We start from the raw sequence: 57245 nt of genomic DNA, 5'->3' as shown, positions 1-57245 counted from the left end.
CGCCGGGGCGGGTTGCCGGCATCCTCTTCGGCGAATGGGAGGAACGGTCCCCCTGGGCGCCGCTGGCGGAACGGCGCGGGGTTCAGGGGGATGCCGTCACCGCCTATGGCGCGATGGGCACGGCCAATATCTGCGATGTCGTGGCGAACAGCGCCGACGGCTTCCTGGACATGATCGCCAAGTCCATGGCCTATCCCGGCGCCAACGGCTTCCTGCCTTCCTCCGCCTTCGCCGAAACGCTGTGCGTGATCAACCCGATCTGGGCAGAGGTGATCGCGCGGGCCTATCCCCGGATGGAGGATGTGCAGGCCTATATCTGGGACAAATGCGCATTGCCCATCGACTGGTTTCGGCCCGAATATCGCGACCCCATCGGCAATCTCGGCCGGATCAAGCCCGACGGGCGCGTTCATCTGGTGTCCAGTCCCGATGACGTGCTGGTGATGGTCGCGGGAGGGGAGGGCGGCCTGCACGCGGCGATGCTGCACAGTTGGGGCACCTGCCTTACCGTTACGCGTCCGGTCGCGTCTGCATGATCGGTGACGTCGTCATCGGCGATCGCGTTCGCGGGCGGGCCGAATTGCTTGACAGGGCAGCGCGGTTGGCAAGCGCCATGGCGGCGGCAGGGGTGGTCGCGGGTGACGCGGTCGCGCTGCTGCTGCGCAATGATTTTGCCGTGCTGGAGGCCAATCTCGCCGTTCGCAGGCTGGATGCCTATGGCGTGCCGATCAACTGGCACTGGCACGGGGCGGAGATCGGCTATGTGCTGCGCGACGCCACGCCCCGGCTGCTGATCGGACATGCCGATCTGCTGGAAGGGATAAGGAACGAGATTCCGGACCACCTGCCCGTCATCGCCGTGGGCGGGAAGGGCAATTGGCCGGATTATGACGACTGGATCGGCGCGCACGAACCCCATGCCGGCAATGGCAATGGTCTCGGTTCCTCGATGGTCTACACCTCGGGCACCACCGGCAAACCCAAGGCGGTCCGGCGCCTGCCCGCGACGGGCGAGGAATCGGCGCAGCGCGCGCGCGTCCTCTCGATCATCCATGATACGGCCCCGGGAAATGTCGCGCTGGTTACCGGGCCGCTTTATCATCTCTTCAGTCAGGCGATCCTGATGGCGACCTTCGGCGCGGGCGGCACGGTGGTCGTGATGGAGCGATTTGATCCGGAGGAGTGCCTGCGCCTCATCGAGAAGCATCGCGTCACCCATAGCGCGCTGGTGCCGACCCTGTTCGTAAGGCTGCTGCGCCTGCCCCCGGAGGCGCGGACACGATATGATCTTTCCACCCTTCGACATGTCGTCCATTCCGGTGCCCCCTGCGCGCCGGAGGTGAAGCGCGCGATGCTGAAATGGTGGGGTCCTGTGCTCTACGAGACCTATGGATCGACGGAGACCGGCGTCGTCACGAAGATCAGCCCGGAGGAGTGGTTGGCAAAGCCCGGCAGTGTCGGACGACCCGTGCTGACCGGGGAGGTTCGTATTCGCGGCGGAGACGGCCAGTGGGCAGGACCGGGGCAGACGGGCGACATCTATCTGCGTATCCACGGCACGCCTGACTTCACCTTTCACGGCGATCCCGAAAAGCGCGCCGCCGTGGAATATGACGGGCTCATCACATGCGGCGACATGGGATGGCTGGATGAAGAGGGCTATCTCTTCCTCTGCGACCGCCGCGTCGACATGGTGATTTCCGGCGGCGTCAACATCTACCCGGCGGAAGTCGAGGCCGCCCTGCTGGAACATCCCGGCGTGGCCGACTGTGCCGTGTTCGGGATTCCCGATCCCGAATTTGGCGAGGCGCTGGTGGCGTATGTCGAGGCTGAAGACGGGGTGAAGCCCGACGAGTTGAAGGCGTTTCTGCGTGCGCGGATCGCGGGATACAAGGTTCCACGGCATGTCGTCATAAGCGATGTCCTGCCCCGGGAAGAGACGGGCAAGATCATGAAACGGCGGCTGCGGGACAATTTCCTCGCCGACGCATCAGGGGAGAGCATCAAGGGATGAGCGGACAGGGGAGCAGCGCCATCCCGCCCGGCGCGCTGGCGGGATTGAAGGTCATCGACATGGCGTCGCTCTATGCCGCGCCGCTGGCGGCGACGATCATGGCGGATTTCGGTGCCGACGTCCTGAAGATCGAGCCGCCGGAAGGCGATCTGTTCCGCAACAGCAAGATGTGGCCGCTCGTCGCGCGCGGGAAGCGCTGTGTTGCAATGGACCTGCGTTCGGCCGAAGGAATTGCGCGGCTCAAATCGCTGGTCGAACATGCCGATGTGGTGGTTGAAAATTACCCCGCCGACGTGCTGGCCAGACGCGGCATCGGCTGGGATGTCCTCTCGGCCATCAACCCGCGCCTCGTCATGCTTTCCCTGTCCTGCTTCGGGGGAACCGGCCCCTATGCGGGCCGTCCCGGTTCGGGCACGATCGGCGAAGGCTTTGGCGGCCTGACGGAACTGATGGGGGCAGCCGACGGCGCGCCGATGCTGCCGTCGGTCGCGCTGGGCGATGCCGTGGGCGCGATGAGCGCCGTGATCGGAACCCTGTCCGCATTGTACTGGCGCGACCGCGACGGACGGGGGCAGCAGGTGGACGCCAGCCTCTATGAACCGATCCTCCAGATCGTCGCCCATGCGGCGCAAAGATGGGAGCCGGGCCGGTCGCCCGAACGGACGGGGTCGCGCCTGCCGGGCGTGCTGCGCAACGTCTATCGGACTGCCGATCGGCGATATGTCGCGATCTCCGCCAGCACCGCACGCCATGCCGCGGACCTGGTGGCGCTGGCGGCGGGCGAGGGGGCGGGTGGAGCGGGAGACGACACCGACCCCGACGCGCAGGTGGCGGCCTGGATCGCCACCGTGCCGCAGTCCGCGCTGGTCGAGCAACTTGTCACCCGGCGCATCCCCGTGACGCCCGTCAACAGCCTGGATGATATGCTGGCTGACCCCCATGTGCGCGCCCGCGCCAGCCTGGTTCATGTTTCGGACGATGCCTTGGGCGATCTGGCGCTCGCCGCGCCTGCGCCGCGCCTGTCGGAAACGCCGGGGCGGATCGGTGAGGTGAACCCGCCGCTGCACACCGATGTCGAGCCGGTGCTGAAGCGCTGGGTCGAAAGGTGAGGGCGCGTTGATCCGGCTGGCGGCGCATCTGGGCATAGTCGATCCCGCGGCGCCCTTGCTTGCGGCGACGGCCGGGTCGATCGATCCGGTTGCGCAGATCGAATGCGCCGCGCGACTGGGTTTCGCCGGCATCACCGACAATGGACTGAAGCTGCGCCCGCCGATGGTGCAGCAGGCCATGGGTATGGCGCTGCGCGATCATGGAATGGCGATGGGCAGTTTCACCCATAATCCGCTAGGGCTGGAGCCGCCCTTTTTTTGGGGAGCGACCACTGCGGACATGGAAGCGGCAATGGCCCCCGGCCTGGCCGCGGCGGAGCGCATCGGCGGCGGCTGCATCAACATGATCCTGCTGGATTGCGGTGCGCCCCAGGCGGAGCAATTGGCGCGAGCGACCGAGAATTTCGCGAGCGCCGCGACGCTGGCACGGGAACGCGGCGTCGCGCTGGCGGTCGAGGTGGCGAGCCGGGCACGCGTGCCGCAGGTGCTGGTGGAGCATGTGGACGCGGTAGCCGCCATGGCCCGATCGGCAGGCGTGGGGCTGATCCTCGACAGTTGCCATTGCCATTGTAGCGGGGAGGACATGGCGGCGATGATCCTGGCGCATGCGGACATCCTTGCCGCGGTACAGATCGCCGACATGCCCGGCCGCGTTCAGCCCGGCGCGGGCGTCATCGAATTTGCGCCGATCATGGCGGCGCTGCGCCGGATTGGCTGGACCGGCCTGGTCGAGGCGGAATTTATGCCAAAGGTGAAGGGCGTCGAGGGAGAAGCCGCCGCCATCGCCGCACTGAAAGCGATCGGGTGACTTCAACCCTGCCGTTCGGGCGTATGCACGATCAGGCCATCCAGTGCGGGGCGCAGACGGATCTGGCAGGAAAGCCGCGAATCCTCGCGCTTTCCATGCGCGAAATCCAGCATGTCCCATTCATCCTGCGACGGCGGCCCCACCATGTCGATCCATGCCGGATCGACATGGACATGGCAGGTCGCGCAGGCCGCGCTGCCGCCGCATTCGCCGATGATATTCTCGACGCCCGCGCGCTTGCCGATGTCCATGACCGACTGGCCGACATCGCCGTCCAGCGTGGTGACGACGCCGGAGGGGGTGATGAAGGTGACATGGACCATGATGATTTCCCCAGGCCTTGGACACATGACCGGCGTGGTGAAACGCGCGGTCCCCTTGTTTTAGGGCGTTAAGCCAGGCTGGCGCCATCGGAAAGAATCGGCGTCCGGCATCATGTCTGCGATCCCTCCGGCGCGCTCTTGCGCCAGCCTTGCCGCTGCGGGCAGGTTCGGCCGGAGGCCGACATTTTCAAAGCCGATAGCTTGTCAATTTAGATACCCGTGAGTATCTATAACCACGTAGCACAAGATTTTGGGAGAGAGCGATGCGGGCAGCGATATTCAAGGGCGCTGGTACGCCGTTAGTCGTCGAAACCGTGGCGGATCCCGAACCCGGCGAGGGCGAGGCGGTCATCAAGGTGACGCGTTGCGGCGTCTGCGGCACGGATCTGAGCATGACATCCGGCAAGGGCAATGATTTCCCCGTCAACAGCGTCATCGGCCATGAATATTGCGGCGAGGTCGTCGCCCTGGGCAAGGGCGTCGAAAGGCTGAAGGTCGGACAATTCGTCACCGCGATGCCGGTCGCCGGCTGCGGCCGTTGTCCGCCCTGCCTTGCCGGCTATCCGATGGCCTGTGCGCAGATGCAGGGCCTTGTCGGCGGTTTCGGCGAATATATGCGGATCGCCGCCGCGAGTTCGGTGTTGTTGCCCGAAACCCTGACGCCCGCCGATGGCGCGCTGATCGAGCCTCTGGCCGTCGGCCTGCGCGGCGTGCGGCTGGCGCAGATGCAGCCAGGGGCGAAGGTCGCGGTGCTGGGTGCCGGATCGATCGGCCTTGCCGTCATCTACTGGGCGCGCCTGCTGGGCGCGGGGAAGATCGTGGCCATTTCCCGTTCCGCGCGACGCGCCGATCTGGCGATCCAGATGGGCGCCAACAGTTTCGAGGCACTGGGCGAGGGCGAAATGGAACGCGTCTCCGCTGCGCTGGGCGGCATGCCCGACATCGTGCTGGAATGCGTCGGCGCGGTCGGCATGACGCAGAAGGCGGTAGAGCTGGTCGCCCCCGGCGGCACAGTCGTGTCGCTGGGCTTCTGCTCCTCGCCCGATCCGATCCTGCCTTCGCTCGCCACATGGAAGCAGGTCACGATCAAATTCTCCTTCGCCTATGACCTGCGCGAATTCGAACATAGCGCCAATGCACTGGACACCGGGCATGTCGAACCGCGCCTGATGGTGTCGAGGACGGTGGGCCTGGACGCCTTTCCCGACCTGTTCGAACAATTGCGGGCGGGCGCCAACGAGACCAAGATTCACGTCGATCCGTGGAGCGTCGCCTGATGAGCAGCGAAGCCGTTTTGCAGGACCAGCCGCAACTGACCCTCGATGCCCTGCTGGCTGGCTCGACGGCCCGCACCGGCCTCAGCGACTTTGGCGACCCTGCTTTCCGGGAAGGGCTGGACCTGCTGCTGTCCGACATCCGCGCGCTCGATCTGGAACCTGCCTGCGTGCAGGCGACCGCATGGCGCATCGGTCAGTCGCTCGATACCCGCGCCTTGGCCGTCAAGGGGCTGAAGGCGCGGCCGGAGGTGCTGGAGACGCCGATCAGGGAACCGATCATCATCGCCGGCCTGGTCCGTTCGGGCACGACCGCGCTGCACCTGCTGATGTCGCTCGATCCGCAATTCCAGGGACCGGAACATTGGCTGACTGTCTACCCCATGCCCCGCCCGCCGCGGGATAGCTGGGACGCGATTGCCGAATACCGGACCGAAAAGGCGTCGCTCGACGCCTATCTGGAGGCGTCGCCGGAATCGGCCGACGACCATATGATGACGGCGGAAGGGATCGAGGAATCCTTGTTCATCCTGGGCTCCAGCTTCGCCAGCAACATGTGGCCGTCCATGTGGGACGTGCCGAATTACGACCGCTGGTACCGGGGCCGGGACGACACCGACAGCTATCGCTGGCTTGCCGACGTGCTGCGCCTGATCGGTGCGGGGGACGATCGCCGGTGGCTGCTCAAGAATCCCACGGATCTCTTTTCCCTGCAGGAGGTGCTGAACGTCTTTCCGGACGCGAAGATCATCCAGACCCACCGTGACCCGGTGGATTCGACGCCCTCCGTCAGCAACCTCATCTTCTCGGCGCGCAGGGCTTTTTGCGGCGACAAGGCGAACCGCGCCGATGTCGGACGGCGGGAGGCGGAGATGTGGGCGCAGGCGCTGGAACGTGCCGAAGCGGTGCGGGCGAAAAGCGACGCCACTTTCATCGATGTCGAGTTTCGCGACTTCACGCGTGACCAGATGACCACGATCCGATCCATCTATGATCGCCTCGGCCTGACGCTGACGGCCGAAACCGAAGGTGCGATGCAGGCCTGGCTCGATGCGCATCCCCACAGGCCCGGCACCGGGCCCAAGCACAGCCCGGAGGATTTCGGCCTGACCCGCGCGGGGCTGGAGGAACGGTTCGCCGCCTATCGATCGCGGCGCGGCTATATCTGAAGGGCGCGCGCAGCGACCGCTTGATGGGCCGGTCGCTGCGCCGTCGTTCCGGCGGGTTTTCAGATGATCCCGTCGTCGGCAAGCCCGTCGATCGCGGCCGCGTCCAGCCCCAGTTCCTGCGCCAGCACCTCCCGCGTATGTTCCCCCAGCATCGGCGGGGCGCGATAGTCGGTGATCGGCGTTTCGGAAAAATTGAGCGGACTGCGGATCACGTCGAGATCGGGCTTCAGCGGATGCGGCACGCGCACGCGCAATCCCCGATGGACGGCCTGCGGATAATCGAACACCTGCTCCAGATCATTGATCGGCCCGCTGGGAATGCCGGCCGCGCCCAGCTTCTCCAACCAGTAATCGACGCTGTTCGTCTGGAAGATCGCGTTGAACACCTCGGTGATTTCGTCCCGGTTCTTCACCCGTTCGACATTGGTGTAGAAACGGGGATCGTCCTTCAGTTCGGGATGACCGACCGCGTCGCACAGCGCGAGATACTGCTTGTCGTTGCCCGACGTGATCATGATGGCGCCGTCGCTGCACGGGAACATGCTGGTCGGCATGCCGCCATTGCCCTGCGTGCCCCGGCGCACCGGCACCTCGCCCGAAGTGAGGTAGATCTGCGCATAATGCGACAGCGCCGACACGCCGCAATCCAGCAGGGCGATGTCGATATACTGGCCCTCGCCGCCGGCGGCGTCGCGATGATACAGGGCCGCCAATATGGCATTGGCGACGTTCAGCCCGGTGAACAGGTCGATGATGCTGGGGCCGACCTTCATCGGTCCGGCGCCCGGCTTGCCCTCCGGCACGCCGGTGACGCTCATGAGGCCGCACTCGCCCTGGAACACCGCGTCATAGCCGGGCTTTCCCGCCAGCGGCCCGTCCTGGCCATATCCGGTGACGGAGCAGTAGATGATGCGGGGATTGACGGCCTTCAGGCTTTCATAGTCGAGACCATAGCGCTTGAGATCGCCGACCTTGTAATTCTCCATCACCACGTCGCAGGACTTGACGAGTTCGCGGATCAGTTCCTGCCCCTTCGCGCTGGCGATGTTGAGGGCGACCGATCGCTTGTTGCGGTTGACGGACATGTAGAAGGCATTTTCCCGCGTCGGCTTCCCCTGCGCATCGCGCAGATAGGGTTCGCCGAAAATGCGGGCATCGTCGCCCACGACGGGGCGTTCGATCTTGATCACGTCCGCGCCCATGTCGGCCAGGACCTGCGACCCGAACGGCCCCGCCAGAACGCGGGTCAGGTCAAGCACGCGGATCTTTTCAAGGGGCAGTCTGGCCATGGATCACCTTGCTGAAAATAGCATTTTCCCATGCCACCTGAGGGTATGATGACAAGATCGGACCATGCCTGTTCACAACCATGATATGCTTTCCAAAGAAGGCCATCGGGGGTTCCGCAGCCCTCGTGTTTTGGTCGACTATGGTCCACAGCCGGACGGAATGAAAGAAAAGGACGGGAGTCAGATGGGCGACATCTTGCGCGACATGCCGGTCGAGGGCGTCTGCAGACTGACGCTGAACCGGCCCGATGCCCTCAATTCGCTGACCTACACCATGTATGCGGAGCTGATCGACCATCTGGAGGGCGTGCGCTACGACCATGATGTGCGGGTGGTCATTCTGACCGGCGCGGGGCGCGGTTTCTGCGCGGGCCACGACATCAGGGGTGCGGGCAAGCCCGAATGGGTGGCCGAAGGGCTGGGCAAGGCGCAGTTCCAGCAACGCGTCATGGCGAAGCTGGGGCAGATCCCGGTCCTGATGCGCGCCCTGCCGCAACCTGTGATCTGCGCGGTGAACGGGGTCATGGCCGGTGCCGGCTATCCGATCGCGATCGCCGCCGACATGACCATCGCGGCGCGCTCCGCCAAGTTCGTCAATGCCTTCCACAATGCGGGAACCGGGCATGAAATGGGCTTTTCCTACCTGCTTCCGCGCCTCGTCGGCCTTCAACGCGCCGCAGAGCTGATGCTGACCGGCCGTCCCGTCATGGCGGAGGAAGCCGAGCGCATCGGCCTCATCCTGCGCTGCGTCGACGATGATGCCCTGATGGAGGAGGCGCTCAAGCTGGCCGAGGCGGTGATGGTCAACAGCCCGATCGGCATCGCCCTTACCAAGAGCTCGCTCCAGTTCAATGTCGATGCGCCTGGGCTGGAAGCCGCCATCGAGATGGAGAACCGCGCCATCTTCATGAGCCAGTCGACGGCCGACTCCGCCGAAAAGCGGACCGCCTTCATCGAAAAGCGCAGGCCGCTGTTCAAGGGACAGTGAGATGAGCCTCATCGATCCCCTGCTCCGCCCCCTCACGCTGCGCGGCCTGACGCTGCCCAACCGCGTGGTGATGGCGCCGATGACCCGCTATCGCTCGCCGCTCGGCGTGCCGACGGAGGAGGTGGCGAACTATTATGGCCGCCGCGCCGCGACGGGACTGGGCGCGATCCTGACCGAAGGCGTGGCATTGCCCCATTATGCCGCGGTCGATCATCCCGACATACCGCGCATCGACGGTGTCGAGGTTCTGGCCGGCTGGCGCAGGGTGGTGGAAGCCGTGCATGATGCGGGCGGGCGCATCATCCCCCAGCTCTGGCATCAGGGGCCGATGTGGAATGTCGAATATGCCGGCACCGGAACCGGCAATCCGATGCGGCCGTCGGGACTGTGGGGGCCGCCGGACGGCGTGATCTCCTTCCGCGAGGAAGGACGGGTGGAGAGCCTGTCCCCTGTCCCGCCGATGAGCGAAAGCGATATTGCCGACGTCATCGCCGCCTACCGCCGGGCAGCGCGCAATGCAGTGGCGCTGGGCGTCGACGGCATCGCGATCCATGGCGCACACGGCTATCTGATCGACAGTTTCCTGTGGGACTACACCAACCGGCGCGAAGACCAGTGGGGCGAGCGGGCGGCCTTCGGCGTGGCGGTGGTGAAGGCGATCCGCGCGGAGATCGGAGAGGACATGCCGATCGTCCTGCGCTTCTCCCAGTTCAAGATGCAGGATTATCGCGCCGTGCTTGCGGGCACGCCTGACGGCCTTGGTGCATTGCTCGGGCCGCTGGCGGACGCGGGCGTCGATCTGTTCGATGCCAGCCAGCGTTATTTCGACACGCCGACGTTCGAAGGATCGCCGCTCAACCTCGCGGGCTGGGCCAGGAAGCTGACCGGCAAGGCATCGATGACCGTCGGCGGCGTGGCGCTGGACAAGGCGAGGGGCAAGGCGCAGCATATCGATGCCAGCCAGCAGTCGGTGAACAACCTGCCGCTGCTGATCGAACGGTTCGAAAAGGGCGAGTTCGACCTGGTGGGCGTCGGCCGGGCGCTCCTCAACGATCCCGACTGGTTCGGCAAGGCGAAGCGGGACGAACCCTTCCTGCCGTTCGACCCCGCCAATCTGGAGCGATTGGCATGAATGACCTGGAAGCGCGGATCGACCGGCTGGAATCGCTGGCGGCGATCCAGCAGCTTCCGATACGCTATGCGATCGCGGTGGACAGCCGCGACATGGATGGCTGGGTCAATCTGTTCATTCCCGACGTGCATTGCGGGCGGCGCGGCAATGGACGCGATGTCCTGAAATCGATCATTACGCCCGCCGTCAGGACATTCTATCGCTCGGTTCACCAGATTTGCGGGCACCGGATCGAGTTCGACGATGCCGATCATGCGCGTGGCGTGGTCTATTGCCGGGCCGAGCATGAGGATGAGGGCAAATGGGTGGTCATGGCGATCGCCTATTTCGACAGTTATGAACGACGCGACGGCGAATGGCTTTTCGTCCGCCGCCGGGAAAAACACTGGTATTCTGCGGACTGGCAGGAGCGGCCGGCGGCGCCCTTCACGGGTTGGGCCAGCCATGACAATCCACCCGATCTCCCGCAGGATTTCGAGAGCTGGGCGTCCTTCTGGGCGGATATGGACGGGCAGGACATCAGCCGCCTGACCGACCAGCCGGCGCATTGACGGATGGATCAAGCAGACAGGTCAGCAGGGGCCAAACGGGCAGGCTGAAACAGACGGGCCAAGATAGACAGGCCAGGAAAGACAGGAGAGCGAGGATGGGCGACAGGCGGCGTTTCGAGGGGCGATCGGTTTTCATCACCGGCGCCGGATCGGGTATTGGCGAGGCGACGGCCCATGCCTTTGCGGAGGAAGGCGCGAAGGTCATGATTGCCGAGCTTGACCCGGCCAAGGGTGAGGCGGTGCGCGATGCCATTCGGGCCCATGGCGGTACGGCGCTTTTCGTCGCCACCGATGCCACGGACGAAGCCTCGGTCAAGGCAGCGATCGCGGCGGCGAACGAGGCGCATGGTCCCATCGTCCACGCCTTCAACAATATCGGCATGGCGCGTCCCGGCAGCATCGAGGATATGAGCCTGGAGGATTGGAACTGGACGATCAGCATTTCCCTGACCAGCACCTTCCTGGCGATGAAATACGAGATTCCGGTGATGAGGGCCAATGGCGGCGGCACGATCGTCAACACCGCTTCCATGGCCGCGCGGCTCTACACGCCATCCGCGCCCTGTTCCTATGCAGCGGCGAAGGCGGGCGTCATCCATCTCAGCCATCATGCGAGCTGCGCCTATGCCGATGACAATATCCGGGTGAACAGCGTATTGCCGGGATTGACCGCCACGCCGCAGATCGCATCCATGTTCACGGCCGAGGAACAGGCTGAGATCGCCGGTGAAAATCAGGTGATCCGCCGCGCCGTTGCGCCGCGCGAGATCGCCAACGCGGTGCTGTTCCTCTCCAGCGACGAGGCCAGCATGATCACCGGGCGCGGGATAGAGGTGTCGGGCGGCCGCAAGCACGGAAGCTGAGCCGGGCCCTGCGCCCTGCGGCTCGCCCAACGGCAGGGACGCGGCCGGGACGCGGTCGTGTGCGGGCCGCATGAAGCGACGATATGGAGAAGGAGAGTGCCCGATGACGAAGCGAACGATCATGACCTGTCGCGACGGGGCCTGCTGGGCAGCGCGCTCTGCATATCCGTCGCCGGCCGGCCGGCCCGCGCATGGGGCGCGACCATGAACAGCGGCGCCGCGACCGCAGCCGCGCTCAGGAACTGGAGCGCCTATGTCGACCTTCTGAAACCGGCCGGCAGGCTCAACGATCTCACGGGTTTTCCGCAGGATGACCAGATCCGCGCCGAACTCTATCGCCAGTTGGTGATGAATATCGCGCAATCCTATATCTGGTATTTCCAGTCTACGCCCGAACATCCCGACTGGATGCCGTTCGAAAACAGCATTTTCCTGCTCCAGCCCAATCCTGACGCCATTTACCATATCGCTCCAGTCAGCGGCGACGGCGTCTACAGGATCAGCGGCTATCGCGGAACCAACAAGGTCATGGGCTTCGCCGTGGGGCGGGGCATGTTCGGAACGCAGGATCCCCGTCCGGGCTTCAACAATTATGATGCCGATGGCCTGACCCTGGGCAAGGACGGCTATTTCGAGGTGATATTCAGCACGGAAAGGCCGAAGGACTGGACCGGCGACTGGCGTTATCTCGATCCCCAGGCGGGCGACATCATGATCCGCCAGTTCGCCTATGACTGGGGCGTCGACGTGGACGCGCGCTTCGCCATAGAACGACTGGACAAGCCGCCGCTCAAACCCCGGCTGACGGAGGAGGAAATTGCCGCCAGGCTCGATGCGATCCTGGGCGGTTTCGTGGAACGCTTCTCCCGCATCTGCATCGGCTATCAGAACAAGGTCATCCAGGACCTGGGTCTGAACGTCATGGAACTTTCGGGCTTTGAAGATCTTGGCAATAGCGGCGAATGGCCGCAAAAATATTTCCGGTGCATCTATGACTATCAGCCGGGCGAAGCGCTCGTCCTGGAAACCGAACTGCCTGAGACCTGCAAATATTGGAACGTGCAGTTGAACGACGAACTCTGGAACCAGATAGAATTCGGCTATCGCCAGAGCAGCCTGAACGCGATGCAGGCCAGGCTCGACAGCGACGGCAAGTTCCGCGCCGTGATCGCACTGGAAGATCCAGGAGTAGCCAACTGGCTGGACAGCGGCGGCCATGGCCGCGGCATGCTGGTGGGCCGCTGGCACGGGGCGGACAGCTATCCGATGCCGACGATCAGGAAGGTGCCGCTGTCCGAACTCGCCAGTCACCTGCCCGGCGACACGCCCCGCGTGACGCCCGCCGAACGGGAAGCCACGCTGCGCAAGCGCAATCTGGGCCTGCAGATGCGCAGACGCTGGTAGAAATTCCCGCCGTCGGCAGCGACTGTTCAGAGCTGCTGGAGCGCGTTGCGTTAAATTCGGGTCACGCAGCGCGCTCTATGCTTTTGATGTCGCATCGTTTTGCGCAAAACCGGGTCCCACTTTTGCGCACGATGCCCTAATCTTGCGCGGCGGCAACCATGCGCGACCAGTCGTTCAGCCGCCGCCACAATATCTCGCGCGTCGAAGCGAAATTGTGCATGTGCGCCATGCGCGGCACGATGTAGAGCGAGACGTCGCGGGAAGCGGAATAGGCCGCCGGCTCCCGATAGGGCTCCGGGCACGTATCCCGCTCGCCATCGCCCACAAGCACCGGCACCGTGATGCGGGCGGCGTCTTCCGCGAAGGCGCCGGGCAGCATCATCTGCACCGCGCAATGCGGGATGGTGAGGCTGCCATAGATCGGCGTGGTCTGCCGGATCGGATATCCGCCCTTCATGTCGTCGTCCAGAATGTCGGCGGGCACGTCTTCCCAGTGAAACGGATAGACATAATCGACGCCCTCATGGTCATGCTCCAGATGGCTTTTGACCTCACCGCTCGCCACCTTGTCGAAACGGCGTATGCCATGTTCGAAAGCGGCCTGGTCGCGCTGCGGCAGGACGGTGTGAATGGCGCTGACGCCAAAGGGCGCGATCGCGTCGAACGTTGCGAAACGGCCCTGCGTCAATATGCTGACGCCACCGCCCATGGACTGCCCCATCCCCACCAGGAAAAGCGACGACAGGCGAGGAAAGCCCTGCGCCGCCGTACCCTCGATCAGGGAAGCCGCAATCTGCTTCACGCAGGAATCATGCGTGGCGGCCATCGTCTGGAAATCGATCTTCGACAGATCGGGCATGCTGCTTTCACCAACGCCCACATGATCGATCGCGACGTGGATCATGCCGTGGCGGGCCTGCCATTCCGCCTCGTCATAGCCTTCATGACGATCGAAATTCATCATGAAATAGTGGCGCGAATATCCACCACCCGGACAGGCGAAGATCGCGACCGGCCGGTCCGGCATGGCCGACGGATCGGGCAGGGTCAGCGTCACGGCCATTTCGACCTTGTCCCCCAAATGCGGTGCGGCCGCCGTGACATCGATACGCTTGTCTATTCTCAGCATGGATTCTCTCCCGATATTATCCCTTGGCACAGGATCGGTTGTTCATATGGTCGTGATGGTCTGGCGCCGGTGCGGCTCACCCCATTTCCTGCATCGTGACCCAACGCCTTTCGACATTGGCCCGCTCGACTGCCTCGACCACGCGGTGCACGGCTGCGGCCTCGGTAAAGCTGGGCGATCCTTCCGTTCCGTCGTGAATGGCATCGACCATATTCCGGAACATCCAGTCCATGGCAGCGAAGGCGCGCGGTTCCGCCGTCGCCCCTTCGACGCCGGGAATGGCGTAGACTGCATCGTCCATCGTCACCTCTTCGCAGGTCCGCTGGCCATAGGTCAGCAGCCGGGCGTCGCCGGCATAGAGCTTGGCCGACGGGAAATTGCCGAAACTGTCGTCGACCAGCAGCAGCCGGCCCCTGTCGCCCCACACTTCCACGCGCCATCCTTCGGTGTCGGGCACGCACCATCCGGCCTGCAGGCTGCCGATCGCGCCATTTTCCATGCGCAGCACCGCGCTGCCCAGGTCGTGCGTTTCCGGGCGCAACACTTCGCCATTGGGCAGGAACCATTCGGGCACGCCGGTCGTCAACATGCCGGTCGCCTCCGCCACGGGGCCGATCAGATGCGTCAGGAACAGCAGCGAATGAGTCGCGAAATTGCGCCAGGCGCTGCCGCCGCTGCTCTTTTCCGCCAGCCAGTAATATGGGTCGGTATGCTCCGAATAGGCGCAATAGGCATAGGGTTTGTCGTTGGCGACGATCAGCGGCAACATGAGCTGCACGTTGAAGCCCAGCGGGCGGCCAATGAAACCTTCATCGATCATGCGCTTCATCTTCTGCGCATGCGGGGACCATCGGAATTGCGCGTCGACGACGCCGACGACCCCGGCCGCCTTTTGCGCGTCGCGCATCGCTTCGGCGTCGGACAGGCTGACCGCGAAGGGCAGGGCGTCATAGACATGCTTGCCGTTCTTCAGCGCGGCCATGACCATGGGAAAGCGGAAGGACGGCCGCGTGCCGACATCGATGATGTGCAGGTCCGGATCAGCCGACATTTCCTCATGGTTCCAATAGGCCTTGGGAATGTCATATTCGCGTGCGGCCCGTTCCGCCGTTTCCTGCCTGGACGTGCAGATGGCGGCGACTTCCACGCCCTCGATCCGGCGCCAGGCCGCGCCATGCACCTTGAGGCTCCAGTTGGCGCTGATGATCCCGACCTTGAGTGTATCCGCCATTGCCCTGCACCTTCATTCCGTTCTAATTGAACCAATCTGTCCAATTAAAATGGGGCCTGCGCAAGCAGGAAGGGGATCAGGAATATGATGATTGCGCGGCACGCCTCCCGTCGGCGCGGTCGACCCACAGCCGCCGAGGCGCAAGCGCGGGAGCAGGCCATCATGGAGGCTGCCGCGGCGTTGTTCGAGCAGCGTGGTTTTGCCGGTGTGACCATGGCGGAAGTGGCGCGCCGCGCCCGCATCAGCAAGACGACGCTCTACGCCCGCTATCCGGACAAGCCTGCCCTGTTCCGCGCAATCTGCAGCTATGCCTGCCGCGTACCGGCGCATCGCTTCGCTGCGGTCGAGACAGAGGAGCGCGATCCGATCGACGTGCTCGCTGACTTTGCCGTCGCGATTGCCGAAGCGACCGCCGATCCCGCCGCCGATCGATTCCTCCGCCTCGTGATTTTCGAGGCCGGCCGCTTCCCTGAACTGGCGCGGCAGATCCTGCTGGAAAGCCGCGACGTGGCCGCGCCGCTGGTCCTCTGGCTGGAGGGTCTGGCGCGGGAGGGGCGGCTGGCCAGTCACGACCCGGCCCTGCTCGCGCGGCAATTCGGCGCGCTTGTCACCGGCGGCCATGATGGCCTGCTGCAATGTTCCGAACGGGAGTCGGGGGAACGGATCGCATCGGCGATGGCGTTGCTGCGGCCGCTGTTCCGCAATGAAAAAGACCGAAAATAAAAAAGACCGGCACGGATAAACCGTGCCGGTCTTCTGGCATGTCTGCGCGCCCCTTATCCGCGCCGACACTCCATCTCAGGCGATTTCATGCTGCCTGGCCTGCGCGGTCGCCGGAGCGCCGCGTACACCACGCACCAGGCGGCCCGGAAGCGCGTCAGTTGCCTCGCCGTTGCGATAGGTCACGGCTCCGCTGACGAGGGTCGCGACATAACCCTTGGACTTTTGCGACAGCCGCTTGCCGCCTGCCGGAAGGTCCGCGATCACCTGCGGCCGGTGCAGGATCATGTTGGGCAGGTCCAGGACATTGATGTCCGCCTTGTACCCCACGCTGAGGACGCCGCGATCGCGCAGGCCCACGGAATTCGCCGGCTGGCTGGTCAGCGCCTTGACCGCGGTGGGCAGGTCCAGCCCATCCCGGCCCAGCCGCCCGGTCAGCAGATAGGTGGTGTAGGCCGCGTCGCAGATCATGCCGTAATGCGCCCCGCCATCGCCCAGGGCGACGATCATATTGTCCTGCCCGATCAGGTCGCGACTCTTGGCCAGATATTCCGGCACGTCCGACGAATAGGAACACAGGATCGCGCGTCCTTCATCCTCCAGCAGCGCATCGTAGATCATCTCGCGCGGGTCGACGCCGCGCCGCGCCGCCTCCGCCTGGATGCTGTCTTCCGCCGCGAAATTATAATCGGCCGGATCGCCGATGCGGAACAGGGCGCTGATCGACTTGATCAGCCCGACGAAAGCGGGGTTGGGATCGTCCGGTTCCTCCGCGATCAGGCGTGCGCGAAGTTCGGGATCGCGCATGCGCGCCACCTTTTCCTCCAGGGGCAGCTTCGCCAGTGGACGGTAGCTGGGATTGAGCGAGAAGGGATGATAGCTGAGGTCCAGCCCATACATCACCCCCATCGGGCGCGGCATGAACTGGCAGCGTATGGCAAGGCCGTCCTTCGCCGCCTGGCGCACGCCAGCGACATAGCCGTCCCAATTTTCCGGCCGGGTCGGCATGGCGATCAGGCTGAACGTCACGGGGACGCCCGCCTCCCGCGCAATGGTGCGGAAGATCTTCAGCTCTACCTCGGCATCATTGTCCAGATTGGGGTTGCACTGGAAAGTGCCCGCGCCCGCATCCTTCAGACCCTCTGCCAGGGCCAGGACCTCGTCCAGTTCGGTCGTGACGGAGGGTGCGAGCTCGCCGGAACGGAAGCGGTGGAAAAGGTTGCGCGAACTGGCGACGCCCAGCGCGCCGGCCTTTACCGCCTCGCTGACGCAGCGGCGCATCTCGACCAGATCCTCCAGCGTCGGCGGTTCCAGATTGGCACCCCGCTCGCCCATGACGAACACGCGCAGCGGGCTGTGCGGGATCTGCGTCGCGAAATCGACGTCGGACACGCGCTGTTCCAGCGCATCCAGATATTCGGGGAAGCTGTTCCAGTTGAACGGCACGCCTTCGGCCATGACGACTTCGGGGATGTCCTCGACGCCCTCCATCAGCTTGATCATCAATTGATGGTCGCCATCGCGCACCGGCGCGAATCCCACGCCGCAATTGCCCATCACCACGGTGGTGACGCCGTGATTGGATGAAGGGGCCATGCGGTTTTCCCAGGTGATCTGGCCGTCATAATGGGTGTGAACATCGACGAAGCCCGGCGTGACGGTCAGGCCGCGCGCATCGATTTCCTCGCGTGCCGACGCATCGATCGCGCCGATCTGCGTGATAATGCCGTCCTTCACGCCGATATCGGCGACATAAGGCTGGGCTCCAGTGCCGTCCACGATTGTGCCGCCGCGGATCACCACATCGAATTGACTGCTCATGCCTCTCCTTTCAGAATCGCCGCAACGGAGTCGCGGAGATAAATAGTATGTGCTATTTATAGCATCCGCAAAGACAGGACAATGGCTTAATGACGCATGCATGACATTTCCGAACGGTCGACTGAGGTCATGGCGCGCCGCCGCCGCGCGCGGCGCTCCACGGCGGAAATCCGCGCGCTCATCCTCGATGCCGCCCGCGCCGTTTTTGCGGAGCGGGGTTTTTCCGGTGCGACCACGCGCCATATCGCTGCGCGCGCGGAAGTGTCGGAACCGCTGATCTTCAACAATTTCGGCAGCAAGGAGGCGCTGTTCACCGAAGCGGTGATAGAGCCTTTCAATGCCCGTTTCCGGGAATTCCTGGCCTTCAGCGATACCCTGCCGCCTGACCGGGAAGAACGCAGCATGCGCTATGTCCAGGCGCTCTATCCCTTTCTGCGCGACCATGCCGATCTGCTCCTGGCAATGGTCAAGTCCAGGGGGGACGTGGATCTGGCCGCCATTCATGGAATGGATGATTATTTTGCCCGGGCCGTGGCCCGGATCCGGTCGCAATACCAGCAGGCCGGGCTGGAATTCGACGTGCCGCCGGAACTGATGGTTCGCTACGGCTTCGGCATGCTGGCAGGTTCGGTGCTGCTCGGCGACTGGTTCTTTCCCGAGGGCGGGCCGGATACGGACGTGGAGGAAGGCGTGCTGGCACGAATGCTTTTCAAGGCCAGCGAACCCAGGAAGGATTAGCTTTCCGCCCATCGATCCATCACATGGCCGAAATTCCATCGCCCGGCTTGGCGGAACGCCGGGCCGCCGCCATGGTCGGGCCCAAGGAGGCGCGGATGGCGATTGATTTCAGTGGGCAGGTGGCCGTGGTCACGGGTGCTGGCGGCGCACTCGGTTCGGCCTTCTGCCGGGAACTGGCGCGCCGGGGTGCGGCGGTGGTTGCCAATGATCTGGGCGGTGATCCCACGGGGCAGGGTGGTTCCACCGGCTATGCGGACGCGGTCGTCGACGAACTTGCCGGGATGGGCGCCCGCGCGATCGCGAACTACGACACCGTCGCGACGGAGGCCGGGGGCCGGGCCATCATCGATGCCGCGCTGGACGCTTTCGGACGGGTGGACATCGTCATCTCCAACGCCGGGAACCAGCGCAACGGCGCCTTCGGTGCATTGAGCGAGGAGGATGTCGAATCCGTATTGGCGGTCCATGTGAAGGGCGCCTTCAACATATGCCAGCCCGCCTATCGCGCCATGACCCGACAGGGCTATGGCCGGATCGTTCTGGTGAGTTCGCAATCGGGCGTGTTCGGCAATCCCTATCGCGCCAATTACGGCGCCGCCAAGACCGCGTTGATCGGCCTGATGAACGTCATCGCGCAGGAGGCGCCGGCCGGGATCGCCGTCAATACCCTGTTCCCCAACGCGCAGGGCGGCCGGCTGGGCGGCACGCCGATCGATCAGCGCCCGGACGTCGATTTCCTCAAGGCCGCCGGTGCGCGCACCCGCCATTTCATCGAGGGCATGAAGCCGGAATTCGTCGCCGCCCTGGCCTGTTACATGGCCAGCCGGGACTGCGCCTCCTCCCAGCACATGTATTCGGTGCTGGGCGGCAAATATTCGCGACTGTTCGTCGGCCTGACCCGCGGATGGTACAGCCCCGGCCCGGATGCGCCCGACTGTGACGACATCGCTGCCCATATTGGCCAGATTGACGATCGCGCCGACTATGACGTGCCGTTGAGCGGCCTGGACGAGATGGACACGGTGCTGGCGGCGCGGCGCGCCCTGGGGCTGGATGGGTGATCGCGGTGGACGCCCCCATCGACAGGGATGACCATGCGTCGACGCGCGAACCGATTTCCGACGTCCTCGACGTGACGCAGTCGGGCCCCGACCAGTTCATTGGATCGGCCGGGGCGAGGAATCATATCGGATCGGTATTTGGCGGTCGTTTGCTCGCCCAGTCCCTGCTTTCGGCGATGATGACGGTGGAGGCGCTGCCGGCCAGTTCGTTCCACGCCTATTTCCTGGCCGCCGGCCGCACCGACATGCCGATCGACTATCAGGTGACGCGCCTGCGCGACAGCCGTCGTTTCGCGAACCGCCTGATCACCGCCTGCCAGGATGGCCAGACGATCTTCACGATGATGGCCGAATTCCACGCGGCGGAGGATGGCTTCGTCCATCAGGACGCATCGATGCCCCTCGTGCCGCCGCCCGAAGAAGTGGCCTCGATCCAGCATTTCGTCCGCGAACGGGCGGGGGAACTGGCGCAGGCGGTCACCCATAATTTCGCCGCGGCGCTGGTCATAGAGATGCGCCCGATCGCGCCGGAAAGCTACTTGCTGGCACGCCCTGCCGAAGCGGCGCGATCCTTCTGGTTCCGGCAGTCGGGGGCCGCCGCCGTCGACGATGCCCGGCTGCAGCAATGCCTGCTCGCCTTCGCCAGCGATTATTGGCTGGGCGGCGCATCGGCCATTCCGCATTTCCTGCCCACCAACAGCGGCGAATTCCTGATCACCAGCATGGATCATTCCATGTGGTTCCACCGCCCCGCCCGTTGCGAGGAGTGGATGTTGCATCAGACGTCCAGTCCATCGGCCAGCGACGGGCTCGGCCTCTCCAGGGGCCAGATTTTCGACCGCGACGGCCGTCTTGTCGCTTCGACGGCGCAGGAATGCCTGCTGCGCCGATTGCGTGGTTGAGCCGGGCGGCTCATTCCGGCTGGCCGCCCTCCGGGTAGCGGCCCATCATCAGGTAGAACAGGGCCGCCAGGAAGAAGCTGCCTGAGCAGGCCATCAACGCAATGTCGTAGCCGCCGAAATGATCATAGGCCATGCCGATCAGGCTGGCGCCCATCGCAACGCCCAGAGCAATGCCCAGGGTCGACAGGCTGTAGATGGTGGCATAGCTGCGCAGCCCGAAATAGCGCGCGATCATGAAGGCCACGATATCGATCTCCGCGCCCTGGCCAAGCCCGATCATCAATACCGCGCCATAGAAGAGCGCGGGCGGCACGTCGTGCTTGAGCAGCAGCAGGCAACCGATGGCAGGCGCGAAGTTGAGGACGAACGCGACTGCCGGCGCCCAGAAACGATCGACCAGAACGCCACTGAGCAAGGCCCCCATGGCTGCCGCCGCCCCCATGACCGACACGGCACCGACCGCGGACAGGGCATCAAGACCCTTCTCCACCGCCAGAGGCTTCATCTGGGAAAGCAGCGCCACGACCGGCACATAGTTCAGAACGGAGGCCGCGATCAGGATGCGGACCTTCCCATTGGCCAACAGGGACAGGGCGCTGTCCGCGGGCGGAGGCGATCCGCGACCGGACCGCAACTCCATGGCGCGGGAGGGTACCCAGAACCAGATGAGGGGCAGGGCGACCAGAAGGATGAAGGCGGCAAGCAGCAGATAGCCGCCTGCCGTACCGAAGCGCAGCACCACGGGATAGAGCGCCATCGGCATCAATCCGCCCGCGACCGCCAGACCGGACCGGCCAATGGCCAGAGCCGTTCCCCGCGTCCTCTCGAACGCGCCGCTCAGGATGCGGGTGACGGTGATGCCGGTCGTTGCCATGCCGACCAGCGCAAAGCCGAAATGCACCACATAGAAATAGCCGAGCGACCCCCTCATCGAAGCGAGCAGGCCATAGCCGATGGCGGTCATCAGCAGGCCCGCCGACAATATCGGCCTGACACCGTAACGATCGGTCATCCGGCCGATGACTGGCGCGATGAACGCGATGATCAGGCCGAAGCTGTGAACAAAGGCTATGTCGCCGCGGGACCAGCCGAATTGCTGTTGCAGGGGCTCCACGAACAGGCTGGATACCGCCGGGTACAGGGAATAGCCCAGCGATCCTGCGAACAATGCCGCAACGCCCGGACGCCAGGCGCGCCGCCATTCCTGCGCGACAAGGCGCAACTGGGATGCTCCGGCGGCGGGGGGCTGATGCTGGCTCATGCCCCCGTTTCTGCGCGAAAGCGCGTGATGGGAACAGTCGTCCCCCTTTTCTACGCATATGTGTAGGGAACGCATCTTCTGCTTGCCAATGTGGCGGCGGCGGTCGCACCTTCGCGATGGTGTCGGTCAGGAGAGGGTGATGGTCGAGGAAGATATTGTCGTTGAGCGGCCGGGACAGGATGACGGCATCGTGCTGCTGACGCTCAACCGGCCCGCGCGGATGAACGCCCTGCTTCGGGAGACTGTCGCGCATTTCAACGGATTGCTGGACGAACTGGCGGCCGATCCCACGTGCCGGGCGGTCATCATCACCGGCGCCGGGCGCGGCTTCTGTTCTGGCCAGGACCTTGCCGCATCCAATCAGCGCAACCAGACGGGCGCCAGCGGCGTCATCGAAAAACTGCACTGGCAGCAGCAGTTCGCCGGCATGGGCGGACGCATCCGGGCCATGCCGAAGCTGGTGATCGCGGCCGTCAACGGCCCGGCCGTGGGCGCAGGCATGGCGATCGCGCTCAGCGCCGACGTGCGGATCGCGACCCCGGCCGCGAAATTTCTGGTGGCGGCGGTGCGGATCGGCCTGACCGGCGGCGAAAGCGGCATTTCCTATCTGCTGCCGCGCATGATCGGCGCCGCCCGCGCCTTCGACATCCTGCTGACCGGGCGGGCGATCGAGGCCGGGGAGGCCGAACGCATCGGCCTGGTCCGTTCGCTTTCCGAACCGCAGTCGCTGATCGAGGACAGCATCGCCTATGCGCGCTCCGTCCTTGCCAACAGCCCCTATTCCGTCGCCCATACCAAGGCGTTGATGTGGGCCAATCTGGACGCCGGCAGCTATGACGCCGCGATACAGGCGGAAAACCGCACCCAGATATTGGGCACGATGACAGAGGATTACAGGGAGGCGACCGCCGCCTTCATGGAAAAACGGCCGCCCCGCTTCTCGGGACGATAGCGCTGGGGCGCCCGGCCGTCGCCTGATGCAGGCGGCCGGGCGTCACGCGTCTTCAGTCGACGATCCGCTTCACGGCCCGGTTGCGGTCCAGCGTGGGGTCGAGATAGCGGCCCACGGCATAGTCGCCCATGATCGTGGTGCGGCGGGCGCTGCGCGGCACATTGAGCGGCACGCCCTCGGCATGGTGGATCATCCGCCAATTGTCCCACACCAGCATGTCGTTCCGCTGCCAGTCGTGGAAATAGGCATATCGCTCGTCGGTCAGATGAGCCGCCAGTTCGGCCAGCAGTGCATCGCTTTCGGCCCGATCCATGCCCAGAATATACTGCGCCTGCAATGGCGAGATCTTGAGCGCCTTGCGGCCGGTTTCCCTTTGCGTGATGACCATCGGGTGGACCACGGGCGGGAAATCATATTTCGCCCCGCTCGATGGCTTGGTGCGCGGCAGGGCGCGCAGATCCGCGGGCACGCCATATTTGCACTCCAGGAAGTCGGTCACGAAATGATAGACGACCTCCATGCCATCGATCTTCTCCTTCATCTCGGGCGACAGCCGTTCATAGGCCTCGATCGCATCGATGAACCCGGTCCGGCCAAGCTGGGTGGCCGGCTGTTCCATGCGCAGCACGGCGCCGCGCACGATGGTCGGCATGAAGCTCTGGTCCCAGTGCCAGGGAATATAGCCCGCCCGGTCATGGCCGCCGAAATTATAATCGGTCTGGAACCGGGGCTTGTCGTCCGCGGGATCATGTTTCAGCGTCATCATGAACTGGTTGTTGGGATCGTTCATGTCCGCCGTGGCGGCCGGTTCCATATCGCCGAACAGGCGGCTCAGGCGCATCTGCGCTTCATCGTCGGCCTTCGGATCGCGGACCAGCAGCAGTCCCGCCTCGATCCATATGTCGCGAATGGCCTCGGCCGTGGCATCGTCCAGTGGACGCGAAAGATCGACGCCGATGATCTCCGCACCGAAACCGGGGCTGAGCGCGCGGACCTTGATCCCGGCTTTTTCCCGAACCTCGTTTTCCTTCAGCATTATCCTCTCCTCGCATATGCCGCCGGGCCGTGATGGCGGACCAGTGCGATCATGCTAAACCTTATCGGTCGCCTGTATAATCGGGCAATTTACGAAAAAACCATTCAGGATCATTGAACAATGATCTTGGGGGGCTTGGGGCAACTCATCAGAAATCTGATGACATCGTTCCGGGTCCTCCGGCACCGGCGCCTATTGCTACCTCCATGCTATAAGGGCTGCCAAGGCGGGGTAGCGGACGGCAGCCCTGTGTCGGACGATGTCCCCAGGAAGGAATGGAAAAGGATGAACAGTTTTACCGCGACCCCATGGCCCAAGGACCGTGTGATGCCGGCCAGAAGCTGGGAAAGGCCCGCCGGCATGCGCGTCATTTCCAGCGACGATCATCTGATCGAGGAGCCGGGGCTGTGGGAAAACCGGCTGAAGGGCGCGGACAAGGATCGCGCGCCCCGTTTCTGGAAGGATGAAACGGGTTTCCATCTCGAAGTCGATGGACAGAATTACGACGTGCCCGGCCTGCCGCCGACCTTCCCCGAAGGGCGCGAGGGTTTCTGGGACGTGCAGCAGCGCCTGGTCGACATGGATGCGGAGGGCATTGACGCCGCCATCATCTATCATGGCCGCCTGAACAGCCTGATCCGCATGCCGGACAAGGAATTCTGGTTCCGCTGCGTCGATGTCTGCAACGAATGGGCCGCGGAATGGAAGGAAGCCGCGCCGGACCGGCTGTACCCGGTCGCGCTGCTGCCGACCTTCCTGTGGCCGGAACGGACGAAGGACTATCTCCAGAAACTGAAGCAGCTCGGCTACAAGGCGATCGACATTCCGGTCAGTCCCAAGGGCGTGCGTTACAACAGCAAGGATATGGACCCGTTCTGGGAAGCGATTCAGGACAGCGGCTTCCCCGTGTCCTTCCATATCGGCGCCTATCTGCAATATAGCGGCCGGGGATCGCTGGGCGCGAACCTGAACGCCAATCTGATGCCCTTCACCGGGCTGTTCGGGCAGTTGGTCTTCTCCGGCGTTTTCGATCGCTTTCCCGGTCTGCGCGTCGTTTTCACCGAAGGCGGCGCAAGCTGGGTGCCCGGCACGCTGGAAAATGCCGACAAGGTCGCGCGCGACTATGCGACCGAATTGCGGCCCAAGCTGGCGCAGAAGCCGAGCTGGTACTGGCATAATCACTGCTACACCACCTTCATGGAAGACGACGTCGCGATGGAGAATATCGCGCGCATCGGCGACGGCCGGGTGATGTGGTCGACCGACTATCCGCACCCGGAAGGCGTGATGGGCAGCAGCGACGTGATCATGAAGCGCATCTTCGATACGGTTGGTGAACCCGCCGCGCGCAAGGTGCTGGGTGAAACAGCAGCCCAGCTCTGGGGCATCTGACAGAAACAGGGGCCCGGTGGCGACGGCGACCGGGCCAGGGAACGGACTTGCCCAACCATGTCGCTTGAGGAGATCGTCGCCGAGGCCATCGCGCAGCGGGCGGCGATGACCAGGCGACGACCGATCATCGTCGGCATCTGCGGTGCGCAGGGCAGCGGCAAGTCCACGCTGGCGGCTGCGCTGTGCCGCCGCCTGGACCGTGCGGTGACGCTGTCGCTCGACGATCTCTATCTGACGCGCCAGGACCGGGAAAGGCTGGCGCGCGACGTCCACCCCCTGCTTCGGACGCGTGGCGTGCCGGGCACGCATGATATCTCGCTGGGAATCCGCCTGCTCGACTCCATCGGATCGGGCGCGGACGTGGCGCTCCCGCGCTTCGACAAGGCCCGCGACGACCGATCGCCTCCGTCGGAGTGGCCAGTCGCCCCGGCCGATACGCAGGTGGTGCTCCTCGAAGGATGGTGCGTCGGTGCGATGCCCGAAGAGGAAGCCGCGCTCCAGCGTCCCGTCAACGCCCTGGAATCGGCGGAGGACCCGTCAGGAACCTGGCGATCGTTCGTGAACAGGGCGCTGGCCGGTCCCTATCAGCCATTGTTCGACCATATCGATTTTCTGGTGCTGCTCGCTGCGCCGGGCTGGGATGTGGTCGCCGCCTGGCGAATGCAGCAGGAACAGGCGCTCAGGCTATCCGGGGCTGCCGGTCCGGGCGTCATGGACGATGCGCAGCTCATCCGGTTCATCAGCCACTATGAACGCCTGACACGTCACATTCTCGATGAAATGCCCGGCCGCGCCGATCTGCTGATCCAACTGGACGAACAGCGAGCGCCCCTGGCCGTGCGATTGAAGGAAGAATAGGACCTGGGCCAACCGCAGGCGTCATGACGGCTTGCCGGAACTCCAACTCATCGCTCCTTCGGCCTTGCGCCTTCGCAAAGTCTCCGCCTCGATCTCCAGCGCGCCTGCCAGCGTCGTCTCCGTTCCTTTATCGATGACGCTCTTGGACATGCGGATCAGCGCGGGATCATGCGCCGCGATCGCCTCTGCGATCTGCACCGCCCTGGGTAGCAGTTGTTCCGCCGGCAAGACCTCGTTCACCAGGCCCACGCGCAACGCCGTGGCGGCGTCGATGGGCTGGCAGCTCAGCATCATTTGGCGAGCAAAGCGCGCGCCCACCGCGCGGGGAAGGCGCGACCCCATGCCGCTGCCCGACAATGCGCCGATCTTCGCATGGGTATCGGCAAAGCGGGCATCATCGCTGGCCAATATGAAGTCGCAGCCCAGCGCCAGCTCAAGCCCGCCAGTATAGGCCGCACCGCCAACCGCGGCGATGATCGGCTTGCCCAGATGCGGCACGCGCTGGATCAGGGCTGTCACGGACTGGCGCGGCGCATCGGGGGCGGAGAAGGTCTTGAGGTCCAGTCCAGCGCAAAAGGCGGGCGGCGTCCCGGTCAGCACGGCGACCCGCCAGCGGTCTTCCTGCACGAAAACGTCGAACGCCGCGTTCATGGCGTCGAGCAACGCGAGATCGATCGCATTGCGCTGCGCCGGCCGGTTCATCGTCAGCAGCAATATGCCTTCGCCGACTTCTTCCCTCCAAAGCACATCATCCAACTTGGCGTTCATATCTGGCTCTCGAAAAATTCGATGACATCCTGCGCGAACGCCCGGGGTTCTTCCATTGCGGCGAAGTGGCCGCCCGCCTCCATCTTCGTCATGCGCGCCACATTATACTGCCGTTCAGCCAGCGCCCGGCTGGGCATCGGATAGAATTCGCCGGGGAAATGAGCGAGCGCCGTGGGAACCGGCACCGGGCCGGGCGCCAGCACGTCGCCGTGCAATCCATAATACATCCAGATCGAGGACATCACATTGTCGGTGACAAGATAGCTCATGAGGTTGGTGATCAGGTGATCCTTGCTGAAACGGCTTTCTATGTCGCCCTTGGTATCGCCCCAGCGCCAGAATTTCTCGACTACCCACGCCGCCCAGCCGACCGGATTGTCATGCAGGGCAAGGCCGATCGTCTGCGGCTTGGTGGCATGTTCGTGATGATAACCGCTTTCCGCCTCCGTCACTGCGCGCACCTGCGTCCAATAGTCGAGCAGTTCTGCGTCGGCATCGGCATCCGGTGACGGCGCCATGAAGAAATTGAGATGGATAGCCGCCACCACATCGGCGTGGCTGATGCCCAATTGCGTTGTCACCGCGGATCCCCAGTCGCCCCCCTGCGCGAAAAAGCGCTCATGGCCGAGCACGTCGATCATCAATGTCCGCCACATGGCAGCAACGCGCGCCGGCCCGATGGGACGGGGCGGGCGGCCCGACCAGCCATATCCGGGCAGGGAGGGAATGACGACGGAAAATCCCGCTTCGACCAGCAGCGGCATCGCGTCCTGAAACTCCACCACCGACCCCGGCCATCCGTGCGTCAACAGGATCGGCGGCTTTCGGGCGTCGCTGCCCTGCACATGGTAGAAGTGGATGGGAATGCCCTCCACCTCCGCCATGAACTGCGGCCAGCGATTGAGTTTCTCCTCCTCCGCGCGCCAGTCATATGTCGAGCCCCAATAATCGATCAATTCGGCCAGATATCGCGCATCCATGCCATATTTCCACTGGTCGGGATCGTCGGGCATATAGCCGATCCGGCTACATGCCAGCCGGTGCCCGATATGATCGAGCACGGCCTGCGGCACATCGATGCGAAAGGGGGTAGGGGTCAAGGCGCCTCTCCTGATGATCGCCATTTCATAATCCCTGCCTTCCTTCACCGGATATGCACGGGCGGATGCATCACAGTCGTGATCGGGTCTTCGGAATCATGACAGGTTTGGAAACCGATGGTACGATAGCGTATCCTGAACGAAAAAATCAGTAGAAAACCACCAATGGAGGGGCGCCCGTGGGCATCGTCATACGCTATCCCCGTATCGATTTTTCGAAGGTCCGCGCCCATTGGGCGCCCAATATCGCCTTCGCTCAATTCCAGAATGCGACCTCCATCATCCCCGCGCCTGTGGAGCCTTGGCTGATCAAGGTGCTGAACATGGCGATGGAATCCCTGCCCGCCGGTTCGGACCAGCTGCGAGAAGACATGGCCGCCTTTATCGCTCAGGAATCGCAGCATTATCGCCAGCATCAGAAGTTCAACAAGGTTATTGCGGCGCAAGGCTATCCTCAACTCGCCGAATTCGAGAAGAAGCTTGCCGACGACCTGGACAGCTTTATCAAAAACCGCTCGCTCAAATTCATGCTGGCCTATGCCGACGGCTTCGAATCGCTGGGGGCGGGGCAGGGCAGCATATGGTTCGAACGGATGGATGCGCTGACGGAGGGCGCCGATGCCAATGCCGTGGCGCTCTGGAAATGGCATATGGCCGAAGAGTTCGAACATCGGGAAGTATGCTTCCAGATCTATCACCGGATTTACAGTCGCGGCCTGTGGGGCAGGATCTGGAACGGCTATTTCTATCGCGTCTATGGCTGCATCTACGCCATGGTTCATCTTCAGGGCTATATGGCCCGGATGTTCTCCTATCTGATCGAACAGGACCGCAGGAGCATGACGAAAGCGGAGCAAGCCGCCCTTGACCGTGACATCAAGGCGCTCAACAATTTTCAGCGAAGGGTCTTCTTCCCGCAATTGCTCAAGAATTTGCTGCCCTGGTATGATCCGGCGAAAAAGCCGACTCCTGCCGGCCTTTTCGATTATCTGCGCCAGTTTGAAAGGCCCGATGCTGCGGCCTGACAATCAGACCGGTTCATGCTGCCAGTGCATGAGGATCACTGGGTCCTGTAAAGTTCCTTCAGCGCGAACTTGATCACCTTGCCGGTGGAATTCATCGGCAGGGCGTCCAGGAAAGTGACCCCGCGGGGGATCTTGTAATTGGCGAGATTGGCCTTTGCCCAGCCGATCACTTCCTCTGCAGTGATCGACGAACCGGCCGAACGCACGATGAAGGCATGCCCCACCTCGCCCAGCCGTTGGTCGGGTACGCCGATGATGGCGGATTGATGGATTCCCGGCAGACCGGACATCTGCTTCTCGATCTCGGCCGGATAGACGTTGAAGCCGCCGACGATGTACATGTCCTTCAGCCGGTCGGTGAGCTTCAGATAGCCGTCCGCGTCAAGGCAACCGACATCGCCCGAATGCAGCCAGCCCTCTGCGTCCAGCGTGGCGCAGGTCGCTTCCGGATTGTCCAGATATTCGATCAGCAGCTTGTTGTCGCGGATCAGCACTTCTCCCGGCTCGCCCACCGGCAACGGGCGGCCATCCGGTCCGGCAATCCGGATTTCCGTCCCGGCAATCGCTGTGCCGACCGTATAGGCAATGCGCTCCATCGGATCGCCCGGCCGGGTGTGCGTGGCGGAGCCGCAGCATTCAGTCATGCCATAGCCGGTGCTGATCTCCTGGATCGGGGTTTCGGCCTGAAGCCGCTTCATCAGTTCGATCGGCACGACGGTCGATCCCGTCGACATGAACCGCCAGCTTGAAATGTCCCAGTCGCGCCAGTTGGGAAAGGCCAGCATCTCCTGGAACACGGTGGGCGGGGCGGGCATGACCGTGATGCCGTTTTTCGCCACCAGGTCGAGGACGCTGGCCGGATCATAGGCTTCGGGCCAATAGAGCGTGCTGCCCGCGATCAATGACGCGACCCAGCCCGCCTTGTAGGAAGCATTGTGGGAGAAGGGGCCAAAGGCGGCATAGCGATCGTCTGCCGTCTGTCGCGCAATATCCACCCAGGCCTGACCCCCGCCCAGCGACCGGCGGTGATCGAACAATGCGCCCTTGGGTGCTCCCGTGGTGCCGGACGTGAACATGAGATCAGCCAGCGTGTCGGGCTTCACCATTGCTTCGCGCTCTGCAAGCTGTGCATCGCTGCTGCTGTCGGCCAGGGCGACAAAATCCTCGAACCGGATTTCCCCTTCGCCCAATTGCTGTGGTTCGGCACGCAGCACGATGCGGCGGCGCAGTTCGGGCATCGCCTCATTCTTCAGCATGGCCGGATAATAGCGGCCAAGGAAATTGCCGATGGAAAACAGGCGCAGGACCTTGCCCCGTCGCACGATGTCGGACACCTCGCCGCCCTTGAGGCGCGTGTTGAGCGGCACCATGACGCCGGCGGCGCGTTGGATGCCGATGGCTATGGCGACCCATTCCCACATATTGGGCGCCCAGATGACGGCCCGGTCGCCCGGCTGGGCGCCATCTGCGATCAGCGCCTTTGCGACCAGATCGGCCTGGCGGTCGAGTTCGCGATAGCTGATCGCTCCGTCTGTCTGCGAAACCAGGGCAGGTCGGTCGCCGTGGCGCGCGGCTGCGCTACGCATAAGGGCGGGAATAGTCGTCGTCATGATGGCCTTTTCAGTGCTTTGCCGATGCCGCATGGCAGCATGGGCCGAACGTGCCTTTGAAGGAAGAACGGCCGCGACATAAGCGCGGTTGTGATGGCTGTCCTCATTGATCCAGACGGCGCAGGAAGTCGCCGCGCGCCGACCACACCATCCATGCCGCGAGCGGCCCTGCGATCAGGAGGCAGGTGATGATCGACCAGCCGAGCTTCATGGGGTCGCCATAGACATAATCCGTAAGAAAGCCGATCAGCATCGGCCCCAGCGCATAGCCGCACAGATTGGAAGCCAACACCATCAGCGCGGCGAACCGACCGCGCATCTCCACTGGGGCGATCATCTGCACGGCGGCCATGGTCGGGCCATAGCTTGAACCCATGGTCATCATCATCAGCGTGATCGCGCCGAACAGCAGCGTGAAATTGCCGAGCGCAAAGGCAGCCGCCAGGCAAGGGGGAATGGCGATGCAGAAGCCGCACAGCAGTCGCAGCGCCATGTCGCGGGTACCGCGCGCGAAACGATGGTCGATGAACAGGCCGAGCGACAGGCCACCGATGATACCGCCCAACGCGACCGCGACCGACATCATTGTTCCGACGTCCGCCGCGCTCGCGCCGAGCACCCGGCGGGCGTAGGTCGGGGTCCACACCATGGTCCCTTGTATGGCAACTGCCATCACCGCCGATCCCAGGATCAAGCCCAGCATTAGCCGCGGATGCGCGCCGATATGGCGGAAGAACGCGCCCCAGTTCGCCGCCCGCCGGTCCGGCGGGGTCAGGCTGCGGCGCTTCGGTTCCCGAAAGGCGAAGGCCAGGAAGGCGATCAGCACGCCCGGCAGGCCCGTCACCACCAGCACCTGCCGCCATGGCGCAAGGCCAGAGAGCGGGCCGCCCAGCGGCTGCGCCGAAAACAGGGCGAGCAGATTGCCGCCAAGCGCGTATGACAGCGATATGCCGATGACGCCGGACACGGAAAGACAGGCGATCGGGGTGGTCAGCCGGTGCCGGGGGAAGATGGACGACAGGAGCGACTGCCCCGCCGGCGATACCGCCGCCTCACCCGCGCCCACCAGCAGGCGACCAGCGAACAACTCGCTGTAGCTGCGCGCCAGCCCGGTGCCGGCTGCGGCCAGGGACCAGACCACTATGCCCGCGAACATGATTGCGCGCCGAGAATAGCGATCGACCAACCCGCCGATCACCAGTCCCATAAGTCCGTAGAACAGAGCGAAGGAAAGGCCTTGAACCAGGCTGATCTGGAAATCGTTGAGGCCAAGGTCCGCCCGCATTTCCGGGATCAGCACCGATATGACCTGTCGGTCGATCATCGACACGATCTGGAAGATCGTCAGGATGAACACCGTCCACCAGGCGTTGGCAGGACCATAATTGTCGGGCCAGTCGCTGCTGTAGGCGGGGCTCTCCGTTCGCGCCGGGGCCGGCAAGGCTGATCAGGCCTTCAGATGGGCAGGCAGTTCCTGCATGAAGACAGCCTTGACCTCTGTGAAGCCGTGCAGTCCCTCCACTCCGCCTTCGCGGCCCACGCCGGACTGTTTGAAGCCGCCATAGGGGATCGTGTAATCGATGACGCGGCCATTATGGCCGAAATTACCGGTTCGAATGCGCCGGGCGACTCGATAGGCACGCTCGACATCCTGTGTGAAGACGCCGCCCGACAGACCGTAGATATTGTCGTTGGCGATGGCGATGGCCTCTTCCTCGCTGCCATAGGCGATGATCGTGCCGACGGGTCCGAAAATCTCCTCGCGGGCGATGGTCATGTCGTTGCTGGCGTCGGTGAACAGGGTCGGTTCCACAAACCAGCCCCTGTCGAGATGCGTCGGGCGATTGCCGCCGGTGATGATGCGGGCGCCCTGCGCCTTGCCTTGCCGGATATAGTCGAAGACGCGGCCATGCTGGCGCTGGGTGACGAGCGGGCCCATCTGCGTGGTTTCGACGAAGGGATCGCCCACCTGCACATATTGCATTGCGGCGGCCATGGCCTCCTCCACTGCGCGCTTCAGCGACAGGGGTACCAATATGCGGCTGAACGCGGCGCATTGCTGGCCGCACAGCCCGACGAGGTTCGGCATGATGCCTTCCACGACCTTGCCGATGTCAGCGTCGTCCAGGACGATGGCGGCGGACTTGCCGCCCAGCTCGGTCGTGATGCGTCCCGACCGCGCGCTGACGATCGAGGCGATATTAAGGCCTGCGGCGGTCGAACCCGTGAAACTGACCTTGTCCACTCCTTCATGCCGGATCAGATGATCGGAGACGTCACGATCGGCCGTCAGTACGGAAAAGACGCCCTCCGGCACGCCTGCCGCTGCGATGCATTCGGCCAGGATCAGTGCTTCCAGCGGCGTTTCGGGCGATGGCTTGGCTATGATTGTGCAGCCGGCGGCCAGCGCGAAGGCCACCTTGAGCGAAAGGGTGGCGAGCGGGGCGTTCCACGGCACCACGGCGGCGACCACGCCCACCGGCTCGTGCACGACAATGGCATGGCCGCCGGCCAGTGCGGGCCGCACCTCTTCAAACCCCTTTTCGGCAAGATCGGCGGCATAGGTGTAATAGCCGCCCATGAAGGGCGCGGTCATCGACGACTGCGAGTAAGGCATACCCACCTGCATCGACCAGGCGCGCGCGAAATCGTCGCTCCGCTTGGCCATCTCACCGGCGATGCGACGCAGATAGACGGCACGTTCCGGGCCGGTCATACGCGGCCACGGGCCATTGTCGAAGGCATCGCGCGCGACCGCGACGGCGCGATCCATGTCCGCAGTCGTTGCCTTGGCGACGCGGCCCACCTTCTCCTCGGTGGCGGGGGAGATGATCTCTATTCCGTCAGACCCGGAAGAATTGGTCCAGCCGCCGCCAATGAACAGCTTTTCCGGGCTTGCGAGATTGACGAGCGTATCGGTCATGCGAAGTTCCTTCAGGATACGGCAAATATGGGCGGGACGCTGGTCAGGTCTCGACAACGACGGGCAGCGACAGGATGTTGGCGACGCCGCCGTCCACCGGCAACATGTGGCCGGTGATATAGCCCGACGCATCGGACGCCAGGAACTGGACCGGGCCGACCATCTCCTTCGGATCGCCGAAACGGTCCAGTGCTATGGCGCTGCGGAAGATTTTCGCCCGCGCCGGGTTTCCGACCGTGGGCGCGGCCATGTCCGTGTCGAAGAAGCCGGGCGCTATGGCGTTGCAGGTCACGCCATGGGGCGCCAGATCCGCCGCGATCGATCGCGTCAGGCCCAGAACCGCATGCTTGCTGGCGACATAGGCGGACAGGTTGGGCCGCCCCGTGTCGGACACATAAGAGGCGAAATTGATGATCCGCCCCCATTTGCGCGCCACCATCCCCTTAGACAGGTCGCGGCACAACAGATACATGGACGATACGTTCACATCGAACATGTTTTCCCAATGCGCCAGGGTGGACTGGTGGAGCGGCCCCCATCCGCCGATAGCCCCATTATTGACCAGGATGTCGATATCGGCCCCTTCGGCGTTCAGCCTCTCGGTCGCGTTCTGCACAGCTTCCAGATCCGCCAGGTCGAAGGCGATCGTTCGCGCCTGACCGCCTGCCGCACGGATGTTCTCGGCCGTTTCTTCCAGTTTTGCGGCGTCGCGCGCGGCAAGGACGAGCGATGCCCCGGCTTCCGCAAGCCCCAGCGCGATCGCCCGGCCCAGGCCGCGCGAGGCGCCCGTGACCATCGCCGTGCGGCCTGCAAGCGAGAAAAGCCCCGTCATTTTGTCCTCATCCTTGGCCAGACCTTGTTCCGATGCGATCATAGCGTTGCCAGCGGCCCTATTTCGATGGCGCAAGTCCAGCCATCATAAGAGCGATGTTCGTCGTCAAGGTCCGCACAAGGCTTGTACACCCTTTGCGCTTCCCCGCTATGCACAGCAGCTTGGGAAAGGAGAAAGCCATCATGGTCGAGGCGCACAGCGTCGTGGAGGCGGAAGCCGATTATGTCATCGTCGGCGCCGGATCGGCCGGTTGCGTGCTCGCCAACCGGCTGAGTGCGAACGGCCGTCACAAGGTTGCGCTGCTGGAGGCGGGCGGCGACGACAGGCCGCTGCAAAATCTTCTCAATCCCGCGCAGGCGATGAGCACGATGAACATTCACGTGCCTGCAGGCTTCACCAGGATGCTGAAGGATCCTCGCGTCAATTGGAACTATATGACCGAACCCGATCCGGGATCGGACGGCAGGCGGCATGTGTTCCCGCGTGGCAAGGTTCTGGGCGGCTCCTCCTCCATCAACGGCATCATCTGGGTCCGTGGCCTGCCGGAGGATTATGACGGCTGGCGGCAAAGGGGACTGACCGGTTGGGGATGGGAAGACGCCGAAACCTATTTCCGCAAGATCGAAGATCAGCAGGGCGCGGATGCCGGCAGCGACCGGCCGGTCGGGCCCCTCAAGATAAGCGACGTGCCGATCCGACATCCCATGCTGGATGTGATGACCAGGGCCTTCGAGGAAGCCGGTGCCCCGATCTCCAACGATCTGAACGGCACCACCCGGGAAGGCGTGGCCCGTATCCGGCTCAACGCCCATAAGGGTATGCGCGTATCGGCGGCCGTTGCCTATCTGCATCCGGCGATGAAGCGGCCCAATCTCCAGGTCATCATTCACGCGCATGCCACGCGCGTCCTGTTCGAAGGCCGGAAAGCCGTGGGCGTCGAATATTGGAAGGGCGGCCGCATCCGGCAGGTGCGCGCCCGCCGAGAGGTCATCCTGTCGGGCGGTGCGATCAATTCCCCCCAATTGCTGGAGCTGTCAGGCATAGGGCAGGGCGAGCGGCTGCGGGAGCTGGGCATTACGACGCTGGTCGACAGTCCGAATGTCGGTGAAAATCTCCAGGATCATTATGCGGCGATGGTTCGCGCCCGCCTCAAACCGGGCGCTGCGAGCTTCAACGCCATGTCGCGCGGCTTGCCGCTGGTGGGGCAGATGCTGCGTTTCGCCATGAACCGGACGGGCCTGCTGGCGCTGGGCGGCTCGAATCTGACCGCATTCCTCAAGTCCGATCCGTCGTTCGACCTGCCCGATCTGCAATTCTTCGCCAGCCCCGCGACGGTCGATTTCGAGGCGCTGGCGCTCAAGGGCGCGATGACGATGGAAAAGCTGCCCGGCATCACGGTGGGCGGATATGTGATGCGGCCGCAGTCAAAGGGCTCGATCCATATCAGGAGCGGCGACTTTCATGACGCGCCGGCGATCAGGCCGAATTTCCTTTCGGCCGAAGCAGACTGCCGGGCGCAGGTCGGTTGTCTGCGCTGGGCACGCCGCGTCATGGAAAGTCCCGCCCTTGCCCCCTATTTCGATCATGAACTGACGCCGGGAGCGGCATTGCAGAGCGACGAGGAATTACTGGGCTTTGCCCGCTCCAGCGGGTCGACCGGCTATCATCAGGCGTCGACCTGCGCCATGGGCGTGGGGCCGGACGCGGTCGTTTCCGGAAAGCTGAAAGTCAACGGCGTGGAAGGCCTGCGGGTCGTCGATGCCTCTGTGATGCCCGCTGTCGTGTCGGGCAACACCAATGCGGCGACGATGATGATCGCGGAAAAGGGTTCCGACATGATCCTTGCCGAAACCTGACGAGGATCGCCCTTTCACTTCGCCCGGACGGAGCTGTTCAGCTCGGTTGGCGCACCTGCTCCCCAAACAGCAGGAGCGACTGGTCGGTGGGCAGTGCATCCCAGATCTGGCGCGCGGCTGTGTCTATGTCCATGACGCCGATGCCCTGTTCCATCTGCCTGCGCATCTGCGACGCAATGGGATAGTCGCTGTCGGCCATGGCGGCGACATGGCGGGTAAGAGCCGTGTCGACAAATCCCGGTCGCACTGCCGTCACCCAGATATTGTCCTTTCCGCGCAGCGCCAGTTCCCTGCGGGTAACGCGAACCCACATTTCCTGGGCGGCCTTGCCCGCGCAATAGACGCTCTGTCCTATGGTAGGTGAACGGGCGGAAGAAGAGGACATGAGGACCAGCCCCGCCTCTCCGGCAAAGCCGCTCTCCCCGACCGCGCGCACGAACATTTCCGCGAGCCGCAAGGGCGCTGCGACATTGGCGACAATGTCGCGGGCATAGTCATCCGGCGCGACCTCTCCGACAAAGCCGGTCATCCCCTTCATATGCGCATTCTGGATGAAGATCGCGCGGGAGCCCCGGAACCGGGTGAGGTTGTCGGCAAAATGAGAGCCGACATCATCCCAGCTTGCCGGATCAGCGAGGTCCAGGAAGACGCTCTCATGGTCGGGATGGGGTCGTCGCGACAAGTTGACCACGCGCGCGTTAAGATAGGGGACATTGCGCGCCAGGCCCAATCCTATGCCCTCGGTGGCGCCTGAAATCCATATCAGGCTGTCGCAATCGCCATGCGCATCTGTTATTTCTGCATTTTGCATGTATGATCTTCATCATGACGGTCGTCCTGCTGTCAAATCACGCTGTCGCACCATCGCATGGATGATGCCGCGGCCCATGCTGCTTGCACCCCTTGGCGGTGCAGGCCATGGACATTCCAATCACCATACAGATAGCCGGAGCCGATCCGATGGAATTGCGCCTCGATCCCGATCTTCAGACCTTCCGGACGGAAGTGCGCGCCTTTATCGACAGCGTATTGCCCGCCGATATGAAGGAACGTCAGCGTCGCAAGGTCGCCAATAACGCCGCCGTGCCCGATCTGCTGGAATGGATGCGCATCCTCAACGCTCATGGCCGATCCGTGCCGCACTGGCCGGTGGAGTTTGGCGGTTGCGGCTGGACACCGATGCAGCTCTTCATCTTCAATGAGGAACTGTACAAGGCCGATGCCCCTGAATTCGACTGGGGCGGCACGCATATGCTGGGGCCGGTGCTCTATACCTATGGTTCCGATTATCTGAAGGACAGGTTCCTGCCCATGATCCGCGAAGGCGCGACCATGTGGGCGCAGGGCTTTTCCGAACCGGGGTCGGGTTCCGATCTCGCTTCGCTGCGCACCAGTGCCGAACTGGTCGGCGACAAATATATCGTCAACGGGCAGAAGATCTGGACCAGCGGCGCCGCCCATGCGGACTGGGGCTTTTTCCTGGTCCGCACCGACAAGAATGTGAAGCCGCAGCGCGGCATCAGCTTCCTCATCATCAAGATGGATACGCCCGGCGTCACCGTGCGCCAGATCCCGCAGATCAATGGCGAAGCGCATCTGTGCGAAGTGTTCCTGGACAATGTCGAGGTTCCCGCCGACCAGTTGATCGGGGAACCGGGCATGGGTTGGACCTACGCCAAGTTCCTGCTGGAGCATGAGCGCACCACGTCGAGCTTCATCTACTGGAGCAAGCGTGAACTGGCCCGCGCGAAGGACATTGCGCGCGGCGAAATGACAGGAGGCCGCCGCATCGCCGACGACCCTGCTTTCCGCGCCCGTTTCGCCAGGGCGGAGGCGGATCTGCTTGCGCTGGAATGGTCGGTTCTGCGCGTGCTGGCGCATGAGGAATTCGACGCGCCGGAGGCTGCGGCCGCCTCCGTGTTGAAAATCCGGGGTTCCGAACTGCAACAGGAAATCACCATGTTGCAAGTCGACGCCCTGGGCGCGAAGGCGCTGCGCTTCTTCGATGTGGCCCCTGTGCCTCCGCCGGAGCCCACGGATATGTGGGCCGATTATGCCCCCGGTCGAACGACGGTGGCGCTGATCAACCGGGCGGCGACCATCTATGGCGGGTCGAAGCAGATCCAAAAGAATATTCTGGCCAAGCTCGCCTTCGGCCTCTGACAGGAAGACAGGAACAATGGATTTCGCGAAGTCCGACATTCAGGCGATGCTTCTGGACAGCGCCGAACGGTTGCTGTCTGAAAATGCCGACGTCGAATATTGGCGGCATCAGCGATCGAGCGCGACGGGCTTTGACGAGGCGCGCTGGACGCAGTTCGCGGAGCTGGGATGGCTTGCCCTGCCGGTACCGGAAGCAGCGGGTGGTCTGGACGGCACGATAGAAGATATTGCGCTGCTCAACATTGCCCTGGGCAAGGCTCTGGCGACCGAACCCTATATCAGCACGATCGTGCTTGCCGGCCATGTGCTCAAGCAATCCGCGGACGAAGCGCGGGCGCTGCACCTGTTGGGCGAGGTTGCGGGCGGCACGCTGCGCATCGCGCTCGCGCATCAGGAAAATGGCGCTCATCCGCTCGACGTCGAGATGACCGGTACCAGCGCCCGCCGTTCCGATGATGGATATATTGTGTCCGGCACGAAGATCATGGCGTTCGATGCGCCCAGCGCGGGGCAGTTGATCGTCTCGGCCCGTCTGGAGGGGGAAGAGGGCGTCGGCCTGTTCCTCGTGCCCGCCGATGCGCCCGGCCTTTCGGTTGAATCCTATGCGCTGATCGATGGCACCCGCGCCTCCGACATCGTCCTTGCCGACGTGACGCTCCCGTCCACGGCTCTGCTGATCGGTGGCAATCGCGGCGCGGCGGTGCTGCGCGAGTCCATCGACCGTGCCTCGATCGCGCTGATGGCGCAGGCGGTCGGCGCGATGGAAGCCGCGAACAAGGTCTGTGGCGCCTATGTGCAGGAGCGCAAGCAGTTCGGGGTCGCCATCGGTTCCTTTCAGGCGATCCAGCATATCATGGCCGATAATTTCGTCGCCGCCCATCAGGCGCGTTCGATGCTCTACCACGCCTTGGCCAATGCGGATCAGGATGAGGCGACGCGGTCGGCCGCGCTTTCCGCCGCGCGCCTTGTCATCGGAGAGGCGGGGCAGACCGTCTCGCGCAATGGCATTCAGGTCCATGGCGGCTATGGGCTGACCGATGAATATGCGATCGGCCATTATTTTCGCCGGTTGATGTGCATAGAAAAGCAATATGGCGACCTGATCCAGCATGGCGAACGCTTTGGCGACAGCATCTTCGGCTAAGCTCTGCAAGGGGCCACGCGATTGAGGGCCGGGCCAAGCTCTTGCGGATCGCCTCACCCTGTGTCTTTGTGGCGCCATGACGGGACGCGCCAGGACTGAAGAAGGCGAGCGCAGCGTGGAGGCATGCCGCGCCGCTCTCGAAGTGCATTATGCGGTGCACCGCACCATCCCATCCATGGCGGGCCTTGCCAGGCTGTGGGATTATGCCAGCAAATCATCGGCATCCCGGCGCGTCGATCAGCTGATAGAGGCGGGCATATTGCTCTGGTCGGCCGACCGGCGACTGGCGCCCGGGCCGGCCTTTCGCATCCTGCCCGATCCGCAGGTGCAGGCCGACGGGGTTCCGGCGCCCGCGGCCACCGACCCGCTTCAGGCGGCTCTGGCTGCCTGGGCGACAGACTATGATCCGGTGCTGGTTCGCTCCTACTCCGTCACGACGCGCCTGTTGCGCCTGGCCCGGAGCATGGAACGGCACATGACGCTGTCGGCCGCGCGGGAAGGGCTGACATCCGGCGACGTGCTCCTGCTCGATGCCCTGTACCGCGTGGGACCGCCCCATCGCATCGCGCCCACAGCGCTCAAACACTATTTCCTGATGTCGCTTGCAGGCGTTGCCAAGCGGGTCGATCGGCTGGAGGCGCTGGGCTTCATCCGCCGGGTGCCCAATCCTGACGATCGGCGCGGCTTGTTCATCGAATTGACGGAGGCAGGCCACGCGGCGCTCACCAGGCTGGTCGAGCTCGACCGCTCCGCCCCGCATATCCTCTGGCCGACCGCACTCAGCGAGCAGCAATATCATGCGATGATAGAATCCCTGAATATCGCAGAAGCGCTGGTCGCGGAGCAGGATAAGAACGAACGTTCCCATGAACCTCGTTCACCCATGTGATAATATCCAGTTTAATTGACTTTCAGGCACCTATTGCTCCAGCATATGCAAATCCAAGTGAACTAGTCAGGAGGGGTGATGCGCAGCCGGTCGGAAAATGTGGGAACCGTCGCTGACCTGTCGAGCGGCATAGATGCAGCAGCGCTCATCCGCACGTCTCAGATAATCGCCGGTAATTTCGATGCGCTCGATCCCGCTCTTGTCGGCAGGGTGGAACGGTTCACGGGCTGGTTGAACGAACAGCCGCCCCTGCGTCCCGAGCAGAAGTCGGATGTCGAATTGCAACTGCGCAAGCTGCTTTCGACGCGCCTGCGGCTCGCTGCGGACCGCAAACGCATTCCCGCCATCGCAGAGGAAAAGATAGAGCGGCCCATTTTCGTCATCGGCTTCGGCCGGACCGGCACGACACTCATTCATTCGTTGCTGGCCGAGGATCCCGGCGCGCGTACCCCGCTCTGGTGGCATAGCCATTCGCCAAGCCCGCCGCCGGGCGAAGTGCCGGTAACGCCGGAGCGGATAGAACTCACGGCCAGGGAACTGGACGAGCTGCTGATGCGTGCGCCCGGCCTGCTCACGCTTCACCCCTATTGGGACAAGCGCGGCCATTGCCCGATCGAATGCGAGGAAATCTTCACCCTCGACTTTCAGAACGCTTATCCGTCGCTGCTGTACAAGCTGCCGGCGCTGGCGATGATCCTGGACGCCAGCAATATCGCCGCGGCCTACAGTTTTCATCGCCAGTTCCTGCAGCATTTGCAGTGGCAGCAGCCGACCAGCCATTGGGTAGCCAAGGGAATATACCACCAATTCGCCCTGGACGCGCTGTTCGACGCCTATCCTGACGCGCTGTGCATCTGGCCGCATCGCGACCCGGTTCAGGTCCACCCTTCGATCATGGCGATCACGGCGGTGCTTTATGGCGGTATCACCAACTGGCAGATGGATTTTCAGGCCCTCGGTCCCGCCTTTGTCGAAAGCATCGCGGCATCGCTGGCCGAAACGATGAAAAATCCGCTGGTCGACGATCCTCGCATCTTCCATGTCGATTTCCAGGACCTGACGAGTGACCCCGTGGATGTGATCCGGCGAGCCTATGGCCATTGGCAAATGGATTACACGCCCGAATTCGACAGCCGGATGCGGACGTGGCTCGCCGATCCGGCAAATGCTTCCAATCGCTATGGCCGCTATGATTACGCCCTGGAACCCTTCGGCCTCAGTCGGGAGATGATCGAGACGGCGTTCGAAGGGTATTCGCGGCGCTTCAGGCTGGGCCGGTTCGCGCGGGCCTGAGGGCGGTGCGTTCCGACGCCCACTACAAGCTTAACCGGCACGTCCTATCGGACAAGAGCCTATAGGTTGGTGGGAAGTCGCGTAGGGAACAGCCTTACGATGCGGTGGGTTTCGATGACGTGCTATTTCGGCAAGAGAGGATCCTAAAATGGCAAATCAGAACCAACACAATCCCGCCGGGGACCAACTCGGGCAGACCCGACCTTCGAGCAGCGGCGTGCCGGTTTCCCGGACGAACACGCCGTTGGTGCCCAGGCATAGGCCAATTTTGGAATAGGACTATTGCCTATTTTAGTCCCCGGGGGTGTGGAGAGCGGAATGACGGCTTGCGGCTAGGTGACAGCGCCTTGCAGACATTCCACTCTGAGCTAAGATCGTGTCATGCGTGAGCCAGATTTCCAAACCGACGGATGGTGCCTTGATGACGGTGAGGGTTACCACGCCGCTGCGCCAGAGACGTTTTGGATACCCGACCGGCAAAGGCGAGAAAACCTTAAACCCGGAGACCTTGCAAAGCTGATCTTTCGGATAAGCGTCGATGACGGTGATGAGAATGTCGCCGTGGAGCGGATGTGGGTTCTGGTCAGGGAGCGCATAGATGGCGGGTATCTGGGAATACTCGACAATGAACCCAGTGCCATCGCTGAGAACGATGAATTTTGGTTCGGAACAGAGCTTCCATTTTCCCCGAGGCATGTAATCAACATCGAAGAAAAAGACGAGAAAACCATCGCACTTGCGTGTCAGGAACCACGCAGGCGTTGGTCGACGCAATAGCTATGTCCGCTTCTGGAGAGTAAGGGTCGTGATTGGAACAGCAATTAATGGTCGACAGCAGAAACGGCAATCATACGCCAATTCAAGAGTTTTGAAGAATCGGTGCCAGATCGCGAAATGCATTGATGACGCGCTGGACGGTGACGATCTTCCCGTCCACATTATATGCGATCAATAAGCGGCGCTCGAATGTCAGCGTCCGCAAACCTGCCACCAAGTCATCGCGGGGGGATCCGCGATGGGGAAAATCGGCCAACGCCGCGATGCGTCTTCAATTCTGGCAAGGTAGCCGTCTGCCGTGGGAATATCGGCTTCCACGCTCACCCATCGGTGAAGTGCAATCAAATCCTCGATCGCCAATGCCGACAGTTGCACGTCATAGGTCATGCCTTGGCGATCGAGGCCCTAACCTGCGCAAATGCCTTGTCGAGCGGCATGAGGGGACGGGGATCAGCTAGGGCTTCCGCAACGCGGATGCGCACCAGTTCATCCAAAACAGCCTCTTCGCGATCCAGCGCGCGCAAACCCGCTCGCATCACTTCGCTCATAGAAGCATATCGGCCAGACGCAAGATGGCGCTCCGCGTGCGATGACATTTCGCCAAGCGTTACCGTGATTGCCTTCGCAGCCATGTCTACCTTCATTCCAATATGATTTTATCATATCGCATCTTCGGTGCGGATGCTAGTGGCTGGTCGGCGGCAATCGACGGAGTTGGGTGCCAGGAACGGGAAAGCGGACCAGCCGCAGCTGGGAGTGAAAAATCAGCAGTTGAATGACGACAAAGGGTCGTTATTTTCCGGGTTTGCCCAGTCCAAATGGCCGGGAAAGATCGCCCGTCCAATGCGATAACGTTGCGGTAGCGGACTGCATGTCGCGCGTCCCGCTGTTCCGTACGAGATAGTATAAGCCATCTCCCAATGGCTGTATTCCGACATGGGCATTCTGATGCCACCCCCGCACGCCCGTCTTCCCATCATGAAGGCCATCCTGGGCAAGAGGCAATTCCAGGCTATTCTCCTCGTTCGTGCCTTGCGGAGGAACCAAGCCTCGCAAGGCCTGATAATGTGGCTGGCTTCGGGCATCGAGCGCAAACAGCAGATAATTGGGCCAGTCGGGCTTGGCTCCCTGATAGACGCCCATGAACCAGCGCTGCAGGTGAGGGCATCCTTGCAGCGCGGCGATATTATGGCGCGGCGATGCCCGGATTTTCCATACCCGCGGCCGAGCACAGCACGATGACAAGCTGGGCCCCGGAACGCGAGTCGGCTGCCTATGAGAACATGCTCGATGCCTTCGGCGGGCCCGGGAAGCTCGTTGCCGTCGTATCGGACAGCTATGATCTCGATGTTGCGGTGGCAGAAATCTGGGGCCGCACCCTGCGCGACAAGGTGCTTACCCGGCAAGGCACCCTCGTGGTCCGGCCCGATAGCGGCGATCCCATCGAAACCCCACTGCGGACTGTGAAGACGCTGTGGGAGAAGTTCGGCGGCACGATCAATGCCAAAGGCTATCGGGTACTCAATCCGCATGTTCGGGTGATCCAGGGCGACGGCATGAACATCGCCAGCATCACGCGGCTGATCGATCGCATGGTCGAGGAAGGCTATGCCATCGATAACATTGCGTTCGGCATGGGCGGCGGCTTGCTACAGCAGGTCAACCGGGACACCCTGTGCTTTGCTATGAAGGCCAATGCGCTGAAAGATGACGACGGCAACTGGCGGGATGTTGCGAAGAAGCCGGCTACCGATCCTGCCAAGGGCAGCAAGGCCGGACGTCAGGCAGTAATCGGCAAGGAAGGCAAACTCATTGCGGCTCGATTAGATATGATCGGCCCTGAGCAAGATCAGTTATACCAACCTGCATGGATCATGACCTTCGCGCCTATTTTCGACGGCCGATGGTCATGATGCGCCATGGCTGGTCGATGAGCTTGTTCCAAGCCTCGCAGCAGTGATCGACGATGTTGTCGTAGGATGTGAAGATGCGGTTCGACAGCCAGTTGTCGCGCATGAACTGCCAGATGTTCTCGACCGGGTTGAGTTCAGGGCACTTGGCCGGCAACGGGACGATGCTGATGTTGGCGGGCACCTTGAGTTTGCCGGTTGTATGCCATCCAGCCTGATCCATCAGGACGACCGCATGAGCCCCCGGCGCGATGGCGAGCGATATCTCGGCAAGATGCAGCGCCATGGTTTCGGTGTTGCAGAAAGGCAGGACGAGCCCGGTGCCCTTGCCGTGTTCGGGCAGATTGCGCCAAAGATGTTGGCCGATTTGGTCCGCGGGTCCTTTGGAGCCGAAGGGCCGCCCAGCGCCGCGTGATTGTGTTTTTCTGACCGACGCGGGCTTCGTCCTGAAACCAGGTCTCTATCGGCGTACCATCCAGCAATCCTTCGGGACCACGCGCGTAAACCGGAGCACCCAATCCCGAACGATCTGGAGCCCGACGCCGCCGATCCGGGCCGCTGCGCTCCGACTGCCGCCATCGTATATCTTGGCCAATGCAAGAAGCCGCCGTGCCTGGCTCGCGCTCTTCGTCGTCCGCGACAATCGTCGCAGCGCTGCCCCATCAAAATCTTCCCGCAAGCCGATCGCTGAACCCATGGTGTCGCACTCCAAAGCCAGGGCTCGATAGATTCAGAATTTCACCGCCTTGGGAATCCCCCATGAGTCAGACACCGCGCAAGTTGGTATTAGTGCCGGTATGGCGCAACGGCGAACTGCTAGCCCGTTATGGTTTCGAGGACATCCGGCAGCGGTCTGAACCGAAATAATTGTTGCAAGAGGGCGGTCCTCTGCCGGTGGATCGCTCTGTCGAAGTTTGCCCAAAATGTGATTCAAGAAGGCGGTTGGTCATTGACCAGGTTCAAATAGTACCTTGTGTGCTTCAGTTCCCCTTTCCTGCGGAGGGCTCCCAGTTCGACCAGTTCGGCGAGATCGCGAGTGGTCGTCGCTGGTGCAGCGCCGGTAATGATCCGGTAGTTTGCCGCGCTCAACCCGCCCCTGAAGGCATCCGGTCCGTCGGCGAACATGCGGAACAAAGCCTTCTCTTGCCGCGCGTTGATCTGGTCGCGAAGGCGGTCAAGCAGCTTGACCTTGGTGAGGAGGAAATGAACCCGCTCCAGCGTGCGCTGTTGGGCCGCAAGCGCGATGTCAGAAAACCAGTCGAGCCATTCGTCGATGCGGTTCGACAAACTCGCACGTTGAAGCTGGGTGTAATAGTCCTTGCGATGGCGCCGGATGATCTCTGCGAGCGCCGTGATCGCGGGTGCGTCAAGTCCTTGGGCCAGGGCCTTTTCCGCAATCGCGCGGCCGAGGCGCCCGTTGCCATCTTCGAAGGGGTGGATGGACTCGAACCATAGATGAGCAATACCCGCTCGCGCCAGTGCGCTCACCGGCGAAGGGTCGGCCGGCCTGGTATCGTTGAACCAGGCAATGAATGCGTCCATCTCGCCTGGCACCGCTTGTGATGGCGGAGCCTCGAAATGCACCTTGGGCGCGTGCAGGGCTCCCGAGACTATCTGCACGGGATCGGTATGTGTTCGATATCGGCCTATGTCGGCGAGGTCCCGCCTGCCGTTCAGGAGCAAGGCATGCCAATGGAACAACATGGCGTCGTTGATCGGTTCGCGATAGCTGTGGAAGAGGTTCGCCATGAGTTCTGCAGCGCCCGCCTCGGCGGCATTGGCGCGGCGGTGGTCGGCCTTGATCCCCAGATGTTTCGCAACGGACGACTGCACGCTCGCGCGATCAAGGATCTCCCCCTCGATTGCGGAACTGTCGACAGCTTCCTGCGCCATGAGTTCGATGGTGAGGTTCTGGCGATCATCGGAATCGAGATGGGCCATGACACCGACCAGGACACCAGCGCCCTTCAGAAACCGGTCCTCGCGGCTTCTCAGGCGCTTCGCATCATAGGCGAAGTTCGGCCAATCGGGTTGTTGCCAGTTCCAACGCATGACCGATAGAGTACCTTTCTATCGATCATAATAGAGAATAATTTGATTTATAAAAGATGTTCTTATCGTTCAGAACGAGGGTCTGTATCATATGGTTCGGTAAGGGGATGCTCAATGTAGAGGGACGACGGACCAGCCCGGCACTAGCTCGCAATAAAGGGCTAACCGCAGCTGCGATTTGGCTGTCCGGCAGACATTATTCTGGAAGCTGGAATGAACCGCCCGGGGCTGAGCGGCTTAGGGAGCGTCAGCCGTGACGACCGATCGCATCGAGCAAGGTTGACCGGAGGCGATGAACGATCCGTTGAAAGCTCTCATCATCACCAAGCGCCCGTGCCAGAACGATTGCAGCCTGTATTCCAGATACCGCCCCTTCCGCGAGGTCCATGGCCATCGCTGGCGGAACCTATGCCACTTCGAGACAGTGAGCCAGAGCCGAAATCCAACGAGCGAAGTATTCCTTCACCTTGACCGCGAAGATTTCGCCAGAGGAGTTCAGCCCGAGGCATCCAACGACGCAGACCCTTCTTCCGGAGCGGAAATATGCGGTCACATCGTCGAACATGGCCGTGACAGCCGCCGCCGGATCAGAAACATTCTCCAGCGGCGAGAAAATCGCGTCGGCGAACCAACCGTCGATATTCTCAAGGACCGCCTCCATCATCTCATCCTTCCCACCGGGGAAGAAATTGTAGAGGCTGCCTTTGCCAAGGCCTGTCGCCTTTGACAGCACAGCCAAGCTCGCGCCCTCCAACCCGTGCTCGCGAAAGATCGCTCAACGAGGCGCGGTCGTCCGGACGGCGACCGAGAGGCCAGAAGAACAGGCGCTCCGATTCCCTGATGGGCATCTCGTTGATGCTGGCGTGGCGGTTCTACATCAGTCCGTCTTCGGCAAAGAGCCAGTTTTCGTTTCCGTAGGCTCGGAACCACTGTCCGGCGTCATCGCGATACTCGTAGGCATAGCGAACCGCAATACGGTTGCCGGTGAACGCCCACAACTCCTTGATAAGCCGATATTCGTGTTCCTTCCACTTGCGCTCAAGGAAGGCCTGAGCTTGTTCCCGATTGGTCGCGAACTCGACGCGGTTGCACCAGCGCGTATCGAGGGTGTAGGCTAGGGCGACCTTGGCGGCGTCGCGGGTGTTCCAGCCATCTTCAGCTAGGTGAACCTTCTCGACAGCGGACTCGTGGGTAAACGGGGGCAGCGGGGGACGGGACATTTGATTTCCCTTCGAGATGTGAATGGTCTTGGCAATCGCGGGGGCCGCAGAGAGAGACCGCGATAGCTTCGCACTCAATTTTAGGCCGAGAAACCTTGCATCGCATTCTCGAAGCCAGCCTTTCAAGTTGATCATCGGTGTTGGCTTACCCGCGCCTGTTGAAGGGCGGGACTCGGGACATTCCCGCCGTTGCCTCGCGACTTGGTGAACGGCAGGATCAGCCAGCAGCAGACAGCCAGCGTCTGCCCGAACGAGCACGCAGAACGACAGAGACTGGCCGCCGGTTGTCATATATAGCGGTTTGCAGCTAGGCGGTCTAAATGATAAACTCGGCTTATTAGACGGATCATGATGATCGGCCGTTTGAATATATCAATTTGTCTCTGGTGATCTGGATAGTCCTCAGTAAGCCATCTTCTCTTCCAAATGCCGCTCGATGTTGGCACGATCGATCCAGAGACTACGGAATTTCTTGTCAGCCAACAGCTGGAGCTGATCGCTATTGTGCTTCGATCCGGGCTGGCTGCTGTTACCATAGCTCATGAGGCCTACGGCCTTCAACGGCGTACCAAACTCCACCATGGATACCCAGGTTTCACCATGGACTGGCGTACGCTCGCCGTTTTTCATGGGGCCCCAGGTGATGGTGCGAAAGACGCCGGTATTGCCGAAGCCGCCATTGGCCGGCACGCTCACATCGCCGATGTGGAAGCGGGACACATCGCCATAGGGGCGGTCGATCGCGCCATAAAGCTGTTTGGTCTTGGCGACCGCCTGCTTCAACATCGCGACCGCTGCGGCAGGGTCTTTGAGACCGCGAGGCGTTTCAAGCGGATCATCGAGCGTCCATTTGACGGCATAGTTGGACTGATCGGTGAAATTTCGCGGCGCGAAGATGCCGGCCCAGGTTTCGAACAGCAGGGCCGCCCTGCTATCGGGTTCGAAGCGATGATCCCAGTCCTTCAGCAGGGCTGTCGCCGCCTGAACATCGGCGTCATTCGAGCCGGCGGCTGCCGCCAGCAGATCGGGCAGCATCCGCTCCGCCATCAGCGACGTCGTCGTCAGCTTGCGTGACACGAAATCGTCGAAGCTGATCTTGGGCGTTTTCGTCATGAGCTTTACCGACATCTGCGCGCGCTGGCTCATCGGGCCGACGGGCGCAACATAGGCAGGGAAAGCCCTGGGATCGAGCGCGCGCGGCCAGGTCGCCAGCCACGGCGGATCATTGGCGTTCTGCACGAAGCCGGTGGCGGGATCGAACAGCTTGGGCATGTCGTCATAGCTGTGGACATCCTTCCACAGCGTCGCCGACGTGTCGCCGGGCACGGGGGCGGACCAGTATTTGAGGTCGCCGCTCGTGTGTTTGGGGAGCAGGCCGTTGTCGAGATAAAGGATATGGCCCGCGCGATCGGCGTAGATAATGTTGAACATCACGACCTGCATCCTGCGCAGCGCCTTTTCGAACGTCGCCCAGTCGCGCGCCTTGCCCATGTCGAGATATTGTTCCAGCACGCCGGACCGGTCGAGGCCCGCGACCTTGAGCGCGATCACCGTCTTGCCGTCGGGCAGCGTGAAGACGGGTCCGTGAACCGTGCTTTTCTGTTCGAAGCTGACGGTCTTCAGCGTTCCGTCCGCTTGCTTAACCTTGTAGCTTTTGGTCTCGGACTTGAACGGCAACACCTTGCCATCGAAGCGATAGCCGTTGCCCTCCAGGGTCAGCTGATAGCTGGTGAAACCCTGCATCGTGTTGACGGTGTTCGTGAAACCCAGGTCGTTGTTGAAGCCGAAGCGCAGCACCGGCAATCCCACCTGTGTCGCACCATAGATAGCGAGGCCGGGCGCGGTGATCTGCGCCTCATAATAAGTGAGCTGGCTGGGCGCCCAGGGCAGATGCGGATTGGCGAGCAGCATCGCCTTGCCGCTGGCCGAACGCGACGGCGCCACCGCCCAGGCATTGGAGCCGCCCGCTTCGTTGATCGAGGGGTCGGACAGCACCTTTCGATCGGATGCTATATAGCCGAAATTCATCAACCGCTGCGCGTGGGCGATGATATCGACTCCCTTGAGCGGCAGAACGACCTTGACCTCGGCCGCGATCCTGTCGGGGTGGGCGGCGGCATAGGCGTTGATCCCGGCGGCGAAAGCTTCCAGATTCTTCTGCATCTGCGGCGTCTGCTGCCTGAACCACTGGACCGAACGGGCCGGCACGTCATTGGCGACCAGCCATTTGTCCTGGCTTTCATATTTCTCGCCCCAATATTCGGCGGCGCGGGCGCGGCTTTCACCATACATGCGCAGAAGCAGATTGCCGTGGCTTTGCGCCTGCGCGTAGCCGAAACCGTAAAAGCCGCCTTCTTCGGTCTTCGCATAGATGTGCGGTACGCCGAAGCTGTCCCACAATATCTCTCCGGCGCCCCATTTGGCCGAAGGCGCGGCGACCGACGCGGTCATTGCGGTGGAGGCGGCCAGGGCCGCGAGCCAGATCGTCATGGGACGCATAGCGATGGTATCTCCGGTCAGGTCATGTCCGCGCCGCCCCGATGCGGACGGCGCGGATCGTCGCATGGATCAGAAGGTCAGCCCAACGCGGGCATAATAGAAGCCGCCGGTGAAGCCGATCGGGGACGTACCGACATAGAGGCCCTGGCCCAGCGTCGCGCTCACATCGCTTCTTGGGTTCTTGTCGGGATAGACGTTGAAGATATTGTTGGCGCCGACCGCCACGTTGACGAGCGGCGTCACCTGCCAGCCGGCTTCCAGGTCGGTGATCCACTTGGCGCCGTAGCTGCGATCGTTGGGATAGGTCGTCACGCCGTTGGCGGTGACGCCATTCTGGTAGAGTTTGAAGCTGCCGAAGCGGGTCAGGCGGGTCGATAGTGTGAAGTCGCCCATTGTGGCCAGATTGCTGATCGACAGCTTAGTGCGCGGCAGGTTGTTGGTCATGTTGCTGCGCCGGGCGCGGTCGAACAGCACATAATCCGGGCCGAGCGCGGCCAGTTCCGGCGGATTGTCGATGATGTGAGTGATCTTGGTTTTGTTATAGTTGAAGCCCAGGTTCCACTGCATGTGCATGGTGTCGAGAAGGTCGTGCTTGTAGGACGCGACGACATCGATGCCGCGTGTGCGGGTGTCTATCGCGTTGGTGTAATATTGCGCGGTGAGCGTCCGCGCTTCGGCCGCTGGGACGCCGCTCGCGATCAGAATGTTGGAAATCGCTGTACCGGTCAGCGTGCTGGTGATGGTGATGCGATCATCGACATCGATCTGATAGGCGTCGATGGTCAGGTTGAAATTGGGCAGCGGGGTCAGCACTACACCGGCCGAGACGTTGAACGACTTCTCCGGCTGGAGCGGCTTGGCGCCCAGCGCGACGGCGGCGGGATCGTCCACCGCCAGCGTCTTGATCTGCAGCAGTTGGTTGGGGATGCCGTTGACGGTCCGGAACTGGTTGGTTGTCTGGGTATAGATTTGCTGGGCGACGGCAGGAGCGCGGAAGCCGGTGTTGGCGGCGGCGCGGAAGGCGATCCAGTCGGTTGCGGCATAGCGACCATTGACCTTCCAGATGAGCGTATCGCCGCTGCCGTCATTGTAATGTTCGAAGCGGGTGGCCGCGCCGATGGTGATATCCTTGCTGGGGTCCCAGGCTACGTCAGCATAGAGCGCGTAGTTGTCACGGGACATGTAGGCGGCGTCAGCCGGCTGGAAGCCGGCGGAGCTTTGTGCGCCCGGCGTCATGCCCGAAATGATCGCCGGTCCTACGGCGTAGCTGGCGGGGTCTCCGGCGAAGGTCTGATAGCGCTCATGCCGATGCTGCGCGCCTGCCGACACCTGAAGATTGCCGCCGCCCACGTCATAGCCGCGGGTAACGTCGAGCGAGGTGACGAACTCGGAGGATTTCAGCGTACCGATATAGAAGTCGGTCGGGCTGAGAAGGCCCAGTGAAGGATTGACCGTTCCTTCCGAGGACTGGCGCGCGCGATTGCGGCCATAGCCGGTCGAAAGATCCCAATCCCATCCCGATATCTCGCCCTTGGCCCCGACCGTGAATTCGAAATCCTCCTCGTCAATCATGACGTGAGGGCGATAGCCGTTGGGGAAAATCCCCATGACATTGTTGATGTCCTTGGGATAGCGATAGCTATACCACAGGTCCGAGCGCCGCTGGCTGTACGTGCCGAAGGCGTAGAGCTGCACCCCGCCCAGATCATATCCGGCATTGAGCGCAGTGTTGATGCTGCGCGAGGGCATGACGCCATAGCTGATGGTGACGATCCGTTCGGTGCCCACGGCCGCGGCGTCGCGGGGATCGAGTTGTCCATTGACCAGGGGATAAAGGCAGGTGGTGGTCGCCATGACCGAACAGTCCGCGATCGGCAGCGCTCGGTTTGACATTTCCTGCTTCTTGAGGTTGACCGAGAAATTCGCGAAGCCGTTGTCGCCCAGCTTCGTCCCGAAATTGAGGTCGGCCTGATATAGCTCACCGTCTGATCGATCGAAATTCTGACCCGCAGTGAAATTCGCCGATCCGCCCTTCGTCTCGTCCTTGAGGATGATGTTGATAACGCCCGCGATGGCGTCCGAACCATATTGCGCGGCCGCGCCATCTCGTAGGACTTCGATATGATCGACGGCCGAGGTCGGGATCATGTCGAGGTCCGCCGGAACCGACCCGTTGTAGAGCGTCGATACGGCGTTGATGAGCGACGTCTTGTGCCGCCGCTTCCCGTTGACGAGGATCAACGCCTGATCGGGATTAAGCCCCCGCAGGCCACCCGTCGCAATGACTGTGGACGTCGCGCCGCCTGCCCGCACCGGCAGGTTGAAGGACGGCACGAGCGTGTTGAGCGCCTGGAAGACGCCCGCTTTGCCGGTGCGGTTCAGATCTGCGCCGGAGATCACGTCGATGGGGGTCGGGCTATCGGTGATCGTGCGCGCCTGGCCGCGCGATCCTGTCACGACGATCGTCTCGCCGGCATCGCCCTCGGTCTCAGCGGCCGCCGCCTGCGGCAGGGCAGCGGCCTGCATGGCGAAGGGCAGCGCGGTAACGCCAAGGCTGGCGACCTCGACCGCACGGCTCTTCTGGGCCTGATGGCTGAGCGACAGCGCGATGACGCTGCTGTTGGACAGCGTGATCTTGAGGCCCGATCCCGCGATCAGGCGCTGAAGGGCCACGTCGGGCGCCATCTTGCCGTTCACCGACTGGGCATGAAGGCCCGCGACCTGGTCGTACGGGAAAAGAAGCTGGATGCCCGACTGCTTGGCGAAGATCGGCAAGGCCGTCTTCATCGGCTGGGCGGGAATCTTGAAATTGGTCGGCTCGGCCGCCAGGGCCACCGGCGCGCTCAATGCTGCTGCCATGACCATGGCGCACACAGACATATTCCCAAAATTACGTGACATCATATCCCCCGTGAGATGATTGGGCCGTAAAATATCTGGTCGTCAGTGGTGGATACGAAGCGCGTTCCCGTTTCTGGTATCGACACTCAAAAATATCTCATTTTTGTGACGGAGGGGCATTGGGTATCGGTCGGCTCGCACCTGGACGATGATCGGACCGGGCGTCGAAAAGGCAAAGCGAAGTGCGCAGGGGGACGGGTTTGGACGGACACTTGATCAGGGCCAGGCTGGATTGGTTCAAGGAGGCCGTTCTGCCCCATGAAGGCGCGCTGCGTTCGCGGTTGCGGCGCATTCTGTCCCAGCGGCACGACATTGACGACATCGTCGCGGAATGCATGACGCGCGCCTATGCCCATGGCGACATCAGCCGTCCGCAGAGCGGCAAGGCCTTTTTGTTCCAGATCGCGCGAAACCTGCTGATTGACGAGGCCCGTCGCGAAAAGATCGTGTCGCTCGAACTGGTCGCCGAACTTGACGTGCTTCAGGCGGACAATTCGACCGAAGATGCCTTGCACGCGCGGGACGAACTGCGCCATCTTCAGGCGATATTGGACACGCTTCCGCCGCAGTGTCGCAAGGCCTTCATCCTTCGTCGCGTGCATGAAAAGCCCGTGAAGGAGATAGCAGAGGAGATGGGCTTGTCCGTCTTTACCGTGGACAAGCATTTGACGCGCGCGGCTGTAAAGATAATGCAAGCCATCGGACAGTTTGAGGGTTCTGGATTTGGATGGTCGCTACAAAAGCGCAGAAGAGATGCAGGCGATCGAGGCCGAAGCGGCTCGTCTGTATCTTAATGCGCGGGCTAGCGACGCCCCGGAGGACTGGCATGTCGCCTATGACTGGATCGCCCTGGACCCTGCCCATGGCTTTGCCTTTGCCAAGGCGGAGGCAGGGTGGGAACTGTCGGAGCGGCTGACCGAACTCCCTGCCGGTCGGGATGATCGACCGGAGCCATCTGCAAATGTCCCGACCGAAGCGGTCGCATGGGTCGAGCCGAACGAAGGGACAAAGGCCCATCGCCTAGGTCGCCGGGATCTGCTGCTCGGTCTTGCGGCCGCAGCGGCGGTCGCCGGTATTACATCGACCGTAGCCTTGCGCCTTGCAGGCTCCGTCGATCATTATAGAACGGCCCTGGGCGAAACGCGCACCGTGCGGCTGGCGGATGGATCGCGCGTCCATCTCAACACCGACAGTTCGATCGAGGTGTCGCTTCGCGACGATATCCGATCGATCAAACTGTTGAAGGGCGAAGCGCAATTTGATGTCGCCCATGACGCAAAGCGGCCCTTCATCGTTAACGCGGACGGCACGTTGGTGCGGGCCGTTGGCACCATGTTCAACGTGCGCCTGCGCGCCGATGTCACGGAACTGACGGTCATCGAGGGGATCGTCGCGGTCCGCAACGGCGACTCCGCCGTGCGTCGGATCGAAAGCGGTCGAAGCGCCGCCGTCCGCAGCGGCAGCATCGCCGTCACGCATCTCGATCCAGCCAAGATCAAGCAGCGCGTTGCCTGGCAGGAGGGCATGGTGGAGTTTCAGGGCGATACGCTGGCGCAAGCGGTGGAGGAGTTCAACCGCTACCGTCAGACCCCGCTCGTCATCGGCGATCCCGCCATCGCCAGCCTCAGGGTCGGCGGCGCCTTTCGGCTCGATCGGTCGCAGGACTTTGTTGATGCGCTGGAAAGCGGTTTCGGCGTTCGGGCGGTGTCCGGCAGCGATAATTCGATCATCCTCGTTTCTTCGGACGGCAGTTAGCAGAAAGCTGTTGGATCATCCGTATCAACGGGGATGGATCATGTTACGTCTTTCGCCTCGGTAGGAATTTCCCGTCAGGATCGCCTGAAATCCATCCTTGGGGGTTCGATCGGTAATCTGATCGAATGGTATGACTGGTATGTCTATTCCGCCTTCACCCTCTATTTCGCGCCTGTCTTTTTCCCTTCGGACGACAGCACGGCGCAACTGCTGAACGCAGCCGCGATCTTTGCCGTGGGCTTTCTCATGCGGCCGATCGGCGCCTGGATCATGGGCATCTATGCCGATCGCAAGGGGCGCAAGGCGGGACTGACCCTGTCGGTCATGCTGATGGCGGGCGGATCGCTGATGATCGCGGCCATCCCCGGCTATGCCAGCATCGGCGTCGCCGCGCCCGTGCTGCTGTTGCTCGCCCGGCTGATGCAGGGGTTGTCCATCGGCGGCGAATATGGCGCGAGCGCGACCTATCTGTCGGAAATGGCGCAGAAGGACCAGCGCGGCTTCTTTTCCAGTTTCCAATATGTGACGCTCATCGCCGGGCAGCTTCTGGCATTGTGCGTCCTCCTTCTGCTCCAGCTCTTCCTGACCGAGCATCAACTCGAAAGCTGGGGCTGGCGCATACCCTTCGTGATCGGAGGCCTGATGGCGGTAGGTGTCTACCGCCTGCGCAGGGGCCTGAAGGAAACCGAAGCGTTCGAGGAGAGCGCGGCTGTCAGGGAACAGCCCCGGTCGAGCGGCCTCAACCTCATCCGCCGGCATCCGCGTGAAGTGCTGCTTGTCATGGCGCTGACGGCCGGCGGCACCCTCGCCTTCTATGCCTACAGCACCTATATGCAGAAATTCCTGGTCAACAGCGCGGGCTTCGGCCGGCAGACCGCCACCGCGATCATGGCGTCGGCCTTGTTCATCTACATGATGCTGCAGCCGATGGCGGGGTGGCTGTCCGACCGGATCGGGCGCAAGCCGTTGCTCGTCGCCTTCGGCGTTGCCGGCGTCCTGTTCACCACAGCGATCTTTACGGCGTTGGAAAGCGTCACCTCTTCGTTCGGCGCCTTTCTGCTGGTGTTGGCCGGGCTGGTGATCGTCACGGGCTATACCTCGATCAACGCCATTGTGAAGGCGGAGCTTTTCCCGGCCAACATCCGCGCGCTGGGTGTCGCGTTGCCTTACGCGCTCGCCAACACATTGTTCGGCGGTACGGCGGAATATGCCGCGCTCTGGCTCAAGCATATCGGCATGGAGGGCGGCTTCTACTGGTATGTCACCGCCATGATCGGGGTTTCATTGATCATCTATCTGCGGATGCCCGACACCCGCAAGACCAGCCAAATCTGATCAGAGGGGAAGACGTCATGCCTTCATTCAACCGCACGCTCTGCCATATCATGCCGCTGGTCCTGCTGTGTCAGCCAGCGATCGCCCAGGATTCCGCGGCTTCCGCCGAACCGCCATTCACCTCCGTGCAGCGCGATGACTTCGCCATCGCCGGGTCCCTGTCTAATAGTTGGGCGGACTTCGACAATGATGGCGACTTGGACCTTGCCGTGTCGCTCAAGGGCGGCGACATCCGGCTCTATCGCAACGACAAGGGGAAGTTCGTCAATGTAGGCCCGCAGATGGGCCTGCCGACGTCCGGCCCCGAAATGCGTGGCGTTGCCTGGGGGGACTATGATGGCGACGGCTGGATCGACCTGCTGGGTGGCGCCACGATGCCGGGCGACCTCAGCCTGGTCTTTCACAACCAGGGCGGCAAGACATTCACGAACGTCGCGCCGGAACTCGGCCTCACCATTCCCAATCGGTCCGCGCGCCAGACCAGTTGGGTCGATTACGACAATGACGGCGACCTGGACGTCTATGCCGCCAACCGCATTGGCCCCAACAGCCTGTTTCGCAACGATCGTGGCAAGTTCGTCCAGGTGTCGGTCGGCACCGGTGTTTCGGACAGCCGCCCGACGGTAGGCGCATGCTGGTTCGACTATGACCGCGACGTCTTCCTCGACGTCTTCCTCGCGAACCAGTCGGGCGCGACGGATGCGTTGTGGCGTAACAATGGCGACGGCACGTTCACCGATGTCGCCCCCGCGCTGGGCATGGACAATCCGGGGCGGTCAAAGGAGGATGGCGGGGTAGGCTGCGCCGTCGGCGACTATGACAATGACGGTTTCCTTGACCTGTTCGTCCCCAATTACGGGGTGAACACCCTCTATCACAATAATGGCGACGGCACCTTCACCAATGTCGCCAAGGAGATGGGCGTCGCCATCGACAATCACGCCGTCGGGGCGGTCTGGGGCGATTATGACAATGACGGCTATCTCGACCTCTTCGTTACCTCCTACCATGGCCCGCGCGATCAGCAGCAGCCCAAGGACAGCCTGTTCCATAATGAGGGCGGAAAAGGCTTCCGGCAGGTGTTGAGTGAAACGTCCAAGCTCAATGTCGGCGACCATGGCGTGCAATGGGTCGATTATGACCGGGACGGGGCGCTCGATCTGTCGGT

The 57245-nt window shown here is 62.8% G+C and carries 50 protein-coding genes and 2 pseudogenes (2 of these 52 cut by a window edge); 30 read left to right on the top strand and 22 right to left on the bottom strand.

Features of this window, described 5'->3' with window-relative positions:
* The 4 genes in view from MRBLSP13_RS01690 to MRBLSP13_RS01675 are tightly spaced (at most 7 nt apart) and all read left to right on the top strand, a layout consistent with a single transcriptional unit that may run on beyond the window.
* A protein-coding gene (locus MRBLSP13_RS01690) for a hypothetical protein (protein ID WP_363736312.1) crosses the window boundary here: on the top strand, positions 1–536 show its final stretch. The gene continues 565 nt to the left of window position 1, outside the view; the window shows 536 of its 1101 coding nt (coding positions 566–1101); the start codon falls outside the window, past its left edge; the stop codon is at positions 534–536.
* Entirely contained in the window at positions 533–2014 is a 1482-nt protein-coding gene (locus tag MRBLSP13_RS01685; RefSeq protein WP_363752253.1) for an AMP-binding protein, read from the top strand. The genes MRBLSP13_RS01690 and MRBLSP13_RS01685 overlap by 4 nt, the downstream gene beginning before the upstream one ends.
* Positions 2011–3123 (top strand): CaiB/BaiF CoA transferase family protein, encoded by a 1113-nt coding sequence (locus tag MRBLSP13_RS01680; RefSeq protein ID WP_363752251.1) that lies wholly within the window; start codon positions 2011–2013, stop codon positions 3121–3123. The genes MRBLSP13_RS01685 and MRBLSP13_RS01680 overlap by 4 nt, the downstream gene beginning before the upstream one ends.
* Positions 3124–3130: 7 nt before the next feature.
* The gene (locus MRBLSP13_RS01675; RefSeq protein ID WP_363752249.1) at positions 3131–3931 is read left to right on the top strand and encodes a TIM barrel protein; all 801 of its coding nucleotides are present in this window, start codon (positions 3131–3133) and stop codon (positions 3929–3931) included.
* A 2-nt stretch (positions 3932–3933) separates the two neighbouring features.
* Here the strand turns inward: MRBLSP13_RS01675 and MRBLSP13_RS01670 are convergent, their stop codons facing one another.
* Positions 3934–4254, bottom strand: a complete 321-nt coding sequence (locus MRBLSP13_RS01670; RefSeq protein WP_133651347.1) for a 2Fe-2S iron-sulfur cluster-binding protein — start codon at positions 4252–4254, stop codon at positions 3934–3936.
* A 263-nt stretch (positions 4255–4517) separates the two neighbouring features.
* Between MRBLSP13_RS01670 and MRBLSP13_RS01665 the strand changes: the two genes are divergently transcribed.
* Both MRBLSP13_RS01665 and MRBLSP13_RS01660 read left to right on the top strand, forming a co-directional pair.
* Entirely contained in the window at positions 4518–5531 is a 1014-nt protein-coding gene (locus MRBLSP13_RS01665; protein ID WP_363752246.1) for an alcohol dehydrogenase catalytic domain-containing protein, read from the top strand.
* Positions 5531–6697: a sulfotransferase family protein gene (locus MRBLSP13_RS01660; RefSeq protein WP_363736304.1), complete on the top strand. Its 1167-nt coding sequence runs from the start codon at positions 5531–5533 to the stop codon at positions 6695–6697. Before MRBLSP13_RS01665 ends, MRBLSP13_RS01660 begins: the two co-directional genes overlap by 1 nt.
* 59 nt (positions 6698–6756) lie before the next feature.
* Here MRBLSP13_RS01660 and MRBLSP13_RS01655 read toward each other — a convergent pair whose 3' ends face one another.
* A complete protein-coding gene (locus tag MRBLSP13_RS01655; RefSeq protein ID WP_363752244.1) occupies positions 6757–7986 on the bottom strand; it encodes a CaiB/BaiF CoA transferase family protein in 1230 nt (409 codons plus the stop codon).
* A gap of 184 nt (positions 7987–8170) precedes the next feature.
* On the opposite strand from MRBLSP13_RS01655, the gene MRBLSP13_RS01650 reads away from it, so the two are divergent.
* The 5 genes from MRBLSP13_RS01650 (at position 8171) to MRBLSP13_RS01630 (ending at position 12924) form a co-directional block, all read left to right on the top strand.
* Entirely contained in the window at positions 8171–8974 is an 804-nt protein-coding gene (locus MRBLSP13_RS01650) for an enoyl-CoA hydratase-related protein (protein ID WP_363752242.1), read from the top strand.
* Between the two features lies 1 nt (position 8975).
* Positions 8976–10106 (top strand): NADH:flavin oxidoreductase, encoded by a 1131-nt coding sequence (locus MRBLSP13_RS01645; RefSeq protein ID WP_363752240.1) that lies wholly within the window; start codon positions 8976–8978, stop codon positions 10104–10106.
* Positions 10103–10657: a nuclear transport factor 2 family protein gene (locus tag MRBLSP13_RS01640; RefSeq protein ID WP_363752238.1), complete on the top strand. Its 555-nt coding sequence runs from the start codon at positions 10103–10105 to the stop codon at positions 10655–10657. The genes MRBLSP13_RS01645 and MRBLSP13_RS01640 overlap by 4 nt, the downstream gene beginning before the upstream one ends.
* A gap of 95 nt (positions 10658–10752) precedes the next feature.
* Positions 10753–11520, top strand: a complete 768-nt coding sequence (locus MRBLSP13_RS01635) for an SDR family NAD(P)-dependent oxidoreductase (RefSeq protein WP_363736299.1) — start codon at positions 10753–10755, stop codon at positions 11518–11520.
* Between the two features lie 96 nt (positions 11521–11616).
* Positions 11617–12924, top strand: a complete 1308-nt coding sequence (locus tag MRBLSP13_RS01630) for a DUF1214 domain-containing protein (RefSeq protein ID WP_363752236.1) — start codon at positions 11617–11619, stop codon at positions 12922–12924.
* Positions 12925–13060: 136 nt separating this feature from the next.
* Here MRBLSP13_RS01630 and MRBLSP13_RS01625 read toward each other — a convergent pair whose 3' ends face one another.
* Positions 13061–14053 carry a hypothetical protein gene (locus tag MRBLSP13_RS01625; protein WP_363736297.1) on the bottom strand — a complete coding sequence of 331 codons (993 nt, stop codon included), beginning with the start codon at positions 14051–14053 and terminating at the stop codon, positions 13061–13063.
* A gap of 76 nt (positions 14054–14129) precedes the next feature.
* Positions 14130–15284 (bottom strand): Gfo/Idh/MocA family protein, encoded by a 1155-nt coding sequence (locus MRBLSP13_RS01620; RefSeq protein WP_363752234.1) that lies wholly within the window; start codon positions 15282–15284, stop codon positions 14130–14132.
* An 84-nt stretch (positions 15285–15368) separates the two neighbouring features.
* On the opposite strand from MRBLSP13_RS01620, the gene MRBLSP13_RS01615 reads away from it, so the two are divergent.
* Positions 15369–16007 (top strand): TetR/AcrR family transcriptional regulator, encoded by a 639-nt coding sequence (locus tag MRBLSP13_RS01615; RefSeq protein ID WP_363752232.1) that lies wholly within the window; start codon positions 15369–15371, stop codon positions 16005–16007.
* Positions 16008–16082: 75 nt separating this feature from the next.
* Here the strand turns inward: MRBLSP13_RS01615 and MRBLSP13_RS01610 are convergent, their stop codons facing one another.
* Entirely contained in the window at positions 16083–17825 is a 1743-nt protein-coding gene (locus MRBLSP13_RS01610) for an N-acyl-D-amino-acid deacylase family protein (RefSeq protein WP_363736291.1), read from the bottom strand.
* Between the two features lie 96 nt (positions 17826–17921).
* Between MRBLSP13_RS01610 and MRBLSP13_RS01605 the strand changes: the two genes are divergently transcribed.
* The 3 genes from MRBLSP13_RS01605 to MRBLSP13_RS01595 are packed head-to-tail and all read left to right on the top strand — an operon-like array spanning position 17922 to position 20526.
* Positions 17922–18563, top strand: a complete 642-nt coding sequence (locus MRBLSP13_RS01605; protein ID WP_363736290.1) for a TetR/AcrR family transcriptional regulator — start codon at positions 17922–17924, stop codon at positions 18561–18563.
* A 23-nt stretch (positions 18564–18586) separates the two neighbouring features.
* Positions 18587–19624 (top strand): SDR family NAD(P)-dependent oxidoreductase, encoded by a 1038-nt coding sequence (locus tag MRBLSP13_RS01600; RefSeq protein WP_363752230.1) that lies wholly within the window; start codon positions 18587–18589, stop codon positions 19622–19624.
* Complete coding sequence (locus MRBLSP13_RS01595) at positions 19621–20526, top strand: acyl-CoA thioesterase (RefSeq protein ID WP_363752228.1); 906 nt, start codon at positions 19621–19623, stop codon at positions 20524–20526. The genes MRBLSP13_RS01600 and MRBLSP13_RS01595 overlap by 4 nt, the downstream gene beginning before the upstream one ends.
* Positions 20527–20536: 10 nt before the next feature.
* On the opposite strand, the gene MRBLSP13_RS01590 is transcribed toward MRBLSP13_RS01595, so the two are convergent.
* Positions 20537–21787: an MFS transporter gene (locus MRBLSP13_RS01590; RefSeq protein ID WP_363752226.1), complete on the bottom strand. Its 1251-nt coding sequence runs from the start codon at positions 21785–21787 to the stop codon at positions 20537–20539.
* A gap of 139 nt (positions 21788–21926) precedes the next feature.
* Here MRBLSP13_RS01590 and MRBLSP13_RS01585 point away from each other — a divergent pair, with 139 nt between their 5' ends.
* Positions 21927–22739: an enoyl-CoA hydratase/isomerase family protein gene (locus MRBLSP13_RS01585; protein WP_363736285.1), complete on the top strand. Its 813-nt coding sequence runs from the start codon at positions 21927–21929 to the stop codon at positions 22737–22739.
* A gap of 52 nt (positions 22740–22791) precedes the next feature.
* Here the strand turns inward: MRBLSP13_RS01585 and MRBLSP13_RS01580 are convergent, their stop codons facing one another.
* Positions 22792–23775 (bottom strand): TauD/TfdA dioxygenase family protein, encoded by a 984-nt coding sequence (locus tag MRBLSP13_RS01580; protein ID WP_363752224.1) that lies wholly within the window; start codon positions 23773–23775, stop codon positions 22792–22794.
* 285 nt (positions 23776–24060) lie between these two features.
* Here MRBLSP13_RS01580 and MRBLSP13_RS01575 point away from each other — a divergent pair, with 285 nt between their 5' ends.
* Positions 24061–25167, top strand: a complete 1107-nt coding sequence (locus MRBLSP13_RS01575; protein WP_363736283.1) for an amidohydrolase family protein — start codon at positions 24061–24063, stop codon at positions 25165–25167.
* A 57-nt stretch (positions 25168–25224) separates the two neighbouring features.
* Positions 25225–26025: an AAA family ATPase gene (locus MRBLSP13_RS01570; protein ID WP_363736282.1), complete on the top strand. Its 801-nt coding sequence runs from the start codon at positions 25225–25227 to the stop codon at positions 26023–26025.
* A 21-nt stretch (positions 26026–26046) separates the two neighbouring features.
* On the opposite strand, the gene MRBLSP13_RS01565 is transcribed toward MRBLSP13_RS01570, so the two are convergent.
* Complete coding sequence (locus tag MRBLSP13_RS01565; protein ID WP_363736281.1) at positions 26047–26793, bottom strand: enoyl-CoA hydratase/isomerase family protein; 747 nt, start codon at positions 26791–26793, stop codon at positions 26047–26049.
* Positions 26790–27893 carry an epoxide hydrolase family protein gene (locus MRBLSP13_RS01560; RefSeq protein ID WP_363736279.1) on the bottom strand — a complete coding sequence of 368 codons (1104 nt, stop codon included), beginning with the start codon at positions 27891–27893 and terminating at the stop codon, positions 26790–26792. The genes MRBLSP13_RS01565 and MRBLSP13_RS01560 overlap by 4 nt, the downstream gene beginning before the upstream one ends.
* Positions 27894–28072: 179 nt before the next feature.
* Here MRBLSP13_RS01560 and MRBLSP13_RS01555 point away from each other — a divergent pair, with 179 nt between their 5' ends.
* Positions 28073–28918, top strand: a complete 846-nt coding sequence (locus tag MRBLSP13_RS01555; protein ID WP_363736277.1) for a metal-dependent hydrolase — start codon at positions 28073–28075, stop codon at positions 28916–28918.
* Between the two features lie 35 nt (positions 28919–28953).
* Here the strand turns inward: MRBLSP13_RS01555 and MRBLSP13_RS01550 are convergent, their stop codons facing one another.
* The 4 genes from MRBLSP13_RS01550 to MRBLSP13_RS01535 all read right to left on the bottom strand — a co-directional run bounded on the left by MRBLSP13_RS01550 (position 28954) and on the right by MRBLSP13_RS01535 (position 34283).
* Positions 28954–30504, bottom strand: coding sequence for an AMP-binding protein (locus tag MRBLSP13_RS01550; protein ID WP_363752222.1), 1551 nt, complete (start codon positions 30502–30504; stop codon positions 28954–28956).
* 127 nt (positions 30505–30631) lie between these two features.
* Positions 30632–31969, bottom strand: coding sequence for an MFS transporter (locus MRBLSP13_RS01545; RefSeq protein WP_363736273.1), 1338 nt, complete (start codon positions 31967–31969; stop codon positions 30632–30634).
* A gap of 6 nt (positions 31970–31975) precedes the next feature.
* A complete protein-coding gene (locus MRBLSP13_RS01540; RefSeq protein ID WP_363736271.1) occupies positions 31976–33451 on the bottom strand; it encodes an aldehyde dehydrogenase in 1476 nt (491 codons plus the stop codon).
* A gap of 43 nt (positions 33452–33494) precedes the next feature.
* Positions 33495–34283: an SDR family NAD(P)-dependent oxidoreductase gene (locus MRBLSP13_RS01535; RefSeq protein WP_363736270.1), complete on the bottom strand. Its 789-nt coding sequence runs from the start codon at positions 34281–34283 to the stop codon at positions 33495–33497.
* A gap of 182 nt (positions 34284–34465) precedes the next feature.
* Here MRBLSP13_RS01535 and MRBLSP13_RS01530 point away from each other — a divergent pair, with 182 nt between their 5' ends.
* Positions 34466–36139: a GMC family oxidoreductase gene (locus MRBLSP13_RS01530; protein ID WP_363752220.1), complete on the top strand. Its 1674-nt coding sequence runs from the start codon at positions 34466–34468 to the stop codon at positions 36137–36139.
* Positions 36140–36176: 37 nt separating this feature from the next.
* Here the strand turns inward: MRBLSP13_RS01530 and MRBLSP13_RS01525 are convergent, their stop codons facing one another.
* A complete protein-coding gene (locus MRBLSP13_RS01525; protein WP_363752218.1) occupies positions 36177–36950 on the bottom strand; it encodes an SDR family NAD(P)-dependent oxidoreductase in 774 nt (257 codons plus the stop codon).
* A gap of 107 nt (positions 36951–37057) precedes the next feature.
* On the opposite strand from MRBLSP13_RS01525, the gene MRBLSP13_RS01520 reads away from it, so the two are divergent.
* From MRBLSP13_RS01520 to MRBLSP13_RS01500, 5 genes are all read left to right on the top strand, one after another.
* Positions 37058–38302: an acyl-CoA dehydrogenase family protein gene (locus MRBLSP13_RS01520; RefSeq protein ID WP_363752216.1), complete on the top strand. Its 1245-nt coding sequence runs from the start codon at positions 37058–37060 to the stop codon at positions 38300–38302.
* A gap of 16 nt (positions 38303–38318) precedes the next feature.
* Entirely contained in the window at positions 38319–39446 is a 1128-nt protein-coding gene (locus tag MRBLSP13_RS01515; protein WP_363752214.1) for an acyl-CoA dehydrogenase family protein, read from the top strand.
* A gap of 76 nt (positions 39447–39522) precedes the next feature.
* Positions 39523–40335: a MarR family winged helix-turn-helix transcriptional regulator gene (locus MRBLSP13_RS01510; RefSeq protein WP_363736259.1), complete on the top strand. Its 813-nt coding sequence runs from the start codon at positions 39523–39525 to the stop codon at positions 40333–40335.
* A 78-nt stretch (positions 40336–40413) separates the two neighbouring features.
* Positions 40414–41628, top strand: coding sequence for a sulfotransferase (locus MRBLSP13_RS01505; protein ID WP_363736257.1), 1215 nt, complete (start codon positions 40414–40416; stop codon positions 41626–41628).
* Positions 41629–42009: 381 nt separating this feature from the next.
* A complete protein-coding gene (locus MRBLSP13_RS01500; RefSeq protein ID WP_363736255.1) occupies positions 42010–42405 on the top strand; it encodes a hypothetical protein in 396 nt (131 codons plus the stop codon).
* A 192-nt stretch (positions 42406–42597) separates the two neighbouring features.
* Here the strand turns inward: MRBLSP13_RS01500 and MRBLSP13_RS01495 are convergent, their stop codons facing one another.
* Together MRBLSP13_RS01495 and MRBLSP13_RS01490 are read right to left on the bottom strand one after the other, a co-directional pair.
* Positions 42598–42792, bottom strand: a complete 195-nt coding sequence (locus MRBLSP13_RS01495) for a hypothetical protein (protein WP_363736253.1) — start codon at positions 42790–42792, stop codon at positions 42598–42600.
* The gene (locus tag MRBLSP13_RS01490; RefSeq protein ID WP_363752212.1) at positions 42789–43049 is read right to left on the bottom strand and encodes a ribbon-helix-helix domain-containing protein; all 261 of its coding nucleotides are present in this window, start codon (positions 43047–43049) and stop codon (positions 42789–42791) included. The genes MRBLSP13_RS01495 and MRBLSP13_RS01490 overlap by 4 nt, the downstream gene beginning before the upstream one ends.
* A gap of 555 nt (positions 43050–43604) precedes the next feature.
* On the opposite strand from MRBLSP13_RS01490, the gene MRBLSP13_RS01485 reads away from it, so the two are divergent.
* A complete protein-coding gene (locus MRBLSP13_RS01485; RefSeq protein WP_363736249.1) occupies positions 43605–44318 on the top strand; it encodes a hypothetical protein in 714 nt (237 codons plus the stop codon).
* On the opposite strand, the pseudogene MRBLSP13_RS01480 reads toward MRBLSP13_RS01485, so the two are convergent.
* The 6 genes and pseudogenes from MRBLSP13_RS01480 to MRBLSP13_RS01455 all read right to left on the bottom strand — a co-directional run bounded on the left by MRBLSP13_RS01480 (position 44293) and on the right by MRBLSP13_RS01455 (position 52945).
* Positions 44293–45012, bottom strand: a pseudogene (locus MRBLSP13_RS01480) (IS630 family transposase). The gene MRBLSP13_RS01485 and the pseudogene MRBLSP13_RS01480 overlap by 26 nt on opposite strands.
* Positions 45013–45245: 233 nt before the next feature.
* The gene (locus MRBLSP13_RS01475) at positions 45246–46367 is read right to left on the bottom strand and encodes a Fic family protein (protein WP_363736247.1); all 1122 of its coding nucleotides are present in this window, start codon (positions 46365–46367) and stop codon (positions 45246–45248) included.
* Positions 46368–46773: 406 nt separating this feature from the next.
* Entirely contained in the window at positions 46774–47121 is a 348-nt protein-coding gene (locus MRBLSP13_RS01470; protein WP_363752210.1) for a TetR/AcrR family transcriptional regulator, read from the bottom strand.
* A 13-nt stretch (positions 47122–47134) separates the two neighbouring features.
* A pseudogene (locus tag MRBLSP13_RS01465) lies at positions 47135–47587 on the bottom strand (DUF1348 family protein); the annotation flags it as partial.
* Positions 47588–47989: 402 nt separating this feature from the next.
* Positions 47990–50077: an acylase gene (locus MRBLSP13_RS01460; protein WP_363752208.1), complete on the bottom strand. Its 2088-nt coding sequence runs from the start codon at positions 50075–50077 to the stop codon at positions 47990–47992.
* A gap of 78 nt (positions 50078–50155) precedes the next feature.
* Positions 50156–52945 (bottom strand): TonB-dependent receptor, encoded by a 2790-nt coding sequence (locus MRBLSP13_RS01455; RefSeq protein ID WP_363736243.1) that lies wholly within the window; start codon positions 52943–52945, stop codon positions 50156–50158.
* A 242-nt stretch (positions 52946–53187) separates the two neighbouring features.
* Here MRBLSP13_RS01455 and MRBLSP13_RS01450 point away from each other — a divergent pair, with 242 nt between their 5' ends.
* The 4 genes in view from MRBLSP13_RS01450 to MRBLSP13_RS01435 are tightly spaced (at most 33 nt apart) and all read left to right on the top strand, a layout consistent with a single transcriptional unit that may run on beyond the window.
* On the top strand, positions 53188–53781 hold the full coding sequence (locus MRBLSP13_RS01450; RefSeq protein WP_363752206.1) for an RNA polymerase sigma factor: 594 nt from the start codon (positions 53188–53190) through the stop codon (positions 53779–53781).
* Positions 53741–54742: a FecR family protein gene (locus MRBLSP13_RS01445; RefSeq protein ID WP_363736239.1), complete on the top strand. Its 1002-nt coding sequence runs from the start codon at positions 53741–53743 to the stop codon at positions 54740–54742. The genes MRBLSP13_RS01450 and MRBLSP13_RS01445 overlap by 41 nt, the downstream gene beginning before the upstream one ends.
* 33 nt (positions 54743–54775) lie before the next feature.
* On the top strand, positions 54776–56077 hold the full coding sequence (locus MRBLSP13_RS01440) for an MFS transporter (RefSeq protein ID WP_363736237.1): 1302 nt from the start codon (positions 54776–54778) through the stop codon (positions 56075–56077).
* A gap of 17 nt (positions 56078–56094) precedes the next feature.
* Positions 56095–57245: the 5' portion of a CRTAC1 family protein gene (locus MRBLSP13_RS01435; protein WP_363752204.1), read on the top strand. 367 nt of this gene lie beyond the right edge of the window; only the first 1151 of its 1518 coding nucleotides appear in the window; it begins with the start codon at positions 56095–56097; the stop codon falls past the right edge of the window.

Origin of the sequence: Sphingobium sp. LSP13-1-1.1, from assembly GCF_040676415.1 — a bacterium.
Classification (GTDB): domain Bacteria; phylum Pseudomonadota; class Alphaproteobacteria; order Sphingomonadales; family Sphingomonadaceae; genus Sphingobium.
Note: the sequence above shows the minus strand (reverse complement) of the source record. Positions and strands in the feature narration are given on the sequence as shown.

Bases quoted from the DNA above. Each gene is read 5' to 3' on its own strand.
- MRBLSP13_RS01685 (WP_363752253.1), top strand. From the start codon at position 533: ATGATCGGTGACGTCGTCATCGGCGATCGCGTTCGCGGGCGGGCCGAA.
- MRBLSP13_RS01680 (WP_363752251.1), top strand. From the start codon at position 2,011: ATGAGCGGACAGGGGAGCAGCGCCATCCCGCCCGGCGCGCTGGCGGGA.
- MRBLSP13_RS01670 (WP_133651347.1), bottom strand. From the start codon at position 4,254: ATGGTCCATGTCACCTTCATCACCCCCTCCGGCGTCGTCACCACGCTG.
- MRBLSP13_RS01665 (WP_363752246.1), top strand. From the start codon at position 4,518: ATGCGGGCAGCGATATTCAAGGGCGCTGGTACGCCGTTAGTCGTCGAA.
- MRBLSP13_RS01660 (WP_363736304.1), top strand. From the start codon at position 5,531: ATGAGCAGCGAAGCCGTTTTGCAGGACCAGCCGCAACTGACCCTCGAT.
- MRBLSP13_RS01655 (WP_363752244.1), bottom strand. From the start codon at position 7,986: ATGGCCAGACTGCCCCTTGAAAAGATCCGCGTGCTTGACCTGACCCGC.
- MRBLSP13_RS01650 (WP_363752242.1), top strand. From the start codon at position 8,171: ATGGGCGACATCTTGCGCGACATGCCGGTCGAGGGCGTCTGCAGACTG.
- MRBLSP13_RS01645 (WP_363752240.1), top strand. From the start codon at position 8,976: ATGAGCCTCATCGATCCCCTGCTCCGCCCCCTCACGCTGCGCGGCCTG.
- MRBLSP13_RS01640 (WP_363752238.1), top strand. From the start codon at position 10,103: ATGAATGACCTGGAAGCGCGGATCGACCGGCTGGAATCGCTGGCGGCG.
- MRBLSP13_RS01635 (WP_363736299.1), top strand. From the start codon at position 10,753: ATGGGCGACAGGCGGCGTTTCGAGGGGCGATCGGTTTTCATCACCGGC.
- MRBLSP13_RS01625 (WP_363736297.1), bottom strand. From the start codon at position 14,053: ATGCTGAGAATAGACAAGCGTATCGATGTCACGGCGGCCGCACCGCAT.
- MRBLSP13_RS01620 (WP_363752234.1), bottom strand. From the start codon at position 15,284: ATGGCGGATACACTCAAGGTCGGGATCATCAGCGCCAACTGGAGCCTC.
- MRBLSP13_RS01615 (WP_363752232.1), top strand. From the start codon at position 15,369: ATGATGATTGCGCGGCACGCCTCCCGTCGGCGCGGTCGACCCACAGCC.
- MRBLSP13_RS01610 (WP_363736291.1), bottom strand. From the start codon at position 17,825: ATGAGCAGTCAATTCGATGTGGTGATCCGCGGCGGCACAATCGTGGAC.
- MRBLSP13_RS01605 (WP_363736290.1), top strand. From the start codon at position 17,922: ATGCATGACATTTCCGAACGGTCGACTGAGGTCATGGCGCGCCGCCGC.
- MRBLSP13_RS01600 (WP_363752230.1), top strand. From the start codon at position 18,587: ATGGCCGAAATTCCATCGCCCGGCTTGGCGGAACGCCGGGCCGCCGCC.
- MRBLSP13_RS01590 (WP_363752226.1), bottom strand. From the start codon at position 21,787: ATGAGCCAGCATCAGCCCCCCGCCGCCGGAGCATCCCAGTTGCGCCTT.
- MRBLSP13_RS01585 (WP_363736285.1), top strand. From the start codon at position 21,927: ATGGTCGAGGAAGATATTGTCGTTGAGCGGCCGGGACAGGATGACGGC.
- MRBLSP13_RS01580 (WP_363752224.1), bottom strand. From the start codon at position 23,775: ATGCTGAAGGAAAACGAGGTTCGGGAAAAAGCCGGGATCAAGGTCCGC.
- MRBLSP13_RS01575 (WP_363736283.1), top strand. From the start codon at position 24,061: ATGAACAGTTTTACCGCGACCCCATGGCCCAAGGACCGTGTGATGCCG.
- MRBLSP13_RS01570 (WP_363736282.1), top strand. From the start codon at position 25,225: ATGTCGCTTGAGGAGATCGTCGCCGAGGCCATCGCGCAGCGGGCGGCG.
- MRBLSP13_RS01565 (WP_363736281.1), bottom strand. From the start codon at position 26,793: ATGAACGCCAAGTTGGATGATGTGCTTTGGAGGGAAGAAGTCGGCGAA.
- MRBLSP13_RS01550 (WP_363752222.1), bottom strand. From the start codon at position 30,504: ATGCGTAGCGCAGCCGCGCGCCACGGCGACCGACCTGCCCTGGTTTCG.
- MRBLSP13_RS01540 (WP_363736271.1), bottom strand. From the start codon at position 33,451: ATGACCGATACGCTCGTCAATCTCGCAAGCCCGGAAAAGCTGTTCATT.
- MRBLSP13_RS01535 (WP_363736270.1), bottom strand. From the start codon at position 34,283: ATGACGGGGCTTTTCTCGCTTGCAGGCCGCACGGCGATGGTCACGGGC.
- MRBLSP13_RS01530 (WP_363752220.1), top strand. From the start codon at position 34,466: ATGGTCGAGGCGCACAGCGTCGTGGAGGCGGAAGCCGATTATGTCATC.
- MRBLSP13_RS01525 (WP_363752218.1), bottom strand. From the start codon at position 36,950: ATGCAAAATGCAGAAATAACAGATGCGCATGGCGATTGCGACAGCCTG.
- MRBLSP13_RS01520 (WP_363752216.1), top strand. From the start codon at position 37,058: ATGGACATTCCAATCACCATACAGATAGCCGGAGCCGATCCGATGGAA.
- MRBLSP13_RS01515 (WP_363752214.1), top strand. From the start codon at position 38,319: ATGGATTTCGCGAAGTCCGACATTCAGGCGATGCTTCTGGACAGCGCC.
- MRBLSP13_RS01510 (WP_363736259.1), top strand. From the start codon at position 39,523: ATGACGGGACGCGCCAGGACTGAAGAAGGCGAGCGCAGCGTGGAGGCA.
- MRBLSP13_RS01505 (WP_363736257.1), top strand. From the start codon at position 40,414: ATGCGCAGCCGGTCGGAAAATGTGGGAACCGTCGCTGACCTGTCGAGC.
- MRBLSP13_RS01500 (WP_363736255.1), top strand. From the start codon at position 42,010: ATGCGTGAGCCAGATTTCCAAACCGACGGATGGTGCCTTGATGACGGT.
- MRBLSP13_RS01495 (WP_363736253.1), bottom strand. From the start codon at position 42,792: ATGACCTATGACGTGCAACTGTCGGCATTGGCGATCGAGGATTTGATT.
- MRBLSP13_RS01490 (WP_363752212.1), bottom strand. From the start codon at position 43,049: ATGAAGGTAGACATGGCTGCGAAGGCAATCACGGTAACGCTTGGCGAA.
- MRBLSP13_RS01485 (WP_363736249.1), top strand. From the start codon at position 43,605: ATGCCCGGATTTTCCATACCCGCGGCCGAGCACAGCACGATGACAAGC.
- MRBLSP13_RS01475 (WP_363736247.1), bottom strand. From the start codon at position 46,367: ATGCGTTGGAACTGGCAACAACCCGATTGGCCGAACTTCGCCTATGAT.
- MRBLSP13_RS01460 (WP_363752208.1), bottom strand. From the start codon at position 50,077: ATGACGATCTGGCTCGCGGCCCTGGCCGCCTCCACCGCAATGACCGCG.
- MRBLSP13_RS01455 (WP_363736243.1), bottom strand. From the start codon at position 52,945: ATGGCAGCAGCATTGAGCGCGCCGGTGGCCCTGGCGGCCGAGCCGACC.
- MRBLSP13_RS01445 (WP_363736239.1), top strand. From the start codon at position 53,741: ATGCAGGCGATCGAGGCCGAAGCGGCTCGTCTGTATCTTAATGCGCGG.
- MRBLSP13_RS01440 (WP_363736237.1), top strand. From the start codon at position 54,776: ATGGATCATGTTACGTCTTTCGCCTCGGTAGGAATTTCCCGTCAGGAT.